This window comes from Paenibacillus sp. NPDC093718 (genome assembly GCF_050279985.1).
In the GTDB taxonomy this organism is placed as follows: Bacteria; Bacillota; Bacilli; order Paenibacillales; family Paenibacillaceae; genus Paenibacillus_AQ.
On sequence record NZ_JBNNUS010000004.1, the window covers coordinates 346,030 to 403,700 of the forward strand.

Consider the following 57,671-nt stretch of genomic DNA (forward strand, 5'->3'; position numbering starts at 1 on the left):
CTCAACCACCTTGATAATTTGGGCTAGAGCGGTCTCTTTACCAACTTTCGTCGCTTCGAGCGTTAAGCGCCCGTTCTTGTTTATGGTGGCGCCTATGACGGCGTCACCCGCTTTTTTCTCAACCGGAATGCTTTCACCTGTCAGCATCGACTCATCTACCGCCGACGTGCCCTCCACAACTTTACCGTCCACCGGGATTTTCTCACCCGGCTTCACCAATACAAGATCACCCACCATGACCTGTTCCACCGGGATGGTCATCTCCTGACCGTCACGAACGACCAGCGCCGTTTTGGCTTGAAGCCCCATCAGGGTTTTGATAGCCTCCGAGGTACGGCCTTTGGCCAGGGATTCGAACAGTTTCCCCATAATAACCAGCGTGATCAACACCGCACTCGTTTCATAGTACATTTCGGGCCCATGGTGTGCATTTGCTCCGGCAGCGGCCCAATCGATCGTTAAATACAGACTGTAGAAATAAGCTGCCGAGGTACCGAGTGCGACCAGAACGTCCATATTGGCGCTTTTGTTGCGAAGAGCTTTATAGGCTCCCACATAAAACTGTTTTCCGATAAAAAACTGTACCGGCGTTGCCAGGATCAGCTGGAACCAAGGGTTCATGAACAGATCCGGCATCCAGATCCAGGAGGTGAAGGAGAAATGGCTCACCATGGCCCAGAGCAGCGGCAGCGACAGAATCGCCGACAGGAGCAGCTTCCGCTTTTGCTTGGTGATGGCCTCCTTGCGGTGACCTTCCTGATCAAGCGTCTCCTGTTTGGAAACCGCCTGATACCCGAGCTTCTCCACACGCTGTTGAATATCGCTAAGGCTTATCTCTGCGGGATTGAATTCCACCCGGGCCGTTTCCAGCGCAAAATTGACGTTGGCCTGATTAACACCTGGCATCTTGCTTACCACTTTCTCAATTTTCGTAGCACAGGCGGCGCAGTACATGCCAATCAGCTGCAGGTCCACGGTTTCCTTGGCCGTTCCGTAACCCAGCTTTTCAATTTTCTCTTCCATCTGCTGGACGGAAACCACATTCGGATCAAATGTAACCGACGCTTTTTCCAGCGCAAAATTCACATTCGCTTCCTGAACGCCCTCCATTTTACTTAGACCCTTCTCAATCCGATTCGCACAGGCGGCACATGTCATACCCGTTAACTGCAGCGACGTTTTCTTCTGTTCCATTGTTCCTGCTCCCATCTTCTCCTCACCCCTCTTCATCCTCGTGCCGTTTGATTAAACTACGTTATATCCTTGTTCCTCGATAATTTCTTTGATTTTATCCAATTGGACTTTGCCTGCATCATATTTCACGGAGACCGTGCCTGCCTTCAAGTCCACATGTCCCTCGATGTTCTCATTCTTTAAAGCTCCTTCAATGGAATTCACGCAATGCATGCAAGACATACCTTCTACTTTTATTGTTACCTGATCCATGTTCAATCTCTCCTTTGGGTTATGAATTTATTGTGAGCAGCCCTTCTAAAAGCCTGCCCGGAATAAGTTTTAAACGGGTTGTTCTCGTTTCTTGATGTTAGTATACCCCCCTACCCTATATTTAGTCAATGGGTTTTCTCATTTTTTTTGAAAAAAATATCCCTTGCTATGATTAAACCGCATAACCATGCGCTACTCATCACCCTGAATAAACACTTACTGCCACCTTTAGAAGGTGGCAGCTCCATGGTAACTCATCATAACCTGACCGTCTCCAGCCAGGAATTCCATTATTTCATTAACTTGTTCATGGTTGTTAACAATTCGGTTATAACCTCGTCGTCGCCTTCCTGCAAGCGCTCCACCACACAGCTCTTCATATGATGCTCAAGCAGCAATTTGCTGACGCCGTTCAAGGCTGACTGAATCGAGGAGATCTGGTTTAATACATCGTCACAGTACGTATCCTTCTCAATTAAGCCTTTCACGCCGCGAATCTGTCCTTCAATTCGGTTCAACCGGCTGACGAGGTTGCTTTTCGTTTTATCGGAATGATGGCTCTTCCGCTCACTGGTTACTGCGCATGCATCATGTACATGTTTCTCGACTGTCATACCCATTCCCCCCTTGATCACATTACTTCATCTTATTCTAACCCTAATCTCAGTATATCATATAGCCCCCCACCCTATAAAGCCCAGCTTATGGAATGAAGTTCATCTCTTTAACAGCATGCCGTTCTGTAGATCCTGGATTTTGCACACAAAGATTATCGCCTTGTCCTGAATCATTTGCCAGAAGACGCATAGTAACTATCAAGAAACAAAAGGGTGTCCGCATACCCATCATGAAACATGGATGAAAAAATAAAAATATTCCGCGCCTCTTCTTCTGTTTCGGGCGAATTTTTCTCGAGGAACTTTCCTTTTTTATAGTCATAGAAGTAATCCAGGATGTCATCGGGCTGTGATGGCTCATATTGCTCCCCATATCGTTTCTTGATCTCGCTAATTTGCATTCCTATTTCAGCACCGCGCGTTGTTTGATAATGACCTTTCGATTCTTCCTCCATCCTGATCGCAACAACGGCATCATCTCTGTAGAACACCGCGATGCCGGAATCGTAATCAAATACGCCCCTGGCATGCTCTTGGCCGTTCCCAAGCACTTCCTCAGCTTCCGCACGATTCATGCCGTAGTACACCTTCTGGCCATTGTCTAAACGCACGATTCCCATATCTTCTGCGGTAAACTTCTCCGTTGATTCATCGCTGCCACTGCAGCCTCCTAAGACCAGGATCATTAATATCAACAAGCAGAAGTATCTAATCATGTAATCCTCCTCTTATGCTTTTTCCAGAATTTTACCATACAGCGCTTCATAATGGGACATTATTTCAACTATCGATTACAATCGATATCTACTCACAAGAAAGTTCGGCTTTCGAAGCATCCAGCCATGAAAAAAGGATGCCCACCAGATCCAACATCTGATGGGGCATCCCCTAATTTCCACGTCCAGTTAAAAAATGAACTTAGTAAATCGTCCGCCCCTGCTCATCCGGCACGCCGGATTTACGAAAGAAATACGTGTTGATCACATCCCGCCAATGCTTCGCATGCTCGGCTTGATCAGTGAGCCGCTCCGTCACTTGAACGAAGCGCTCCGGATCGACCTTTCCTTCCAGCGAGGTCCATGCCTCAAGCAATCCAGCCGCTCCTTGTGCCCCGTCAAAATGTGCGTCATAAATATGCTGTATCACTGTTTTACCGGATTTCAGCACATGCGAGTACGGCACATGATGGAAGAACAGCAGCAGCTCGTCAGGACAATCCGCCAGCGAATCATATCGGGCCCTATTCGGCCCGAAATACTGCGCGGTATAGCCTGTGCCCGATGCCACCGTGCGATCGACGCCCATCCCGTCCCGATCGGCGAAATGGTATGTGCCCCACCTTGAATATTCATAGCCGTCCACATCCGGACCGTAATGCGTATGCGGTGTAATCATCCAGCCCACCCCGAGCGGGGCGGTATAGCTTTCGTAGATCGGCCACGATTGCATAAGCATGTCGCATACCGTGTTGACCACCGTGTCGTCATTGCCAAAGGTCAGCCTCGTCCATTCTTCCGCGATCCCCTCGGAGGACAATTCCGGATCCCAGATCAGACGTCCGAAGCCATACAGATTGGCTTGTGCCAAGGTGTGCCCCGTCCAGTTCTCATCATTTCCGATGTTGGAAACGGCGGCGATCCCGCTGTATTTCATACCGTGCAGGGAACCGTTCACGATCTTCTTCACCTCGGACCCCGACCCATTCGCATAGGTATCGAAATCCAGCACCTCTTTCCACTGCGGCACCAAATAGCATACGTGACGCTGCTGCCCCGTATATTCCTGGGCAACCTGAAACTCCAGCACTTGATTGGTCTCTTTCATGCTGCCGAACAGCGGCGACACCGGTTCCCGCACTTGAAAGTCCATGGGCCCGTTCTTAATCTGCAGCAGCACATTGTCCTTAAACCTGCCGTCCAGCGGGGTAAAATGATCATAGGCCGCCCGCGCCCGGTCTGTGCTGCGATCGCGCCAATCCTGCATGCAGTTGTATACGAAGCAGCGCCAGATGACGAGCCCGCCATGCGGCTCCAAGGCCTCAGCGAGCATATTGGCGCCATCGGCATGGTCCCTTCCATAGGCAAACGGGCCGGGGCGATGCTCCGAATCCGCCTTCACCAGGAAGCCGCCGAAGTCCGGGATATGATCATAAATCTCATCCGCCGTATCCTTCCACCACTGCCGAACCTCTTCACTCAGCGGATCGGAGGTCGATACGCCGCCGATATGCAGCGGAGCCGCAAAGTTAATGCTCAAGTACAATGAAATGCCATATTCCCGGAAGATATCCGCGACCTTCGCAATCGTCGGCAAATATTCCGCGGTAATGAACTCCGTCTCGATCTCATGCACATTGACGTTATTAATGGAGATGGCATTCAGTCCCACGGAAGCCAATAAGCGGGCGTAGTCTCTTACGCGATCCAGATTTTCGGTGAACCGTCCGTTTTCGTAAAAAATCGAGTGGCCCGAGTACCCGCGTTCCACCGAGCCATCGGCATTGTCCCATTGATTGATCATCCGCAGCCCGTTCACTGGCTGCTCGGTCACCTTTAAACCGGTTAACGGTTGGTGGGAGGCCAACAATCTCAATAAATGAAACACGCCATATAAAACGCCTTTGCCCGATCCACCGGTCAGTACCAGCTTTTCCTGCTGCCCTTGGATTGAATGTTCCAACTGAAAGCCTTCTGCGCCTAGCTGGACTGCTATCCGGCTCCTATCCTCACCTGAGCCGACCCCATCTAGTTCTCCCATGCCGGGTTCGGCTGATGTGGGGATGCGCACCTCGAAGTAAGATGAAGCCTGGGCCTCGGACGTGATGACCGGGACAATACCCAGCATGGATTGGCACGCCCTCTTCAGTTCCTCCATGGCGGCGTTCGCAACCCGCGACTGCTGCAGGTCCGCTACAATCGTGCCGAGCAGTCTGCTGTATCCGGAGGCAAGCTCCCGGTCCTTTATGGGCGCATACTGCAGCCACGCTTTATATAAAGTGCTGTTCAATGTCAGTTCCTCCTTCTTAGACCAAAAGTCAGTGCCATCTCTTCGGATTGCCGTTGTCTTAAACTCCTGCTTCCCGTCAAGGCCAAAATACAAATGCCGGCCACAAGGACCGGCAACATGACAAGCTGATGGCAGCCTTAATCGCTTATATTGCTTCGAATTTGATTAGGATGAAGACTTGACCCGCCCAAGACGGATTACACCTTGACCATATGCTCCACCAAGCGATGAAACGCCGGTTTCGGCTGATGCCGCTCATCGAACAGGAAGGGCCAATTCTTCCGCCCCCGTACCGGGAAATTGTCCAGCCAAGTGTAATCGTCGGCAGCTCCCCAGAAGGTAACGGACGTAATATGATCCCGGTACTCCTTCAGAATGCCAAACATCGCCTCATACCGCTTGGCCTGAGCCTCCAGAAGTTCTTCCGGCGCTTCGGTCAGATCCTTCCGCTTGTCTTCAAACCGGAACATCGACACATCGAGCTCGGTGAGCTGAAGCTGCAGGCCGAGCGATGCATACTTCTCGATCGCCGCCCGGATATCGTCAAGATCCGGATCGTAGAGATTCCAGTGCGCCTGCAAGCCAACGCCATGAATAGGAGTTCCTTGATCCAGCAAAGACTTGACCAGCGTGTAAATTTTGTCTCGTTTATTCGGGTGGGACTCATTGTAATCGTTATAGAACAACAACGCCGACGGATCGGCTTCGTGCGCATACTCGAATGCCTTGGAGATAAACTCGGGGCCAGCAATGTCCAGCCACTTGGATGGACGAAGCAGCTCGGCGCCTTCATCCGCAATCACCTCGTTCACGACGTCCCAAGCGTAAATATCGTCCTTGTACCGCTTTACGACCGTATCGGTATGGGATTTCAACCGAGCGTAAAGCGTGGCTTTATCCACCAGGCCCCCGTTCTTGTCCTCGAACAGCCAGTCGGTTGTTTGGTTATGCCATACCAGCGTATGGCCGCGCATCTTCATTCCATGCTTGCGGGCGAAAGCGGCAAGCCGGTCCGCATCCTCGAACGTATACGTATCCTCTGCCGGGTGCACGCTGACAAACTTCATTTCATTTTCCGCCGTGATGCTGTTGAAATGATAGGATAGCAATTCCTCCTGCGTTTCAATCGTCCGCGGGTTCACGGCTGCTCCGATGAGAAAGTCATCCGCGAACATTTCCTTCAGCCTGGGTTCATTTCGATGCGTGTTGGACATACGCAATCCCTCCTCGAATTAGAGATATCAGCTAGATTGATGGTTTATGATCATGATGCCAGCGGGATCGTTGGTCGGCAGCCATCCAAGCATGCTCCCGACGACCACGTACCATGTGCACCAGGGAGCAGTGCACACGATGTACTTATTTAGCGGCTCCCGCAGCTTACCCTTTCACCCCGCCAAGGGTCATCCCTTGCACAAAGTATTTTTGCAGGAACGGGTACACCAGAATGATCGGCACGCTGGCCACAATGGTCATCGTTGCCCGAATGGAGGTCGGCGTGACCTGATTCGCGCCGCTTTCCGAGCTTGCAAACTGGCTTGCATAGTCGTTGCCCGAATTCAGCGAGGAATTCGAATTCTGGAGTATTTTCATCAATTCATACTGCAGGGTGCTAAGCTCGCTGTATGAAGAGTTATACAAGAATACGTCAAACCAGGAGTTCCACTGGGATACCGCCGTAAACAGCGATACCGTAGCAAGTACGGGTACGCATAGCGGAAGCACGATTTTCATGAAAGTCGTGAATTCGCCGGCGCCGTCGATCCGGGCCGATTCCAGAATTCCTTCCGGCAGTCCTTCAATGAAGGAACGGATGACGATGACGTTAAACACGCCGATCAGGCCTGGAATGATGTACACCGAGAAGGTGCCCAGCATGCCCAATTCGCGAATCAACAGGAAGTTCGGAATCAAACCGCCGCTGAAATACATCGTCAAGATGAAGGCAATTGATACGAATTTGCGCAGCACATATTCCGGACGGCTGATGGTATAGGCCACCATAGCACAGCAGAATACGGAAGTGATCGTACCGATCAACGTACGCAAAACCGAGATGAAGGTAGCGTGGAATATCGTGGCTTCGTTAAATACATATTTATAATTTTCCCACGTGAAATCCCGCGGCCATAAATAAATGCCGCCTTTTACCGAATCCGTCGCATTGTTGAAGGAAACCGCGAGCGTATTGATGAACGGGTACAACGTGACAATCATGAGACAGATCATGAACACAATGTTAAAGGTATCGAATAACCGGTCCGCGGGAGACTTGAACCGGGCGTGGGCCCGTGGTGAATCTGAAATCTTCGCCATATGAATCCTCCTGTACGTTTTCTGATAGAGAACGGTCCTCGCAAGCTTTCGCTTAGAACAATCGATCTTCGCCCAGTCTCTTCGCGATATGGTTGGCCGTGAACAAGAGTATGAAGCTGACGACCGTCTTGAACATGCCGGCTGCAATCGAGAGCGAGAAGTTGCCCATCTGAATACCGTATTTCAGCACGAAAATATCCAGGTTCTCGGAATAATCCACGTTCATGCCGTTACCAAGCAAATATTGCGGTTCAAAACCGGATTCGAGCAGGTTGCCGATATTCATGATCAACAGGATGATGAATACCGGCTTTAGACCCGGCAAGGTGATGTTCCAAATCCGTTGAAAGCGTCCGGCGCCATCGATTTCCGCCGCCTCGTACTGCGAGGGATCGATCATCGTCATGGCTGCCAAATATATAATGGTGTTCCAGCCGACATTCTTCCATACTTCCGAAACACCGAGTATTCCCCAGAAATATTCCCCTTCCCCAAGCCATAAGATCGGTTCCTTAATAATCCCGAACCACATGAGGAGTTCATTGATAATCCCGCCGTCTGCGGACAGAGCTGTCGAAATAATGCTCGCTGCCACAACCCAAGAGATGAAATGGGGTAAATAACTGATCGTCTGCACGACCCGTTTGAACATCAAATTACGCAGCTCATTGAGCAGGATCGCTAACACAATCGCCGTGACAAAACCTAAGACAAGGTTGATAAAACTCATGGCGAGCGTGTTGCGCATGACCCGGAGGAAGTGTTCGTCCTGAAACAGAAAGGTAAAATGCTGCAGGCCTACCCATTCCTGATCGAATATCTTCTTGGCCGGTTTAAAATCCTGAAACGCGATGGTCCAGCCCCATAGCGGCAGGTACTTAAAGACAAACAACCATATCAAAAAAGGAATTGACATGAAGACCAGCGCCTTCTGCTGCAGCAGCTTCCGGAAGAAGCTTTTTTCGCCTGATGGCGGTTTATTGTTCAAACCAATATTGTTTTTCCGTTGTTTATTGAAGAAACCTTTCGATACCGACGGCGTTTCACGTATCGCCGTCGTCTCTGCAGGTCCAATCGGGTTCGCCTTATCCACGGTTTCTTCTCCTTCCTATCCAGCCCATACAATGGTTATAGAGGAGGAGGGACGAATACAAACTTATCGAGTGGTCCGCCCCTGATCGCCTCTTCTTCATCTATTATTGTCCTTGGGCATTTGCGATTTTCTTGGCTACTTCCTCAGTGATCAGATCCTCGTATCCCTTCACGTCCAGCTTGCCGAACTCGCCCACGTATTCGTTCCAGATGCCGTCAAACTCCGCAGGGTTGGCAAGAACCAGTTTCGGGAAGTATTTACGCTGCAAATCGCTTTTCTTCTGCGTGAAGATTTGGGCCGGTGAGCCCTGATCGATCGGAATGCTCCAAGCCGGATACCATGGACGGTCGTCCGGTGCCGCAAACAACTGCGAGAAGGAATCGATGTTGTATGCTTCAAGCAATTTCTTGTCCGGTTCGGAGTAAGACATTTTCGCAACCTCAGGCTGGCGTCCCGCGCCCACGGAATTACCGTCAGAAAGCGTAGAACCGTTGCCGTAACGAGGCCAGTTATATTCAAAGTACTTGAAGCCGAACGACTCGCGGAAGGCTTCCGTATTGGTCTGTGCAATCTGCTCTTCCGTACGGTAGAAGCGGCCGTTCTCATCTACGGAATATGTCTCGTCCTTGATGCCCCAGTTCGACAGAATTTGGTTCTCGTCCGTCAGCAGGTTGTTGAAATACTTCACAATGCGCTCCGGATTCTTCGCGCTGACGGAGATCCCTACGCCGCGGTTGTTCACAAAGGATGGCGGGTCCAGATACTGATCCTTGGTATTCTCGTCGTATACGATCGGCAGCGCCATATATTCGAGATCGTCGTTACCCGATTTATTGGCTGTTTCGCGCAGGTTGTTCATCGCTTGGCCTACCTGCCATCTATAGTCGAAGAAGCCGAGCACCTTACCGGAAGTGAGTTTGGCAAGGTATTGATCATAGTTGTCCACGAATGAGGATTTATCGAACAGGCCTTCCGCATTCAGCTTGTTCAGCTCCTGCAGGTAACGCTTCGTAATGTCGTCGTCCGCGTAATCGTTCGCTACGTGGGTTTCCATGTCGATGATGATGCCGCCATCGTTCGGATAACCGGCCAAGTGCATCGGGGCATTGGTCAGGGCAAAAAATTTATCCTGCGTCGTCAGTGCCAGATATCCGGTCAAGCCTTCCTCCGGATGCTTCTTCACGTAATCGCGAATCAGGTTCAGGTACTCGTCGAAGGTCTTGATTTTCGGGTAACCCGCTTCCTTCAGGACGCGGCGTTGAATCCAGAATGCTCCTTGCTCGATATTGGGAGCCGACGTGTACTCTCCTACAACCGCACTTAGCGGGAGGAAATAAATGTTGCCGTCATCGGCTTTCATCAGATTGTAATACGGCTCGTACACACGCTTGATGTTAGGGCCGTACTTATCGATCAGGTCATTGAGCGGAATGAAGGCGCCCGCCCCTACCAGCTTATCGATCGAGCTTCCCGGCACAATCACATCGGGATAATCGTTGCTGGCAATGAACGTGCCCACCTTGGTGTTCTCGTCTCCTACCAAATGCTCCATTTTAAAATTCACGCCGGTTTGGTCTTCGAAAATTTTACCGATGGTCGTTTCGTTCGTATTTTTGTCTTTACCTGCTGCGGAGTTGAAATAGGTGAAGGTGACCTTCTCTTCTTTCTTCTCGCCTTCGCCGCCGGCAGCCGGTGCGTTATCCGCTGCGTCTTTACCGCCGCCGCAAGCCGCCAGAAGCGATACCATCATAACCACGGTCAGACAGCTTACCCAAAATTTCTTGTTCATGCTCTTGACCTACCCCTTTCGGTCTCGTTAATTTGTAAGCACTTTCATTATAAGAGAGCTCAGGAGCAATTTTCACCCGTCAATCTTTAGGTGATACTTTGAAAACTATAGAACCGCATCCACGATCGTGAAAAATGGCACCTCTGCGGCCTTCGCCGCACCTCTTCTCCTGATTAACGAACAAATCCTGCTGTAGTCACTCCGAGCCGGAGTGCCAAGCAGGATTTGCCCTGTTAGGTTTCGATGGGGATGGACAGTCTTACCCGGGTGCCTTGTCCAGGCGAGCTGTCGATTTCAAACTGGAACCGGCTTCCGTAGTACAGCTTCAGCCGGTAGATCACGTTCTGAATGCCGATCCGCTCGCCCATCTCGTCCTCGGTATCCAAGTAGCGGCAGACGCGTTCCACCTTCTCCGCGGACATGCCCGCCCCGTTATCCTGAATGCTGCAGATAAGGGCTTGTCCCTCGCGTGCAACACGAACCTCAATGCGCCCCCCGTACTTGAGCGGCTCGATGCCATGAATGCTGGCATTCTCCACAAAAGTAACGATGGCCATCTTCGGTATTTGCAAATGTCCCTCTTCTGCGGGGGCGTGAACCGAGTAATCAATTTTGTCGCCAAACCGGTATTTCTGTATTTCAAGGAAACAGTGAATAAACTCCACCTCTTCCTTGAGCGTCACCATGTCTTTTTTCCAAACTAGGGAATTGCGGAAGATCTTGGCCATGTTATGAATGATTTTTGCCGTCTCATCCTCATCCTTCATCAGGCTGCGCATGCGAATGGTCTCCAGTGCGTTAAAGAGAAAGTGCGGATTAATCTGGCTCTGCAGCGCGTTCAATTGCGCGTGCCGCCGCTGAAGTTCCAAGTTCTTCTTCTGGATATCCGCCATGTACACGTCATTGATCAAGCTCTTAAGCTGCAGGGTCATCCGGTTGAATTCACCCGTCAGCTGACCGATCTCGTCATGTGCCTCGGCCTCTTGGATCGTGTCGTAATTCTGGTTCTTGACCTTCTTCATATGCTTGAGTATCCGTACCAGACGCACGTTCAGGGAACGGCTGATCCAGACAATCACCAAGGTCGGAAGCAGAAAGTTCAGGCAGGTCAGCACAATGACGAACCGCAAGGACTGATGCACGTCGCGCAGCACCACATCCTCCGGCGTCACCGCCGTGATCGTCCAGGTGTTCAGATTGTTGGTCGTGAACGTATCGGTGTGAAACTCCAGAAACCTGTCGCCATGCGCGATGCTGCTGTATTGCACGGAACCCTGCATAATATCAACCTTCGGATCCGTGGTGTATTCGATATTTCCGGCGCCGCTCAGCAGGTACACTTTGCCCTGCACATTCAGATTGCTCATGATCTGCCGAATCGAAGGCATCCGCATATCAATCTTGAGATACTTGGTATGATCATCCTGGGAATTGAAATAATTCATGCTTCGGATGATGCTGAAGCTGTCCAATTGGCCATTCTTGCCCGTACGCATCACAATCGGCTGGGTTATGTTTTTGCCCGCAATTGCCTTGTACCAGGCCTCTTCCTTCACCTGGTCGCTGATATAATTAATGCCGCCGGAATACAGCAGGGTCGGATTGTCCACATACACCGTAATCTCGCTGACCGAATTGTATACGGCGCTGCCCGAATTCAAAATGCGGCGGAGATAGGTATCATAAGCCTCGATATAATCGGCCGGATGATCGTACACCGTCTCCATAATCTCGTTCAATTGAATGTCCGTGTAGAAGACGGAGGAGATCTCCAGCGCATCCTCGACTTCACGCAAGAACTCATTCTTCATCTGCTCAAGCGCCACGGTTATATCCTGGATCCGCTGCTCCCTCACGCTGCCGGATGTCACGTTGTAGAAGATGAGATTGGTGACCAGGATTGGCAAAAATACGGCCAGGAAATACATCAGCAGCATCTTGTCCCGCAGACGGACATTATTCAAGCTTGGCTTCATCGATTCGCCCCTTCGGACGCGGCCTCCTTCATCAAGCGGCTCCGGTACTCGCTTGGCGTCATTCGCTCCAGCTTCTCGAATTGCGTGACGAAATAGTCCGGGTTGCCGAATCCGACCCGTTCCGCCACCTCATAGATGCGCAGATCCGTCTGGCGCAGCAATCGCTTCGCCTCGTTCACGCGCAGCTGCAGCAGGAAGTCATTAAAGTACATACCATACGCTTTTTTGAAAAGCTGTCCCAGATACACCGGGTTCATATAGAACTTCCCTGCGATGCCCTTCAGGCTGATATTCTCATGATAATGGGCCTCGATATAAGCCCGGATCTTCTGGATTCCGCCCTTGTGCTGCTCCTTGCGAAGCTGCGCGATATAGTCCGCGCTCTCAATTGCAAATGCCGTGAACAACCGCTTCAGCCCCTGAAGCGACAAGTTGCGGTCATGCCATTCGGTCATCGGCTCCAAACTGGATAGCCGGCTCTGATCCCCGTCCATGCTGCCGAGTACCCGGACCACGCCCAGCACGCATTGGTTGATTGCCGTCTTCACCGCTTCGGGAGCATACAACTTCTCCCGGAAGGATTCGAACAGCAGACGAATTGTCACTTCCAACTTCTCGAAATGCAGCTCCTCGATCTGCTCCAGAAACTGCTCGTAAAGCCCTTCTTCCAGCCCGATATAGTGAAGGCCATGCTGGGAGGCCTCCTCATGGATCACAATGCCGCTTTCATCATAGATATATTTGTAAAGGAGTGATTCTTTAGCCGTTTCGTATGCCTCCTGAATGTGGGACAACTGCAGCACCGGTTGACCAAAATAAACAAAGATTCGTTCGTGGCCCGAATCGGCAAGCGATTGCTGAATGCGTCTGGCAAATCCCCGCCGACACCCCTGGAACGAGTGCAGGATGCTGCCCGGAACGATAATGCCGATTCGATTGCGGTGCTCATGCAGGTAGAAGGGCTGTTCTCCATTCGAGATCGCAAGGAGAGCCGCCTCCACCCCGTTCTTGAATTCTGCTCTGCCATCGTCATTGCCGTTCGCCGCCGAAGCCTGCTGGTAGTCATTCCGTTCGACGAAGACGTAGAACAGACGACTCTCCGGCTGAAGCTCGAGGCGTTGCTCCCATTCGTGCAGCAGCGCCTCATCGGCTTCCCCTATAATGAGCGATTCCATCAAAGCCCCGGACAACAGCCTCTCTTCTCTCAGGCGAGCCTCGCGGTCTGACTTTAGCCGCTCGCTGAGCCGAACCAGCGCATGGCTGAATTCCGTCTCGTCAATCGGTTTCAAAATGAAATCATGCACGCCATAGCGGACGGCCTGCTGGGCATAATTAAAATCATCGTATCCGCTTACAATAATGAAATACGGCTTGACGATGTCTTTCGTGACGACATGCCTGATCAGCTCGAGTCCATCCAGCACCGGCATGCGGATATCGGTGATGACCACATCCGGCTGAAGCCGTTCAATCAGTTCCAGCGCATCTTCTCCGTTATCCGCCTCATCTACAATTTGAAAGCCGCAGGCTTCCCAATCAATCAGCTTCAGGAGCCCTTTGCGCGTAAACACCTCGTCATCCACCAATATCGCCCGGTTCCATTGCACGGTATGTCCCCCTCGCCTGTTCAAACACATCTGCCTGTCACATATCTTCCATCCGACCATCAGCAAACGCTTTCATATAGTAAGTCTATTGTTCATGCTCCGCATGCAATTGTCAATGGATTTGAAAATAGCGCTCGGCATTGCGGTAGCAAATGTCCTGGATAATGGAACCGATATATTCATAATCGGCGGGCAATTCCCCTTCCTTGATCCAGTCCCCGAACAGGCGGCACAGCACTCTGCGGAAATATTCATGCCTCGGGAACGACATAAAGCTCCTGGAATCGGTCAGCATACCGACAAAGGTGCTAATCAGCCCCATGGAAGACAACGCGGTGAGCTGCTTCAGCATCCCTTCCTTCTGATCGTGGAACCACCAAGCGGAACCAAGCTGAAGCTTGCCCTCGACACCGGCTGACTGGAAGTTCCCAATCGTGGTGGCCATCATTTCGTAATGAGAAGAGTATAGGCTGTACACAATGGTTTTCGGCAGCTGATCGTTCCTGTCGAGCCTGCTCAGAAATCCGTTCAGGCTTTCCGCCAGATGGAAATCGAGAATCGAGTCATACCCGCTGTCCTTGCCGATCTTCGCGAACATGCGCGCATTATTGTTCCGGATCGCCCCAATGTGCAGCTGCATGGTCCAGCCCTTGGCGTGATACATTTCTCCGAGCTTGAGCAGGGTATAGGTGCGATATTTCCGATCCTCAAGCGGTGTGAGGCTGCCCCCGCTGATCGCTTTGCCGTAAATGTCCGCAACCTCTTGTTCATCGGCTTGTTCGTAAGGAAACGCGCCAAAGCCGTGATCCGACAGGCGACAGCCATGATCATGGAAATATTGAATCCGCTCCTGCAGGGCATCCAGCAATCCCTGATAGGAATCCACGTCTATACCGGCCGTTGTTCCCAGGTTCTGTGCATAGGTGGTGAAATCCGCATTCGTGACATCCAGCACCCGATCCGGCCGGAATGCAGGGGCAACGATGGTCGACAATTCCCCATGATCTCGAATGGCCCGATGATACTCCAGCGAATCGACGGGATCATCTGTCGTGCAGGCCACCTTGACCTTGAATTTCTCCAGAATTCCGCCAGCCCGCAAGGCAGGAGCCTTCAGCTGCTCATTGCAAGCTTCCCAGATCTCCTTAGCATTATCAGCGGTCAACCGCTCTTGAATCCCGAAATAACGGGTCAACTCCAGATGAGTCCAGTGATAGAGCGGATTGCCCACCAAGCGCGGAACGCATTCCGCCCAGGCCATGAACTTGGCTTCGGCGCTTGCACTGCCTGTAATCAGTTCCTCGTCGACGCCCAGCCAGCGCATTGCCCTCCATTTGTAATGGTCACCCTCCAGCCATAACTCCGTCAGGTTATCGAACTGCCGGTTGATGGCGATATCCTTCGGACTTAAATGATTGTGGTAATCGAATATCGGCATCCCTTCCGCATAATCATAAAAGAGTTTCTTCGCGCTGTTGCTGTTTAGGAGCAAATTTTCCGTATCCAAACGGCTCATGTGATCGCCCTCCGATTCTTATTTCGATTTTCAGTTCCATACTACCATACAAGTATGGTAGTATGGAATACATTAGGAGGTGATGCAGTGGTAGAATCTTTGCGATTACAGCCAGGATCGGCCGGAAATATCGTGTACTCCCGGCTTAAACAGCAAATTGTCAGTCTGGAGCTGCCGCCGGGAACGGCTTTATCCGAGAAGGAGGTTTCCCTATCCTTCGAGGTCAGCCGGACGCCGGTACGGGAAAGCTTTGTCCGTTTGGCCCAGGAGGACCTTGTTGTGGTGCTTCCCCAGCGCGGCACGCGCGTCTCGCTCATCGATTCGGAGCTGGTCGAGGAAGCGCGCTTCATGCGTGAACAGCTGGAGAAAGCCGTGGTCCGGCTTGCCTGCGAAAGCTTTCCCGAGGATAAATTCGCCGTGCTGGAGCACAATCTGTCCGAGCAGCGCGAGAGCATCGAGAAGCATGACGGCAAGCACATGTTTGAGCTGGATGAGGCCTTTCACCGTATTTTGTTCGAAGGCTGCCATAAGGTCGGCACATGGAACGTGCTGCAGCAGATGAACGCTCATCTGAACCGGAGCCGGATGTTATGGTTGTCCGCCGATCCGAATTGGACCAACCTGTACGAGCAGCATCGGGAGATCGTGGACGCGATTTCACGTCATGACGCCGATCATGCCGAACGGGAAATGCAGGCGCATCTCAGCCTGATCATCTCTAATCTGGCCGTGCTGAAAGATAAGCATCCCGATTATTTTAAATAAAGCAATCCAGGCGGATAGACTTATCCGTTCGCAGGCTTCCATCTTGGCGGTGCACTCGTAACTTGCAAAATTCCCAGCAGCTTTGCGTTAACTCCTTAAACTTGTAAAGGCGGTGAAGAAATGCGCATGGTATTCAGGTGGTTTGGCGAGGGCAACGATACGGTCTCGCTGGATCAGATTAGACAAATCCCCGGCGTGGAGGGCATCGTATGGGCACTTCACGATATTCCTGTCGGCGAGGAATGGCCGATGGAGCGAATTGAAGAAATCGCGGACCAGGCAAAAGCGTACGGCCTTCATATTGACGTCGTGGAAAGCGTGAATGTGCATGAGGATATCAAGCTTGGGCTGCCCTCGCGGGATCAGTACATAGCCAACTACATCCGGACGATTGAGAAATTGGGCCAGGTCGGCGTCAAAGTCATCTGCTACAATTTCATGCCGGTGTTTGACTGGGCTAGAACCGATCTTCATAAACAGACGCCTGATGGTTCGACGGCTCTCTTCTTCGAGAAAGCCAAGATCCACGGCATTGATCCGATAGAGCTGGTACAGACGATCAACCGAAACAGCACGCTTACGATGCCAGGCTGGGAGCCGGAGCGTTTGGCGCATCTGACCTCCCTGTTCGAAGCTTACCGCGGCGTTACCGAGGACGATCTGTGGCGCAACCTCGAATATTTCTTAAGCGCCGTCATCCCGGCTGCCGAGAAGAACGGCATCCGAATGGCCATTCACCCGGATGATCCGCCTTGGCCGATCTTCGGTCTGCCGCGGGTCATTACCAGCCAGGAGAATCTGCGGAGATTTCTCAAGCTATATGATAGCCCGGCGAACAGCTTGACCCTGTGCAGCGGTTCGCTTGGCGCTAATCCGGACAATGACATCGTCTCCATGATCCATGAGTTCCATGACCGGATTCCATTTGCGCACATCCGGAATGTACGCGTCTTTGATAACGGCGACTTCATTGAAACGTCCCACCGTACCGAGGACGGTACCGTTGATATTTCCGGCATTGTGCAGGCCTATCATGACAACGGTTTCACCGGATATGTAAGACCCGACCACGGGCGGCATATTTGGGGTGAGCAGTGCCGTCCGGGTTACGGTCTGTATGACCGCGCCTTGGGCATTATGTATCTCTGGGGGCTGTGGGACGCTTACAGCCGGGAGCGTGCAGGAAGCTCAGCTCAGCTAAAGGAGGCCGTTCAATGAGTGAGGTAAATAAACATGCGACAGGTACATCTGAACTCGGATCGAGTGGAGCTTCTCATGAATCCACGCCGCAAGAGACCCTATCCCTTCCCATTCATCCGTCATTAAACGGGAAGACGGTTGTCATCACGGGCGGCTCCGGGGTGCTGTGCCGGGCAATGGCTTTGGAGCTGGGCCGGCAAGGTGCCAAGGTCGCCGTCTTGAATCGTACGGCCGAGAAAGGGCAGCAGGTGGCCGATGAAATTACGGCTGCCGGCGGTACAGCGATTGCCGTTTCCTGCGATGTAACGGATGTGGAAAGCGTCCGGCAAGCCGAGAAGGCTGTGCGCGAGTCTTTCGGACCCTGCGATATCCTCATTAACGGAGCCGGCGGTAACCGGAAAGACGCGAATACAACCAACGAAATTTTTCGTCCGGAGGATGTGGGGCAGCCGGATCTGACAACCTTTTTCGGGTTAAGCGTACCTGGCTTCCGCAGCGTATTCGATTTGAACTTCATCGGCACGCTTATACCGACGCAAGTCTTTGCGGAAGGGATGCTGGGACGTCCCGGGGCCGTCGTGCTGAATATCTCGTCCATGAGCGCACCCAGCCCGATGACCAAGGTCCCGGCTTACAGTGCAGCCAAAGCGGCCATCAACAACTTCACGCAGTGGCTGTCCGTGCATCTCGCGGAATCCGGCATTCGCGTAAACGCGATCGCGCCAGGCTTCTTCCTGACCGAGCAGAACCGCAATCTGCTGACCCATAGCGACGGTTCATTAACCGAGCGCTCTCATAAAATCATCTCCCATACCCCCATGAGACGGTTCGGCGTGCCGGAGGATCTGCTCGGCACCCTGCTCTGGCTTGTGGATGATCAGACCTCCGGGTTCGTCACCGGAACGGTGATTCCCGTAGACGGCGGCTTCATGGCTTATTCCGGCGTATAACGGATTACTATGCAACAGGGCAGCAGCCTGTCAGTCATAAGCTTGACTGGCTGGACCATGATGAGTAAGCAGATGAAATGCTGGAGTGACCTCCGCGAGGAATATCTCCTGTGATTTCCCAGCTTGATAAAGCAGCAGGGCCGACTTAAGATCCTATGATCTTAAACCGGTCCTGTTTTTTTGCATCACGGCAACTGTATATGCCTGAGTTTATCCGGATTTGCCACGGTATAAATCGTTTCGATCCGATGGTTCTTAAAAGCAAAAGAATAAATGAATTGGACACCGTGATCCAGCCAGATCCGCATTCCCGGCAGACCATTGACGGTAAGATAAGAGTAAGCATATTTTCCTTCATACATTTTAAGCAGGTTCAAATGCAATTGGATCACTTTATGAACTCCAACCACAGGAATTTGCGCCGCTCTGACTTTACCGCCACCGTCCGAGTAGAGAACGACATTTTCGCTTAACAGTTCCAGCAGCTTATTCGTGTTCCCCTGTAAGAGGGAGTCCACAAATTCCTTGATTTGCGCCTCCGCCACCGAGATTGAAGGTCTCTGATCAGGATCAAAATGTATGCTGCTCTTGGCACGGCGGAAGATTTGGCGGCAATTGGCACTGCTTTTTCCCAGGATTTCAGCAATTTCGTCATAGGAATAATGGAAAATCTCGCGGAGAAGAAACACAGCTCTCTCCACCGCGTTCAGCTGCTGAAGGAGCAGCAGGTATGCTGTAGAAATGGACTCTTGCTGCTCTACGATAAGAGAAGGGTCCGCCTCTGACGCCATATTCTCGATCAGGGGTTCCGGCAGCCAGGGTCCGACGTACAGCTCGCGCTTTTTGGCAGAAGAGCGCAGCAAATCCAAGCAGCGATTCGTTACGATTTTGTACAGAAACGCTCTCTCATTGCGAATGTCCTCCGGATGGGGCAATTGGTTATAGCTGATGAAGGCCTCCTGTACGATATCTTCCGCATCCATCACACTTCCCAGCATCCGGTAAGCTAACGAGAAAAGAGCGGATCGATAGCTTTTATACAATGACTCTGTGCTCATTCGGGGTCCTTTCCTCACTTTCAAGCGAGAGTATATGCTGTACAGCCCGCTTGGCGCTTGCAGTTGCAGCATCAACCAAGAGTTCGCCATGCGCTGCCCATTCTCCCGCTACATACAACCCGCCGATTTCAGGAACGGCTGGACCCGGGTTCTCCTGGCGTTTCACATGCATAAAATCGTGGCAAACCGTGATGTTAGGGAGGTATTGTTTCTCCACGAGCTCGTTGCGCCAACCGGGCTGCACCAAGTCTAAGGTTTCTTCTAATTCTTGCAAATCCCTTCTTGCATCCTTCTCCTTGCCCTGATACTTAAGCAAGGTTATGACTTGTGCGCCATCATCACTCAGGTAAGCCGCACGGGACTGATTCGAGAGAAAGACGGTTTGATCGAGGCCGTACACAAACTGCTGCTTCGGTTCAGGAAGACGACGCAGGGCTACATCCAAGCAAGCCGCTGTCACTTCGACCGCCTGCTCCTTCCAAGTATGAAGGGCGGTTTCTTCTGCATGGGGCACCAGTTCGTGAGCGACAGCTGGCGGCGTGGTAAGAATAATGTGGTTTGCTTCTATTTTCATGCCATCACCGCAAAGGACGTGCCGTACCTTTCCCTCGTGATGCTCAACCGAAATGACTTTATTCTTCGTGACGATTTGGACTCCCTGCTCCAGAGCCTTTTGTTTTAATTCATCGACCATGGCCCCCCAGCCCCGATCCAGATACAACACGCCCTTCAGCGCATGCTTAAGCTGCTGCAGTACAGGACCGGCAGCCTGCAGGTCAGGGGCTACCACATAACTCGCCGTACGTAATAACGAATAGAATAAATTTCGTACCATCGGATCCTGCACGTTACCTTCAATCCATTCGCGCAGACTCATGTTGTCGTACTGCTGTGTATCCAGTTTACCTAATTTCGAAAGCCAGGCACCGAGCTCCATCTTGCCCTTCCATGATAATAGAGGGGTGGTGAATAGGGATTTCACGCCCATGGGTAACGGACTTAATTTCCCTTTCCAAATCCCGTACCCGTCAATCGAAGGTTGGCCTCCCGGCAATTGGAGTCCTAATTCGCGAAAGGTTGAAAGGGCATCTCCATGATATAAGGCATGCCCGCCCAGATTAAAGTAGGCTCCCTTCTTCTTATGGGTCATGGCCCGACCACCTAAACGCTCCTGCTTTTCAACGAGTATCGTTTGCTTCCCGGCTCTTGCCGCATAGATTGCAGCTGTCAAACCGGCTACGCCTCCACCTACAACGGCTACGTCATATTTTAGCATCCGTCATCATCCCTTTCGGTTTTATACGGGTATGACGGGCGAAGGCATCGAGATGTGACAGGAATGAAGATCCAAACCGAAAATTCATGTCATTCAATATTCCGGTACAACAATCGACAAAACCCCTCTTCAATTTCGAAGAGGGGTTTTGCATGGCTCTATATCATAACCGCACGTTTGATTTCATTCCGGTTTACTGCACGGTCTCCGGCTTGAAAAAAGCCGGCAAGTACTTTTTGTTCGCCTCCAGCATTTCATCCAGCAGCTGCTTCGCTACACTTACGGAAGGCACCAGCGGATGGTGAACCAACGCCTGCAGCACAATGCCGCGATCACCGGTAATGGCCGCTTCGATCGTCAATTGTTCGTATACTTTCACCGCATGCATCAGTCCTTTTACATGGGAAGGCACGTTCTGCGGTGCAAGCGGGATCGGGCCCTGGCCTGTTACCACGCAGTTGATCTCGATGCTGGCATCGGCAGGCAGGAAATCATAGATATTGCCGTTTGCGACATTCAATGTCTGGATATCATGGCGGTCATTGTAGATGGACGTCATCAGATTGACGGCCGCTTCGGAGTAATAAGCGCCGCCCCGCTGCTCCAGTTGCTTCGGTTTCACGGCCAAATTCTCATCCTTGTAAAGCTCAAACAGCTCCTGTTCAACGCGGCTGACCACGTCCGCTCGGGTTCCGTCCTTCTCCAGCGATGCCTTCATATCCGCAAACATCGTATCGGTCATGTAGAAATATTTAAGATAATACGTCGGGATCGCTCCAAGCGAGCGGATAAAGTCCGCATCCCAGCCGAAGGTCGGCACGTTCTTCGCCGTATACGATTTGCCGCCGTCCAGCAGCTCCGGCATCTTCTCTTCCCCGTTAACGATAGCGGACGTCACCCAGTGAAGATGGTTGATCCCGACAAATTCGGCCAAAACGTCCTTCTCCGACACGCCGTACTCGGCCGCCAGGAACTTCTGAAAGTTAATCGGCGAGTTGCACAGACCAACAGATTTCACCTTACTGTGCTTAGCAACCGCCTCCGTAACGATCCCCGCCGGATTCGTGAAATTCAGCATCCATGCATTCGGTGCCAGCTCCTCGATATCACGGCAAATGTCCAGAATCACCGGAACCGTGCGCAGCGCCTTCAGCATGCCGCCCGGGCCCGTCGTCTCCTGTCCGATGACGCCGTGTTTAATCGGAATATGCTCATCCTGTTTACGTGCAGCAAGCAAGCCGACGCGCATCTGGGTCGTCACAAAATCAGCACCCGCAATCGCTTGTCTGCGATCCAGCGTCAGGTGAACCTCGATCGGCAGGCCTGACTCCTTCACCATGCGTTTGGCCAGATTGCCTACAATCTCCAGCTTATGCTTGCCCTCTTCAATATCAACGAACCATAGTTCGCGAATCGGCATTTGCTCATAATTGCGAATGAAACCTTCAACAATTTCCGGGGTATAGGAGGAACCTCCCCCGATGACCGCTATCTTTAATCCTGCTGCCACGTTAATCGCCTCCAAGGTATGATATCAATTCGTATTTATCAGGTTCTATTCCAACGATAAACTGATCAGGCTGTGGTTACCTGCTCAAACGTAAATGCTTTCAGCTTTGCCTCCGTCTGTGCATCAATGGCATGACTGTCGGCATCCATCGCGCAGAGAAGCGCCCCGGAAACCGGATCGGATGTCAGTCTTACACAGGTTGCATGCGGTGCCCGGACCGCAACAACCCGTTCGATCGCATCGGTCAGGATCGAGCTGTTCGGCCTGTTCAGCACGCTGCCGATATAGACAATGTCAAAGGCTTCATCCGTCATGTCCAGCCGCCGGATCAGCGTACATACCGCATTAGCCAGCTCTTCACCTTCATTCTCAAGAATTCGGGTGGCTACCTCGTCACCTGCTTCAGCCGCCTGGAACAGGGTCTTCACGAGGCTTGGCGGAACCTTCGTCTTACCGTAGAGGACATCCTCATACATCGGTTCTACAGACGTGTATCCCATTTGCTCCAGTACGAGCGATGTCAATAAGGTTGCCGGTCCCCGCTCATCCCAGGCCCGAATGACTGCCCGGAAAGCCAGCGTGGCAAATCCGGAACCGCCCGCGTAGCCGTCTCCATACAAGAAGCCAAAGCCTCCATACTGCAGCTCTTCTCCCGCACGATTTCGGGCCACGCTGTTGAAGCCCGTACCGCAGATCAATGCAGCGCCATACGGACGGCTCGTTCCAGCCCTCATCCCGATAATGGTATCGCATGCGATATCATGCTTAGGATAACCGAGAGCCCCGATCATCGGACGCAGGATCTCATAATCGGCTTCCCGATCTGCTCCGGCCAAGCCGAAATAAGCATAACTGATATCTTCTTTGGCAACTACAGCCTCTTGAAGAGCCGCATTGCAGGCTTCCTCAATATTCAGGGCCGCATGTTCACGGTGAATCTGGTGATTGCCGTTCCCAGACGCCCCCTTGCCAAGAATGTTCCCTTGTTCATCGCAGATCACGGCGTGTGTCTTACTACCGCCGGCATCTACACCCAGATACAAACTCATGCATTTCACTCCTACCCGCCATACAGCGGCGTCATGTGGTGGTATATATTTAAGATACCGCTTCCACTGGCAACCATCTACTGTTATACGATTAAGGAGTGATACTATCTTACTGTTTCTTGGTTTTTGAAGTGGAGGGGATTACGGGAGTGCCGGCATAAGCACGCTCCCGAATTTCGCTTGGCGATGCGCCGACATGCTGCTTGAACAGACGATTGAAATTAGACAGATTCCGAAACCCGCAGGACTCCGCAATCTCGATAATCTTCTGGTCCGTCGTCTCTAGCAAGTGCACGGCATGCGTCAAACGCAGCTGAATCAGATAATGGTGCGGTGAAGTGCCGACCGCCTGCTGGAACAGAGCGCTGAACCGGGAAGGGCTCAGATGCGTTAAGTTCGACAGCTCCTGCAGCGTCCAGCTGTAGTCCAGTTGAAGCTCCATCGTGCGCAGGACTTCTTTTAACGCATGCATTCCCCTGCCCTTGATTGGCCTGTTCGCTTGAGCCGGAATCGACAGATGGCGGTTCGCCAAACTCAGGAAACGAATAAGATCCGAACGGATCAGACTCATATATGCGGTGCCTCGGGCTTGATACTCTTCCATCATGCGCCCCAGCAGGTGAGCCAATTCATCGTGTACGGGGGACTGCCTCTCCATGTTTCCGAGCGAACGGAAGGGAGCCATCAGATCCGGATCGAACTTGAGGTCAATGGATAATAACGAAGGCTCGAACATAATGACATCCATCACCAGGTTCTCAGTCTCATACGCCCGGTGAAGATCATTGCTGTTGATGAAAATAATATCCCCCTGCTGAAACTGGAGCTTCATCCCGTTGATCAGAATAAATCCGGTCCCGCTCTGAATATAATTGAGCTCCAAAGCATGATGCCAATGCAGGCGCTGGGCCCCGGCAAATATGCCGTGAGTGGTCGACGCTGTAAAAGGAAAGGCAGCGTTCGTAAAATCTATAGCATCAGGAACGACACTCTGCGGACGATTCATTAAAAAAGCACCTCCATGCCTTCGGGCATCAACGTATCAACAATTTACCCTTATCGTAACATGAGCGCTTATGATACTAAAAACGTTTATCGACGTAGTTCCTCAGTAGACAGGCCGCATTTACTCAAAAGTTTTCTTGCGAAAATAGGCAGGGTAAGTCTCTAAAAGTGTATACTTTCTATCTCTTAAAAAAGAACCCTGCCTCAATATGCCTGAGGCAGGGTCCTTAAAGGTGCATTAAGATAATTTAAGCTCCACCGTCCAGCCGAACGGATCTTCAACTGTTCCGAGCTGGATGCCTGTGATGGCATCATATACGCGTTTGGAGAGTTCGCCCGTTGCTCCCTCACCAATCTTCAATTGCTCATCCTGCCATTCCAGTGAACCAATCGGTGAAATGACCGCTGCCGTGCCGGTACCAAAAGCTTCGGTCAACAATCCGCTGCGGTGGGCCTCCACGATTTCATCAATGGAGATGGCCCGCTCTTCTACCGGGATGTTCCAATGCTGAAGCAGCTGGATGACGGAGTTCCGGGTAACTCCATCCAGGATGCTGCCATTCAATGCCGGGGTTACGACCGTATCACCCAGCTTGAAGAACACGTTCATGCTGCCGACTTCCTCGATATATTTGCGATGTACGCCATCGAGCCACAGCACCTGCGAGTATCCCTTCAACGTTGCTTCATCCTGTGCCTTCAAACCTGCCGCGTAGTTGCCAGCTGTCTTGGCATTGCCCACGCCGCCGGCTACGGCACGCACGTATTTAGGCTCCACGTAAATGCTGACCGGATTGATGCCTTCCGCATAATACGAACCGACCACCGACAGGATAATCATGAACTTGTATTGCAGCGATGGGGCTACGCCAAGCACAGGCTCAGTTGCGATCACAAATGGACGGATATAGAGCGATGTGCCCGGCTCGGAAGGAATCCAGTCGCGATCCACGAGCACCAGCTGCTTGAGCGCTTCCATAACGAGCTCCTCGTCCAATGCCGGAATGCTCAGTCGCTGGTTGGATAGGTTCAGCCGCTGAATATTTTTGTTCGGGCGGAACATGAGAATGCGCTCATCTTCTGTCAAATAAGCCTTCAAGCCTTCAAATACGGTCTGCCCGTAGTGAAATACCTTGGCGGCAGGGTCCAGTTCGATCGGCTGATACGGAACGACGCGCGGATCGTGCCAGCCTTTACTTGCGTCATAATCGAGAATAAACATGTGGTCCGTAAATACCGTGCCGAAAGCCTGTTTATGGTGGCTCGGCTTTGTCTTCGGGGTCGTCGTTAATTCCACGGGTATCGTGTAAGTCATGTGCACACATCTCCTTATTTTGCAAACGTTATTAGTTGAATCATATCAATGGATACCCTATATTAAAAATATCTGATTTATAGGGTTACCATACCTTAAAGGTATGGAGAGGGGGTATGAACATGGATATTCGACAGCTGCGATATTTCCTGACGATTGCACAGGAAGGGCAGATCACGCGTGCAGCAAAACAGCTCAATATGGAGCAGCCCCCATTAAGCCGTCAGCTGAAGCTGATGGAGGAAGAGCTCGGGGTTCTGCTGTTTGAACGCAGCGGCAAGCAGCTTCAGCTCACCCACGCAGGCGAGCTGCTTCGGAACAGAGCCGCGTCCCTGCTGAACCAGTTCAATGAAACGCTAACCGAGGTGAAGGAGATTCACGCGGGAATCCGCGGCATGCTCTCCATCGGCGCTGTCGTCTCCTGTATTTCGCTCCTACCGCAGCGCATCCATATCTTCCGGCAGCAATATCCCGAGGTCACCTTCAAGATCCGGGAAGGCGATCACTCCCTGCTGGCGGATCAGCTCGACAAGCGCAATATCGAGCTCGCGGTGACCCGGCTCCCTTTCGAATCGAGCTTCGGGCCTGAGCGTTATGCCGTTCAGCCTCTGCCCTCCGACCCGTTCGTCGCGGTCCTTCCAAGCAGCTGGGAAAGTGTATCCTCCCTTACGGAAATCTCGATGCGCGAGCTCGCGGAATATCCGTTCTTGTCCTTAAAAACCGATCAGACGATCGGGATGCACGAGCGGGTAATACAAGAATTTAAGCGCGGCGAACTTGAACCGCGTGTCATATGCGAATGCTCCAGCGTTGCCATTATCGTTGCATTGGTAGCTGAAGGCATCGGCGCCACCATTTTACCCGAGTCAGTGATGTCCTCATTTGCGATTCCCAACATCCGGACACTGTCCATTACGAGTGCTGATTTTCAGTCGGACGTGGGCATTGTCTGGCTCAGGGATCATGTACTATCCAATCGGGCTATGCATTTTTTAGCTACCTTTATAGAATAACATTTGTTGATGCCCTTCGTCTTCCCCGGCTTTGTCCAAGCCGTGCCGCTTTAACGGATTCATTATTCGTTATTCATTGTTAACAAACTTGAAGTCGCTAATCGTCCCGCACCGGCTAAACCCGATATGTTGATACAATCGATTGGAGACCGGGTTGGCCTGATCGGCATACAGCATGGGCACCAAACCGTCCTGCAGCAAGCGAAGTCCAAGGTCTGCAACCAGGGCGCTGGCATAGCCCTTTTTCCGTTCAGCCCTCGGCGTGTATACAGCGTTGATGCGACCGTGCCGTGGCGACCGGTGTGCAGCATTGGCCATCGAGACCGCTTTGCCGCCGGCTATCCATAAATATAACCCACCCTGCTGAATGAGTCGCTGCGCTGTCTCGACCTGGCTTGCCGCATTCGCGCGGACCCCATAAGCATCCTCCGAGAATCCGACCAGAAACTGGGCCACCTGCTGCGTATCTTCAGCAGCGGCCTGCCTGATGGTGCCCTCGACGAAGTGAGGAGGCTTCACGACGGGGGCATGATAAGACTCCATCGTCATATGAAGACGGTAGGTTTCATGACGTTCCTCTGCGTAACAGCTTGCAAATTGCTCTGCCACATCCGGCTCCCCGGTCACCCCAGGCAGGGTCACTCCAATAAGATCGCTTACCAGCTCTTGGAGCAGGTGCTGCCGCTTAACCCCAGAAACCTTCCGGGAAATCCATAACCATGCGTTCCCACGGGGAGACTGCGCAAAAATCATGCGTCCATCCGGCGATTTCAGCCCCAGGTTCTGCGGCGACCCGGCAAGGAGATGAATCAGATTGTATGACACCTCATCCTGAATAAAATCTTCCTGGTACAGCACCTCGTCTTGAGACATCAACTTCGCAAGCATTCGTACACTCCTCTCTTTTCCATGATCAATCTTTTGTTTCGTCCAGGCTCTGAACCGATTTGAATGGGCACGCCAGCAAAATGCAGCCCATGATCCAAAGGAACACAAAAAAGCCCCGTCCCCTGTAGGGACGGAGCCTTGTCTCCGCGTTACCACCCTGATTCGCGCCGGCAAGCCGTGCACGCACTCTCGTCATCATCCATCAATGATGTCCCATGGTAACGGCAGGGATTGCCCGGATACGCCTCAAATTATAAACGATCGACGGATCTGCTCCGAGGTGATGGCCATGCATCGCCGCTGACTGCTTCGCACCACCCAGCAGTTCTCTGGCTCAGCTTCCTTTGCGACCCTGGCGTCCTCATCCTAGCATGTTTGAAAATTTAACTCAGTTTACTCCCGGCGGCATCCAGCTGTCAAGCCCGATTTCACCTATGAAGAAAGGCTGGAGAATCCCGCTCATTTGTTATTAAAACGGAAGACCAGCATATCCCCCTTCTCCGGATGGACGCCCTCATGCTCCGTATATCGTCCGCCCGTGTACGTGTTCAACGTTTTTCGCCAAAAAATCTGGGTACTCATATTGCGCTCGGTCGGATTTGTTTGCAGCTCCCATGCACCTTGGAAATGATCGAACACAAGCTCAGCCGCACGTTGGGCTACACCTTGTCTTCGAAAAGTCCGAAGCACAAAAAAATCATTCAAGTAGTACTGGATATTCGGCGATGGAATGTATGGCGTGGTCGCCACCAGGGCCAACCCTGCCGCAATACCATCTACGGAGATCAGATAAGGAAAAAGAACCGATGGCTGCTCCCACCACACATCGAGCTGCTTGCTCTGCTCGCTTAAGGTCGGCACTTCTTCTTTTTCAAATACACCGAACCGGTTAGGACGGACCCCCCATATCTCAGCAATGTCATGCAAGTACAGCGGATATATGTTATGCAGAATAAATGACTGTTCCTTCGGGCATAAACGTACCTCAATATTCACGGTCAATCCCCTCCCTAATGAATGATGTATGTAAGTTTGGTATGTCTAGGATAACATATTTACTCCCCCAAGAGGTTTACAGGTATGTAAATTGCGTTACGAATGAAGTAAAAATCTGTTAATCCTATCCTATATATCACCATGATTTCATTATATGTCCTACAGCTCATCCAAAATAATGTTGAATTCTGTTAATTTATATCATGCAAAGAGCCAACCGAATGTATGCATCGGTTGGCTCTTCGTTTTCTCAGAGTTGGGTTTGTAGTCTTATCCAACCTTAAAACCCTTGCCGTCAAATCCTCCTGCGAGGAAGCTTACTCCGTCAAACCCAGGGCATTCCGCGCCATCGTCATATACTCTTCCTGACCTGTCAGGAGAGCAAACTGGGCGATCAACACGGGGTACGCGGCATGCTGCTCGACAATATGATCGAACATGCGCGGCCATACCTTACCTCCGGCTTGTTCATACCGCTCCAACAGGACACGGAGATTATGCTCGCCATAAATAGCGTAGTATAACACGAAGTCTTTGGCGGGACTTGCTACCTCGGACTCCGTCCAATCCAAAAGTCCGGTCACCTGCACGCGCTCATCAATCAGAATATGCGGGGGATGAAGATCGCCATGGATGAGGGCAGAATGCGTCGGCCAATAGGAATCCTCCTCCAGCCATTTTTGCCATCTCTCCCACAGCGCATCGGAGACGCCCAGACGGCTCTTGATGTCTTCCATATTTCGGGCTGTCTCCACGCGAACCTCTTGGGGACTCTTCACCCGCAGACCTGCTGCTCGGGCTGCATCATGATCGACGCCATGCAAGGCAACCAGCGCCTCAGCCAGTGAGCGGATAAACCCGTCGCCCGGATTCTCATGATCCATATTCCATGCATATCCTTCCATGCTGACGGAAGCGGCAGGCTCCCCGCTTAGCAGCGGGTAGGCGATGAGCTCCGGCGTGTAAATCTGCCAATCCGGTACATCAACCGGAAGATGGGATTGAATCAGCTTCAGGACCCGAGCTTCGTTATCTGCTCTTTCCAGCACATCCGATCGTCTCGGTTTACGGAGAATCCACCGCGCTCCAGTTCCTGCTTCCTCTGCGAATCCAACAAGGAAATCCATGCCGGATTCATTCATCTCTATTCCCTCCGGCATCAAATTCACCCCGTGTTTTCCGGCAATCTCCAGCATCTCTTGTATCACCTGTGAATAATCATCATTTGGTTTTGCTATTGTCATAAGGAATCAATCCCCTTCCATATTTCATTGCATCAAGGCCGTCATTACAACAAAAAAAACACAGGCATCGAACTGCCTGTGCTGGGTAACCGGAACGGGTCTTAGCTGTCCACCGTTCCTCGAATGCCTACTTGAAATACACATTCAAATAAACAGGAAGGTGAGAACACCGTTATCCCGCACTTGAAAGACATACATTTCTATAGACATATCATAAAAATGGGTTACGTATAAAAGACGGACCCATCCCGATTACCCTGCATCTGTGCAGGTCTCTTTAGCGCTATATCATTAGCCGCGAAAAGATCTCAATCGGGAATAATCCAACATACGTAACCCTCCGTTCGTTATAAGTTGTGTATAACTTTACCATAACCATCCGTAGTTTGCAAGACCTGCTTCGGGAATGTATCCACTTTTCATGTAGAAGCTGTGATCCGTAATAGCTCAGCACAGAATGACCAAGCCACCCCGCAAGTGCCTGTTCGCGTCTTCCGGCTCTATTCCGTTTCCTGTAAATGCTCTTTGCAAAAAATCAAGAGTTCTTCCTCTTCCTCAGGCTCCATATCGAAGTCCAGGTACTGGTCCGTTGTCCGCTCATAGAAGTCGTACTTTACAATGCGCGAGCGCTCCTCATCATCCAAGTAGATCACTCTCAAATAGACGCCGTGCTCCGAGTAAAGCTCGTCATCCTCCGGCACGTCCAAATCACATACAAACTCAAAGCGTTTGCCGGTCAGGATTCCAAAGGGATCCTTCACCAGTTCAACGCTGTATTCTTTGATTGTCAGCATATTCTCATCCTTTCTATCACTCTGCTCATTATACACAACAGCGCATTTTGAGCCGGGCAGTCAAATATCAATCAACCCGATCTATCGTATGCAAGCCTGCCTTTATTTATCGTCCTCTTGACCGGTCCGTTCCTTCCCCTTCGCAGTTGCGGCGAACGATCGGGTCATGGACTTGATCAACTCCACTTTACGGTAACGCAAGGCGGACCAATCCTCATCAATAGCGATTTGCCGGACGGGCTCATATCCCTCGTCAGCAAGAATGCCCGTAACGCTCTCCCGGCTGCAATCGGAGTTCTTGTAGGTTTTGGACGACTTCTTGGGGTAACACAGCCACAGCAGGCCGTTGTCAGTCACAGAGTTAGCTGCGATCTTGGCTAAGCGCTGCAATTCTTCATTGCTTGTCCCGAAGGCTTGCACAAAATCGTAAGGTACTTGCTTAGGCTCCGTATGAACTTCCCCTTGCAGGGAATTGATGACCTCATGATAGGCCTGTGGTGCGTTTAGCATCAGAACCGGTTGGCCGAGGTCCTTGAATTGCAGCTTTTTGACGGTTGGATGTGTCTCCAGCATGTTAAAGTCTCCTTACCTCTCGATTCAATTTTTATATATAACGCTTCGGATTTTATTAAGAAGAGCATACCCATATAAATGGGTACGCCCTTGCAGCTGATCAATCCACAAGGCGGATAAATCCCCTTGGGATTGCGCGTTATTCTTGTTACTGCGCTTTCTTAATCTGCTTGCTTCGCAGCTGCCCGCAGGCCGCATCGATGTCGGTTCCATGCTCCAGACGAACGCTGCAGCTGATGCCTTGTTTTTTCAAAGTATCGTAAAAAGAGGTAATCGATTCTTTTGTGCTGCGCTGATATTGGCTGTGCTCATCCACCGGGTTGTACGGAATGAGATTCACATTCGCCAGATTGCGTCGCTCGCCAATAAGTTCTGCCAGCTCAAGCGCATGCTCCCGCTGATCGTTCACATCCTTCAGCAGGATGTACTCCAGCGTGATACGGCGATTCGTTTTTTCCAGATAATAATCAATTGCCGCCATCAGCTTCTCGATCGGAATTGCTTTGTTAATCTTCATAATGCGGGTCCGAATCTCATCATTCGGCGCATGCAAGGAGATGGCGAGATTCACGCCCAGATCGCTGTCCGCGAACTCGACGATTTTGTTAGCCAGTCCGCTGGTCGATACCGTAATATGACGGGGACCAATGGCAAGCCCCTTATGATCCTTGATCACGCGAATGAAATCCGACATGTTCTCATAATTATCAAACGGCTCCCCGATCCCCATCACCACGAGATGGCTGACCCGCTCGCTGTTGCCTTGTTGATCCAAGTGAAGCTGAACCTGCATGACCTGCTCCACAATTTCCGCTGCGGACAAATCCCGGCTTTTCTTCAGCAAACCGCTGGCGCAGAAGCTGCAGCCGATGTTGCAGCCGACCTGGGTAGTCACACAGACCGACAAACCGAATTTATGCCGCATTAATACGGTCTCAATCAGATTGCCGTCCACCAGCTTGAACAGGAACTTAACCGTTCCGTCCAGAGACTCCTGCTTGGTGTGCTCCTCCAAGGTCAGAATCGTATAATGCTCCGCGAGCAACTGCAAGCATTCCGGATGCACATCCGTCATATCGGAAAAAGCGGTGACCCGCTTCCGATACAGCCACTCCCATACCTGTGTTGCCCGAAACTTTTTATGTCCACGCTCGCCTAGCCAAGCCGTCAACTGATCTAATGTTAATCCATAAATGGATGGTTTGTTCATTGATTGGTCCTCTTTCTATTCATAGTCCACTCCTTATTGTCCCAAAATTCCGAAGCGAACACAAGGGGAGTTATAGGCAATTCACGCTTCTTATACGCAAATCAGGATTGACATATCCAATAAATACCTTTATCTTATGATTGACTGATTTATTCAATCATAAATATAGAGTGGAAGGGAGATACCGCTTCATTCGTTAAGGACGTTCACCGCTATTTGCCCTGCTCCTTTATCCAAATTTGAAAATCAGGGAAGATACATTTCGTTTATTATTGACTGACTAAATCAATCTATATCGGAGGTCTTCGAATGAAAACAAAAGGTAAAGCGCTCATTCTAGGTGGAGGCATAGCCGGACTATTCGCTGCAACCGTGTTATCCAAGCATTACGAAGAGGTGATCATCACGGATCGGGATGAATTTCCGGCAGGACCGGAAGCTAGGGCGGGTACGCCGCAGGCCTATCATCCGCACCGTTTCCTTGAGCGCGGCAAAATGATCGTGGAACGATGGTTCCCCGGCATAACCGAGGAGCTGGTTCAGCACGGGGCCCATCCCCGGGCGCATAAGTCTGTTAAAATGACCAACCGCTTCGGCACGCTGGAACTGCCCGATGAGCCCAATGCGGGATGCAGCCGATCCCTGCTGGAGTGGACCCTGCGCAGCAGAGTGGCCAAACTGCCCAACGTCACCCTCCTACCGAAAATGACGGCCCAACAATTGCTGTTTGACGCCGACAAGAATACCGTTACCGGCGTGGTGTTCCGGGACAGAAACGTCAAGGAGCCAGCGCTCCTTCATATGAATGCGGATATCGTCGTGGATGCAAGCGGGCGCGGATCCAAGCTCTCGGAATGGCTCCAGAACCTCGGTTATGCAACACCGGAGGCCGAAAGACTGCACATATCCCTTGGTTATAGCACGCGGCATTATAAGGTGCCAGAGGACATCCAAGCTGTGTGGAGCACCATTGTGAACGAAGGAGATCCCTCCTGTGGTATCGGCACGGCCGTATTCAATCCGATCGAGAAACAGATTGCGGAGGTTGTTCTGTACCGCGCGGGAGGAGACTCCTATCCGACAACCGACCATCAGCTGTACGACCAGGAGGCACAAAATCTGTTCGGTGCTTCCATCGGAGATTTGCTTCAGCAGCTTGAACCGGTCTCAAACCCGCGTGGCTACCGGATCGAGGAATGCCTGAGACAGCATTTTGAGCAGATGGAGGATTGGCCATCCGGTCTGCTGGTGCTCGGTGATGCTTTCTGCAGCTTCGATCCGATATTCGGCCAGGGGATGACGGTGGCCGCCATCCAGGCAGATACGCTGGACCAATGCTTGCAATCAATGCAGAATGGAGTTCTGCTTGAGGAGGGATTCGAACGCTTCGCCCTTCTAAAGATTCAATCCGCCATGGAGCCTGCATGGTGGCTTAGCGCAGCCGCGGATCTCAGATGGCCGGGCGTGACATACGAAGGCCACCTGTCCGCCCAAGGATTCTCTTTTGCCCAGAGGCTGCTCGATATATGCCAGGAGCTGGCTTATGCTCATAACGATATGGCCGTATTCGAACGGTATATGATGGTAACGGGTCTCTTCGCCTCACCTCAGGATTTGTTTAATGCCGAATATATCACCGCACTCGTGAATGCAGACCCATCGGGTAAAGGTAAAGCTTGGCTCCATCAAGTATTACAGGAGACAAACTTGCCGCTGGAAGAACTACTCGCGCGGATCATCCCGGTCTTTAATAATGAATTTCTGCCCTTGTCCATGGGATTGCCCGAATAAATCAAATGCGTTATTGTTGATATCAGCAAGAGAATACCATGATGAGGGATGGACGCAATGGCCCCGTTAAACGAAGAACAATTGCATCAAATACGCGACGAACGAAAAGAACAAATCATGCGAGCTGCCATCAAAGTATTTTCCAGAAGAGGTATTTTCGGAACCAAGATGAGCATGATCGCCAGTGAAGCCGGGGTCAGCCACGGTCTTCTTTATCATTATTTTAAATCCAAAGACGAGTTGTTCATCACGCTCGTTCAATGGTCGATGGAGGAGGCACGGCTAGCGCTCTCCGAAATCTATAACGTGCCCGGTACCCCTCTTGAGAAAATTACATTGCTAACCTCCATGATTCTCCAAGAGGATGATAATTCGCACTTTATGCTGATTCAGCAAGCCCGTACCTCGGATGGCGTGCCCGAAGAGGCCAAGCGGATTATCGAGAGCTATTCCATCCATGCCTTTGTTGACCAGCTGATGCCGCTGTTCGAAGCAGGGCAGGACGCCGGTGAGATTGCGGCTGGCGATCTGAGAGAGCTGGTGGCCTGTTATTTATCCGTGCTATCGGGATTAATGACGCTGAAGTCCCAAGGGGATCCGAGCTATACGCCCCCTAAGGCGAAGCTGCTGCTGCGACTGCTTACGAACGGGTAAGGATAATAACACAAACCAAACACACCTCCCATGAAACCACCCGGATCTTTTCCGTACATTTCATAAGAGGTGTGTTTTTGACTATTGGTGCGTGTTCAAAAAGGTCGATTTTCAGCACCGAGAAGGTTGGATGAAGCTAGGGACGTCAGGAGCGGAGCGTACGTTTTGGGTACGTGAGCACCGGAAGGCCCGGCTGAATTCAAGATTCGATGCCGAGCTGCTTCCTGATTCGCTTCGTGATCAAAAGCGGACTTTTTGAACAACCTCTATTGTCGTATATCAGAGGGACGTCTCGGGTTCATGCTTCTCCTGCTCCCGTATCTGCGAGCCATCGCTCAGCGTAATCCAAGTGTCGAACTGCCGCTGTCCTTCATGCAGGCGAATCACCCTCGCACCACGGAGCATGCCTTCCCGGCCATATGTACCATAACCGGTAGCTCTGCCGTAACAAAGACGGATGCCGTGCAGCTCCCCCCAGTAATCATTGATATGATCATGTCCGGCGAACGTGCCCATCACATCGCCCCGCTCCAGCATGGCCGCGAACAGTCCGGTATTCACTTCGGGACAGCACACCCTCTCGAACTTGCTCCCGTAGCACGTTTTCCGTTCCCAGACTTCATGATACTCCGGCAGAGGGATATGGAAAAAAGCCAATGCGGGCAGCGGATTCCCTTGATGCTTGGCGCTGTAAGCCAAGGACGCCATTTCATACCAGCGGATCTGATCTCGCCGAATCCAATCGTACCCCGGAACAGCAGAATGTTCGGACTCTCTCCCTGAATCGAAGAAATACAAGACGGCCGCTGTCTCTTCCCCATTGCTGCCGTATAAAGGAAGCGTATAATTCCCCACGCCATGAATTTCCGGCGAGCCGTGCTCTGCACAGTTGTAGGTGTGCTGCAGGGCTGCATCCATAAGCTCTTCACGTGTGATATCCCCCTCCGTATCGTGATTCCCGAATACGAAGGCCCAGCGAATTCCGCGTGACTCCACCGTCTTGACAACATCCTCGAAGGCCTGCACTGGATCCTGGCACTTTTTCCAGCCGGGATCGGCTTCCCCCGAATAAATGAGATCGCCCGTAAATACCACCAGATCAGGCTGCTCCAGGTCCAGTACCGTTTCCATGCAGCGCCGGCTCATCTGATCCTCCGGTTCCCCATTCTTCCAATGAATATCTGTGAATTGCACAATCTTGAAGGTATGATCGTCTCCGAATCGAAGAGTTGGCTTCAACATAACCGTCTCCTTTACATGGACATGTGGTTTTTTAATGAACTGTTGTGGTTTTATGTGTATATTAGTGGAGGTGTAGGCAAAAAGTCAATGATTTTTCGTTGACAATACCGATTAACCAGCCTAATATAAGATCGAATCCACATCTTCGGTCAAAATCAGTCATATACAATATTGAGGTGAATGAATTTATGTCTGTAACCTATGAGGAACGCAGGGGGAAGATTCTAAATCAATTGGAGCTTGAGGGCAAGGTGAGAGTCCACGCCCTTGCGGAGCAGCTGGAGGTATCCGCGGAAACGATCCGTCGGGATTTGGACCGGTTAGAGAAAGAAGGCCAGCTGCGCAAAGTTTACGGCGGCGCCGTCAAATCTCGTTCCGGGCATATTGAGCCGTCCTTCACCAGCCGTTCCCAGACATGCGCAGAGGAAAAGGCTGCGATCGGTAAACTCGCCGCCTCCCTAGTCAAGGAAGGGGAGACCATTCTGCTGGATAACGGAACAACCACGATTGAAGTCATGCGTTATCTTAAGGACCGGTCCGATGTGACGGTCATCACCCATTCCCTGCCAGTCCTGAATCTGGCGATGGAGATTTTTCAGGGAAAGATTATTTATATCGGCGGGGATATGGACCGGACCAAGCAGGCGGCAACAGGTCCTCTGACCGAAATGCTGCTGGAACAGTTCAAGGTCAATAAAGCATTTATCTCAGTCGGCGGTATCTCATTAACCGATGGCATTACCGATTACAATCTGGATGAAGCCTACATATCGCGAAAAATGCTGGAGCGTTCGGAGGAAGGCATTGTTCTTGCCGATCACACCAAGCTCGGGGTAACCACGTTCTCGAAGCTCGCCAAACTGGAGGACATCTCCATGGTTATCACGGATCCGGGCTGTTCACAGGAATGGGTGGATAATCTGTCCGCCCGCAGCATTGAAGTCCTTATCGGACATTTCTGATGGAGCTGCTATCCCTGCTGTTAGTGCTGTCTTCCGGTCTTACCCATGCCCTCTGGAATCTGTTCACGAAGCGAAGCATTCATAAATCGGTGTTTTTGTGGTGCATCCATTCTGTCACTTTAATCCTCCTGATGCCTTCATTTCTCATGGAGATGTCAGGGCTGAAGCTGGAACCGCACATTTACGGACTTATGCTGCTGTCCATGACCATTCAGGGCTTCTATATTACGCTGCTCTCCAAAGCCTATACCCATGGCGACATGTCTCAGGTATACCCGTTTATGCGAGGGCTTGGGGCCATGCTGACCTCGCTGTGCAGCCTCGTGTTGTTCCATGAGCATCTAAGTGCAGAGGGCTATATGGGCCTTAGCATCATTATCTTTTCGTTATTTGCTTTATCGGGCTTGAGATTCAGAGGCTCTTCCAGCCTGAACCCCAAAGCCTTAATCTATGCTTGCCTGGTCGGGCTTTGCATTTCCGGATATACGCTGACCGACAAGGCCGTTCTGGATGCAGGGGTCTCTCCGATCGCGCTAATCCAATTATCCAATATCAGTTATTTCATCGCTCTCATCGTTCCCGTGTTCCTGTCCAGAGGGCTGAAACAGGAATGGACGGTGAACTGGCGTACGATTCTGCTGGGCTCCGTCCTGGCACCGGGATCGTACTTGCTATTCCTGTTCGCCATGCGGCTTACTCCGCTTGCGCACATCGCGCCGGTCCGTGAAATCAGCACGGTATTCGGCACTCTACTCGGCATCATCGTTCTGCGTGAGCAGCAAGGCTGGCGGCGAATCATTACGTCCGTGCTCATCACGCTAGGTATCATTACCATTGCATCATGGGGGTAGCAACCGCCATTGCTGCAAGCAATCCTGTACACATTTTGCATAATGTCTTTTTCAGCTTCTATGCATAAAGATCAAATGGTTCTTACCGAGGAGGATTTATCGATGGCTAAACGTGTCATTATTCTTGGAATTGATGGAGCAGGCAGGTTCGTTCAAGAAGCGGATGCACCGCATCTTCACGCCCTGCTGCAAGCAGGAGCATACTCGTACGATGCGCAGACCGTATTTCCCAGCATCAGTGCTGAATGTTGGGGCTCGTTGTTATATGGCGTAAGCCCGGACCAACACGGTCTTGATAATGACCGGGCGATCCACGGGCAAATTCCGGAGAGCTTTCCCTATGCTTCACTATTCAAGCTGGCCCGCCAGCAATGGCCGGATGTTCCTCTGTCCGCGTTCAGCTGTTGGGAACCGATCAACACAGGAATCATTGAGAATACGATCAATGTTCATATGGAATCCAAACCGGACCCCGAGCTGACGGAAGCCATTGTCGATTATATTCATCAGCAGCCCCATTTCAAACTGATGTTCATTCAGTTGGATCACCCCGACGGCGCGGGCCACAAGTATGGATTCGGTACCGATAAGCAGCTGAAGCAGATTGCCGTTACGGATAAGTACGTTGGCATGATTGTCAAAGCACTGGATGATCAGCAGCTGCTGGAAGACACGTGGATCATCACGGTTACGGACCATGGCGGCGGAGGCGCTCATCCTAATGACCATGGCAGTGACCACCCGATGGATATGACCATCACCTGGGGGATTACGGGTCCAGGCGTAAAACCCGGCCTTCTCGACGCTCCGATCAGCATCATGGACACGGCCGCCGTCATCGGTCATGTGCTGGGGCTGCACACACCGGATTGCTGGGAAGGTAAGGTGCCTGAAGGAATATTCTAATCCAGAAATTCGAATTATGGCGGAAGCCCGTCCTAATTTATGATCATTTATTCAATATATAAAAAGCCGGCGTTTACACGCCGGCTTCTTTTGTAATGAGGATCTCTTCTGTTGTCTTCACGTCCGCAAACCATCTCAGGGTAGCATTCACATGATCTATGATCTGCTGCGCGGTTAACACCGAATTGTTCCACGTGCTGTGTGCATCGGATACCAGCGTGACATCATAGCCCAGACTGGACGCTCTCCTGCACGTGGTGTCTACGCATAACTCACTCTGCATACCTGCAAGAATCACATGTTCTATGCCTTGCCGCTTCAGTTCCTCTTTAAGTGAGGTGTTATAGAATGAATCCGGTCTGGTCTTCTGAATGATTGCATCCGACATCGCAGGCGCGATCTCGGGGTTAATCTTCCACGCCTCCGACCCTGCCCTCAGACCCTCGTCATTATGTTGTATGTAGAGGATAGGAATGCCGCCGTTTCTGGCTTTTGCAATCAGCTGCTTGAGATTGTGGAGCAATCGATCCCCTTCAAACACCGGATCATTCACTTGAAACATCTCATTCTGTACATCAATGACCAAAAGCGCACTCTTCTTCAACTACAACACCCTCCTGTACGATCAATTTACTCATCGACTTTATTATAGAACGAACGTTCTTGTTATGTATATGAAAATTTAGATTACTCATTAAAGAATGAACCCACTTCGCACAAAAAAAGGAATCCTCTTTTAGAATTCCTCTGCGTCTTCTTCAGCTCCCATCGTAAAGTCGATAACAAGCAGCCAAGGCAACCTTCAGCTACTCCTCCTCGACAATAACCCCCGGGGTTGCCGACTTTATCTTTGCATTATACTGATGAAGTTTCCTCATCGTCTTGTAAAACTGCTGTAACTCCTGTTCATCCAGAACGTCGAACATAGAGGTTTGGAAATCCGACAACTGCGGAATAATTTCTTCCAGCAGGGCCTGTCCCTTATCCGTTAGCGAGATATACTTTACCTTCCAATCCTGCTTGCGGACAATCAGATCCAGCTTCTCCAGCCGTTTTACCATATGGGAGACACCGCCGCCGCTAATGGAAAGATATTCGGCCAGCTCCTGCTGTGATAAAGGTTGGTGCGCGAAGACCTGGATCAAGACGTCAAATTGGGCAACCGTGATGCAGAACGGCTGTAAGAACTCATTCGAGAGGTGATTGCCGATCTGTTGAAAACGGGTGATCCGAATCCAGGACAGCATAGCTAATCGGTTCTCCTGATGAAATCCCAATTGTTTCATTGACTCCATTCACCTCCCTACCATAATCACAGTCAATTTATCACTCAAGTGATAAACTGTCAAATCAACGCCCGCAGGGAAGCGATAACCAGCCATGACTATTTGGTATATCAATTAATGTCTTATCCGTTTATTATACATACCAATTTATTCTCTTCAATCTATTGGTCTTGGCAGCGTCTAATCTTGAAATATATCTATATACACGATACTATGGACATAGAATCTTTGAACTATATGAACCCGAGCAGTGTATTCCTTTTGTGTATTCGAACATAATAACTGTAACTTTTTATTTAATTTATCATTAGACTTTGACATAAACGCCACAAAATGATATATCAAATTCAGGGAGTAGATCCGCTATGGAACAAATTCCACTATATCAACATATCGTAAATGCTTTAACGGCCAAGATTGAATCGGGGGAGCTCCAGGCTGGAGATCAGCTTCCGACCGAAGCCGAGATTTCGAAGGAATACAACGTCAGCCGGATCACCTCGAAGAGGGCGCTGACCGAGCTGGAGAATGCCAAGCTGATCTACAGGATCCAAGGCAAGGGAAGCTTCGTGAGCACAGACAGAGCCCCTCAAAGGCACCTGAGCAAGACGAATAAGGAGATCCTGCTGATTCTGCCGTTCGCCCATAACCCGGGACTTGGTGATTACGAAAAAGGCATCAACGAATATCTCGCAACGACCGACTATACTTTGAACATTCAGTCCAATACGATTGTCGGACAGCGGAAGCTGCTGGAGTCCGCGCTTCACAGCGCCTATTCGGGGCTGATTCTCTACCCGATCAGCAGCATCTCGGATCTTGGCATTCTGTATCAGTATCACCTGGCACAGTACCCGCTGGTGACGATGGATAAATGCATTGAAGGGATTCCGTTCCGGTCGGTTGTCTCCGACAACTTCGGCGGCGGATACCAGGCTTCCAAACATCTGATCGAGAATAATCATAAGAAAATTGCCTTTATCTCCTCCTTGAAGGTAGAGAACTCTTCCTCGATCCGAGAGCGGTATTTCGGCTATTTGAAAGCTTTGTATGATTACAAACTGATAGATTACAGCGTCAATGACTTGACCGACCGGTACTTAACCCATGACAACGACAACGGCAGAGAATACTATATTCAGTTTATTCAAGCCGTTGTGACGCAAGGAATTACGGGTATTGTTGCCGAGAATGACCTCATCGCGATCGAGATCATTCAGATTGCCAAAGAGATGGGGCTGTCGGTACCGGATGATTTCTCCATCGTGGGCTTTGACAACATCCATCTCGCGGGCTTCGTTGAGCCCATGCTGACCACCATCTCCCAGGATTTCGGACAGATGGGGTATCAGGCTGCACGAAGCCTTATCACCCTTATTGAGAACCCCAAGGATCACCTCTCTGAGAATACCGTGGTTCCCGTTCGTCTCATTGAACGTCAGACCGTAAAGAAGCTGTAACACGCCTATTTTTTACAAACCAAAGGAGACTTTAACATGCTGAACTATATCGATACAAGGCAAGGCACCAACAATCAATACACCTATTCCAACGGGAATGCGCTCCCTTATACGGGTGTACCTTTCGGTATGAACCACTTTGTTGTCCAGACCAAAAACGAAGGAAGCTGGTTCTTCAACCCCAATGACCGCGTCTTCCAAGGCATTCGCCTGACGCACCAGCCTAGTCCATGGATGGGCGACTTCGCCCACTTCCTGATGACTCCGATTGCGGACGACAAAATCAGGGGGTCCGTCTTCACCTGTCAAAGCTCCTACCGGCCAGAGGAAGCGATATTCAAGCCCCACTATCTCAAAGTGAAGCAGCAGCGTTATAACATCACCACGGAGGTGGTGCCCAGCACCTATGGTGCGGCAATGCGCATCAAATACAATTCCGGGCAGCAGGCAGGCTTCGTGCTGAACGTTCATAACAAAAGCGAGTTCCGACTGGATGCAGCCCAGCGCAGGATAACCGGCTATGTCAGCAACTTCGCAGACTGTCACGATAAAGGATTCCGTATGTACGTGGCCATGAGCTTCAGCAAGGACATGGATCTCTCCACGACAGGTTATTACGACGCCGAAGGCCAGTTCTTCCCTGAGGTTGCTTTTGGCAATGTGGACCAGCATGTCGTCATTCGCTTCAATGACTGCGAAAGGGGCACGCTGGACGTTAAGCTGGCGACCTCTTTCATCAGCTTGGAGCAAGCGGAGCTTAACCTTGCACGCGAACTGAACACATCCCTGGATGAGCAGAAGGAAATGGCGGCACAAGCCTGGAATCATTACCTGAATAAAATCCGGGTCGCTCACTCGAATGAAGAATATATGCGCACCTTCTATACTTGCCTGTACCGCATGTTCCTGTTCCCGCAGAAGTTCTATGAGCTTGATGCCAATATGGAGCCGGTTCATTACGATACAACCTCCCGATCCGTCAAAAAAGGCGTTCTCTATACCAATAACGGCTTCTGGGATACTTACAAAACCGTATATCCGCTCTATTCCATCATCGCGCCGAAGGAATATGAGGAAATGCTGGAAGGATTCCTGAATTCCTACCGCGAGACCGGCTTCCTGCCGAAATGGCTGTCCCCGGATGAGCGCGGACTGATGCCGGGCACGCTTATTGACGCCGTTATTGCGGATGCGGCGGCTAAGGGATTGGCCAAGCATCTGCTGCCGGAACTGCTGGAGGCCATGCTGACCGCAGCCACCACGCAGAGCGGACAGAATTGCTATGGACGTCAAGGAACGCTGGACTACATCAAGTACGGTTACGTTCCGAGCAGCTATCACGAGAGCGTGAACCACACGCTGGATTACGCATACAGCGACTACTGCATCAGCCGCGTGGCCGATGTCTTGGGCCGGTCGGATGTAGCCGAACAGTACAGACAAAGCGCGCTCAACTACAAGAATATCTTCGATGCGGAAAACGGGTTCATGCGAGCAAAAGATCAGAACGGCCAGTTCCGTCCGGATTTCAACGATACGAGCTGGGGCCTCGATTATGCCGAAGGAAGCGCCTGGCAGACCAGCTTTGCGGTATTCCAGGATTTCCAGGGCTTGATCGAAGCGTACGGTTCGAAGGAGCGCTTTTTCGACAAAATCACCGAATTGTGCAATAAAGCACCGGACTTCGACGTGCGGGGCTATGGCTTTGAAATTCATGAGATGAGTGAGATGGCCGCCATCGATTATGGTCAGCTGGCGATATCCAACCAGCCGAGCTTCCATATTCCTTATCTGTTCAACTATGTCGGGCAGCCCGCATCGTCCCAGGTTGTCCTCAAACAGCTGATGTCGAACCTGTTCAACAGCGGCTTTGACGGATTCCCGGGCGACGAGGATAACGGCAGCATGTCCGGATGGTATGTGTTCAGTTCCATGGGCTTCTATCCGGTATGTCCGGGCAGCAATGAATATGTTCTCGGCATCCCGCTATTCGACAGCGTGAGCATTGAGCTGCCAAGCGGCAAACAGATGCTGATTCATACCGACAACAACAATTCACAGTCCAATTTCGTGGCGAACGTCCAATTAGAGGGACAGGATTACACCAAGCTATACATTACGCATGAGGATATTCTGGCAGGCAAGTCCCTCGATTTCCGTCTCGGGCTTGCTCCAAGCTACCGTGCTTATAGCGCCGAAGAACTGCCGTTCTCGATATCGAAAAAGTAACGGCATTAAAGAAACAAATAATTGTATATCGATTGCACAAGGGACATCCCGACCAGGCCGATTCTTGACCTGTCTCGGATGCCCCTTTTTCGTTTAGCGCATTTAAAGTACCGTCTTAAGCGGAATCTGTTAACCGTAAAATGATTGAAACACCCATACCGTGGGGCTCCTTCTCTAATATTGAAATAACAGGAATTTTCAAAATCGCCCCGGGTAATAATACAGTTGATCTACATTATGGCCTATTGCTATAGAATCGTGGGGTGATTTTCGTTGTGGTCAGTCATTGTAACCTATATTCCGAAGTGGACCATTTGGGTTCAGGCCTTGCTACTCGTACTGGTACCCATCCTCTTGCTGGCGTTAACCAAGGGGCTTCGGAAATCTATTAATACGAGTTACTCCCTCAAGCCGAGCGAGCCTTCTCCCCCCAAGAGGGAGGATAGTGTCTCGCCGCAAGTTCTTATTACAGGGCTTTACGATACGGATTTAACATCCGTCCGTAAAGCAATCGGTAACAACGCGGACGTAGAGTTCAGGGAATTTACGATCCGGGGCACGGGAACGCGGGCAGCCATCGTTTTTGTCGACGGATTACTAGATAGCGACCTTATCGACACCCATCTCATAAGACCCCTCATGTTGGAGGGGGTTCCGGAGACGGAACAGGAAAACTTCAATCATTCAAGCGATACCATCAAAGCCTATATCAGCAGCCAGATGCTACCTGTAAGCGAGATCAAACATGTCGGTGAATTATTGGAGCTCGTACAAACTGTTCTTGCAGGTACCCCCGGTTTGTTGGTAGATGGAATGCAAGGAGCCTTTCTCGTTGGTTCAGCCAAGGGGAAGAGTCGAAATCTGGAGGAGCCTCTATCCGAAGCCCTTCTTCGAGGTCCCCGTATCGGATTTACCGAAAGACTGTCAGACAATACAGGCATGCTTAGGCTTCACGGAAAGAACGAAAGTCTTCAGCTCACCCGTTTCGAGGTAGGAAACCGGGTGAAAAAAGATCTGATCATCGCCTATATGAAAGATATCGCCGACCCCAATCTGGTTGATGAAGTCGTTGCGCGCATCCAGAAACTTGAAATCGACGACCCTCTTGAATCGGGATATATCGAGCAATTAATTGAAGAAAACGTCATGAGTCCTTTTCAGCAAATACAAAATACTGAGAGACCGGATAGGGTCATCGGCGCTTTGCTGGAGGGGCGGGTGGCTATTCTTCTTGACGGCACGCCCTATGCGCTAATCGTGCCTGTCACGTTCAGCATGCTGCTGCAGTCGCCGGAGGATTATTACGAGCGATGGATCTCGGGCTCCTTTGTCCGCTTATTGCGGTTTCTCTCTGCCCTCCTGGCGCTTCTTGCTCCCGCACTGTACATTTCGTTTATTTCGTTTCATCCCGGGCTGATTCCGACCAAGTTAGCGCTGACCATTATCGAGACCAGGCAGGGTGTGCCCTTCCCCTCGATCATCGAAGCGCTCATCATGGAAATCGCCATTGAAATATTACGGGAGGCCGGGATCCGGCTGCCGAAACCCATCGGGCCTGCGATGGGCATCGTAGGCGGTCTGATTATTGGCGATGCTGCCGTACAAGCAGGGATTGTCAGTCCGTTTCTCGTTATTGTCGTGGCCGTGACCGCTATTTCTTCCTTCACGATCCCGGTCTACAGTGCCGGAATTACACTGCGCGTTCTTCGGTTTACCGCGATGTTCTTTGCGGCAGTGCTTGGGCTGTTTGGCGTTGTGATGTTCTTCCTTCTTCTCTGCAGTCATTTGGTCATACTGAAGAGTTTCGGCGTACCTTATGCAAGTCCAATGGTGCCTTACGGGATCAATGACTTGAAGGACTTCCTCATTCGGTTCCCGCTGAAAGTGATGAAGAAACGACCTCAAATGTTAAACCCGAAGGACCCTGACCGCAGAAATTAATCATTCTATGCACGAAATGAGGCTAAGACCATGAGCAGCACAAATAACAGCGCCCATGACCAGATCACCACATCCCAAGCCGCCGTCATGATCATTAACTACATGCTGGGTGCCGGTATCCTGACGCTTCCCAGAACGACGGTGGAGGCCGCCAAAACGCCGGATGTGTGGATCTCGATTCTCATCTCCGGTTTGTTCATCCTGTTGGCAGGATTGATCGTCGTGGCGTTATGCCGAAGATTCCAAGGGAAAACGTGGTTTCAATTTGTACCTGAGATCACCGGGAAATGGCTGGCTTTTGTTTTAGGTCTGCTGTTTATTGGTTATTTCATTACCATTGCCGCTTTTGAGATCCGGATAATGGCGGAGGTAACCGGGTTATATCTGCTGGAAGGCACGCCCGTTTGGGCCATCGTGATGACCTTTATGTGGATCGGTCTGTATTTGACCACCGGGGGGATCAACAGTATCGCCAGAATTTGCGAGATCATTCTGCCGATTACGCTGGTGTTTTTCCTCATAGCGATCCTGCTGAGCAGCAATATTTTTGATATCAAAAATTTAAGGCCGGTACTCGGCTCAGGGTTTATGCCCGTGATTCGGGGGTTAAAACCATCTTTGCTATCTTTTACGGGTTACGAGATCATGTTTGTTGCCATGGCGTTTATGAAGTCTCCCAAAAAAGGTACCAAAGCCATGGTCGTTGGCATTACGGTTCCCCTGGTCATCTATTTAATCACCGTCATTATGGTTATTGGCGGGCTGTCCATAAACGGAGTTAAGACAAGAACATGGCCGACACTGGACTTAATGCGGAGCTTTGAAATGCAGGGACTGATATTCGAGCGTTTTGAGTCCCTACTGCTTGTCATCTGGATCATGCAAATTTTCTCGACCTTTGCGGTCACGCATTACGCAGCCTCGCTTGGATGGTCCCAGCTGCTTAAGACGAAAATACGGCCCTTTCTCTTTATTCTGCTCCCTGTCATCTTCCTCATCGCAATGATTCCGAAAGACGTATCGGAAACATTCAAGCTGGGAGATATCGTAGGCAATGCCTCTATCTATCTATTTGGCGCTTTACCATTACTCTTGCTTCTGATCAGCATCGCCCGTAAGAAAGGTGTGAAGCCGAAATGAACTCCTATACAAGATTTACGTCGATATTGACCGCCAGCATCCTGCTGCTTCTGACTACCGGCTGCTGGAGCAGCAAGGAGATTGAGGATGTCAGTGTTTATGTCGGATTGGGCCTGGACACAGCCAAGGAATCCCAATTCGAACGGGATATCAATAAACAAGGAGCAGCCTATCCAAAAAAGAAGGTGCTGACAGCAACGGTTCAGATCGTCCCGCCCATTACCGGGAAAACCGAAAAACAAGGGGGGGGCGGTTCGTCATCACCAAGCAAGGCTTACCTGAATGAACAATTGACAGGGGATTCTATTCTCCAAATATTTCGCCAGTTCGCTTTGCGTAGAGACCGCCCGCTTATTGGCCACCATCTGAAAGTCATCGTGATTTCAAGCGAATTGGCAAGAAGGTACAGTCTCGAGCAGGTATTCGACTTCATTCTCCGCGATAATGATATCCGCCCCAGCTGCCTAGTGGTGGTAAGCCACCGAAGCGCGCTCGAAGCGTTAAGCTCCACTGAACCCGGGGAGATCCCTGCCTTCTACTTAACGGGACTCGTGGATAACCGGTATCGCTCCAATAAAATCATCCCCCCCGTGACACTCGTTAAGCTTGACAGCGCCATGCAATCCGGGGAGAGCTTCCTGTTACAAAATGTCGTTACCGCTCAAAGCGAGCATAAATTCTCGGGAGCCGCCATTTTCAAAGGCAAGACCAAGAAATGGATCGGTGAATTAAGCCAATATGACATTGAAGGCTTATCCTGGATTACGGCAGACGTGAAGGGAGGGGCGTTGAAGACGTATGCGGCAAAAACCGGGCATACCATAACTTATGAACCCAAGAATTCCCACAGTACCATCATCCCCAAGGTTCAGGGAGATGAAATTTCATTTCATATCAAGATCCATTCCGAAGGCAGATTAATCGAGGACTGGAGCTTTCCGGAAATCCCCTCATCGGGGCAATACATCAAAGAGATAGAGAAGCAGTTCGAAGAGGAGGCCCGTAAACAGATCGAACAGGTGCTGGACAAAATGCAGCATGTCTACCATGTGGACGTCGGAGGCTTTGGCGACGAGCTCCGTATCAAACATCCAAGATTGTGGAAGAAATTTAAGTCGGACTGGGATGAAACCTTTAGCCATGTCCCGATTACGTATGAAGTCAACATGAACATCACGGACTTCGGTTCTTCAACGGATTAAACGAGCGCTGACGATACGGTCAGCGCTCTTTAAGTTTTTGCTGTTGATTACAGCAGAAACATTGCCACCATGGTAGTAACGGCAAGACCCAGCAGCACCGGCTTCAGATTCCGTCTTGCCAGCTCGAACGGGCTGACCCCGCAGATGGCGGCGGCCGGGATCAATGCCCACGGGATGAGTGTGCCGCCGCCTACCCAGATTGCCGAAACCTGCCCAAGTGCTGTCAGCGTAGCCGCATCTGCGCCAATGGCCGTAGCAAACAACTGCGCGATCGAGCCGGCAAGGGAGATGCCCGAGAAGCCGGAACCGTCAAGACCCGTAATCGCCCCGGTGATCGTCAATGTCACCGCACCCACCGCACCGTTCAGCGGCACCGCATTCGCCAGGGCAACCCCCAGGTCGTTCACGATTCCATGGGACGCTTCCGGAAGCACGTTACCGAACAAATCGGTAAACGCCGCATCCCCCAGATAGAAGAACGCCGCGATGGGAATGACAGGACCAAACACCTTGAATCCAAACATAAAACCTTCGATCAAATACGAGGTGACCTTCTCCAATCCCCGGTTACGATGAGCTACCAGGGCAATGACACTGAGGATCAGGACGGCTGTGCCGCCGACCAAGGCCGTTGCATCCCCGCCTTGCAGCTTCAGGAAGAACATGGCGACAACGTCTGCCGCGAACAACAGCAGAATGGCGATAGCCAACCATTTTTTCATTGCCGGGGATATCGCCGCAACAGCATCGTCCTCTTCGGTACGCGTGGTGAGCGTGTCTCCCGTGCTTTTAATGGTTACCAGTCCATCTCTCCAGCTGCCGTTCCGCTGATCTTTGCGCATCATCCAGAATGCCGCCACGGTTGTCACAAGTCCCATCACGATCACGAGCGGCACACTGGCAGCCATGACACTGGATACAGGCAGTCCAGCTGCATCCGCGGTTAATTTAGGCGCACCCTGGATAATATAATCTCCCGATAGCGCAATGCCGTGCCCGAACAGATTCATCGCCACCGCTGCACCGAGGGCCGGCAAACCCACACGAATAGCCACAGGGAGCAGGACCGCACCAATTAACGCAACTGCCGGTGACGGCCAGAAGAAAAAGGACGTTACCATCATAATGATTCCGATGCCCCAGTAAGCCATCGCGGGAGTGCGCAGAAAACGGGTTAGCGGAGCCACCATCGTCTCGTTGATCCCCGTCTTGATCAAGACCCGGCTCATCGCAACGATGATGGATATAATCATGATGGTGCCCATCAGCTCTTTGGTCGCATAGATGAATGAATGAAACACGCCGGAGACCGAGCCGCTCAGCGTTTCCGTTGCCAGAAGGCCAAGCGCAAATATTCCGGTAATACAGACAAGCGCCGTATCACGCCGCCGAATCAACAGTGTCATGATCAGGACGATAAACGCCAGATATACCCAGTGAATCGCGGTTAAATGAATCCCCATATGAAGTCACGCCCTTTCCAGGCAGCAGGTTTGATGTGACTACATCTTATGCACGGGCCTGGGCAAAGGTTAATTTGGGATCGTACAACGGGTTACCTTCCGTTCAGAATCATGAACCTTTAGATTTCCAACGCCCTCTCCAATTCGGTATAGTAAGTACATAATGTAGTTTAGGAGTTAAAAGGAGCTGGAACCGTGTATACCATCCTGATTGTGGAAGACGATGAACGAATCGCGGATAAATTAAGATCGGCTATCTCCAAATATGATTTCAACGTACGGATCACCGAAGACTTCAGCCGCGTGATGGACATTTTTGCGGATACGAAGCCGGATCTGGTTCTGCTGGACGTCAATCTGCCGAAATTCGACGGGTTCTATTGGTGCAGGCAAATCCGTACCCAATCGCACTGCCCGATCATCTTCATCTCGGCACGCGACAGCGGCATGGACCAGATCATGGCGCTCGAAAACGGGGCCGACGATTATATTACGAAGCCGTTTGACATGGAGCTTGTTCTGGCCAAAGTCCGCAGCCACCTGCGCCGCGCGGTCGGTGCCTATGCCTCCGGTCAGGAGGAGGAGCATACCGTTGAAAACGCCGGTCTCCTCCTGTATCCCGAGCGATTCCTCGTGACCTATGGGGACCGGTCGGCCGAGCTAACCCAGAAGGAAGCTGCCCTGCTGACGATGCTCATGGAAAAAGACGGCCGCGTGGTCAGCCGCGAGCGGCTCCTGGACCTGATGTGGGAAGATCAGCACTTCATTGACGACAATACGTTGAATGTTTATATTACGAGGGTTCGCCGCAAGCTTCGCGAGCTGGGCGCCGGAGATCTCATCGAAACCGTCCGGGGGGCAGGCTATCGGTTCATGACAGACATGGAGCCTCCGCTATGAAGCTCTTCTTGCGGGAGCACCTCCCGCTCATCCTGTTTTTTACCATTCAAATGCTGCTTGTCCCCCTGCTGTACTGGCTTACCGGTGAAGGCAGGCCCTTTACTGTCGTACTATACGGTGTGCTGTTGAGCAGTGTCGTGCTACTTCTCTATCTTGCATACCGGTATCTGTCCCATCGCACGATGTACCAAGAGCTTTCTACAGAGGAGCTCTCGGAGAATGAATTTTCAAACCCTCCCCTGGGTGAAGCGCCACTGCCGGAAGCGATACACGAGCGAATCGGCCATGATGAGCGCTTATATCGCGAACAACTGCATCGGCATCAAAGCCAAACCGACCAGCATCTGGCTTTCGTCAACCGCTGGGTACATCAGATGAAGACCCCGCTATCGGTGATTCAACTGACGCTTGATGAAGTCGAAGAGGCACCCGCCGAGCATATTCGGGAGGAGCTTGAACGAATACGCAAAGGCCTCGAAATGGTGCTGTATACCGCACGCCTGGACCGGTTCGAGCAGGACTTCGCAGTAGAAGCCATTGAACTCCGTGCTGCGGTAAGCGAATCCGTGGTCGAGAACCGCAAGCTGTTCATTCGTAAGGGGATTACGCCGGTGTTCCAAATCGATGATCGGATCTCCGTCTATACGGATGCCAAATGGTTTCGATTTATGCTGGGTCAAATTCTGACGAACGCCGTGAACTATTCCGGCAGCCCCGGCAAGAAGATTCAATTCACCGCAGAAGCAGCAGGGAAACACATCAAACTTCATATCCGCGATGAGGGGATCGGCATTGCGCCGGAGGACATTAACCGGGTGTTCCATCCCTACTTCACCGGAGAGCGCGGTCGACAATATCATGAATCCACCGGCATGGGCCTGTATCTTGTCCGTGAAATCGCCCATAAGCTGGATCACTCCGTTGAGTTGGAATCCACGCTCGGTGAGGGAACCACCGTTACATTGACGATGCGCAGAGCCGAAAACCAAGACACATCTAAACCTTAGGTGTGTCATCTTTGTATTGGGGGAATGACCACAAACTTCACGCCGATATCCTCAAGATGCGAACAAAATATACGAACATAACCTTATGGCAGATGTAAGCTCCGTTTCACCTAAATCCATAGCAAGGTTAGGTCAGTATACGATAAAGTTAGGTTACACTAAGATGTTGTTCAAAAAGTCGTCTTTTGATCACGAAGGGAGTCAAGAAGTAACTCGGCATCGAATCTTGAATTTAGCCGGGCCTTCCGATGCTCACGTACCCAAAACAGCAGATGCTTTCGAAGGCGTTTTCTGCGAAAACGTGTAGCTCCGCTCCTCACTCCCTAGCTTCATCTAACCTAAAGCGTTTTGAAAAAACGCACTTCGGAAGCATTAGCTTCGGTGCTGAAAATCCGACTTTTTGAACTCGCACACTAATAAGGTATACAGAAAGGAGCTTCTGAGTTTATGGATATTCTTGAAGTAAAAGCATTAAACAAAGTATATGCGGGCAAAGTGGCGACACAAGCTCTTACCGATATTCATCTCACCATCAAAGAAGGAGAATTCGTCGGCATCATGGGTCCTTCAGGCAGCGGTAAAACCACCCTGCTGAACATGGTATCCACCATCGATCGTCCAAGCTCGGGCGAGGTCAAGATCGGAGGTAAAAATCCTTATACCATGAAAAAAAGCGAGCTTGCTCACTTCCGCCGCAGACAGCTCGGTTTTGTATTTCAAGACTTCAATCTGCTCGATACGTTAACGGTTGCCGAGAATATCGTGCTTCCGCTTACGCTGGACCGCCGTCCGCTAAAGGACATGGATTCACTGCTGCAGCAAACCGCTTCACGGCTTGGCATCCGCGAAATTCTGAATAAACGCGTGTACGAAATTTCGGGAGGTCAACGACAGCGCACCGCGATTGCCAGGGCTATCATCGGAGCGCCTCTGTTGCTGCTTGCGGATGAGCCTACAGGCGCACTCGATTCAAACTCCTCCCGGATCGTAATGGAGTCGCTCGCCGAGATTAATGAACGGGACCGAACCACATTAATGCTGGTTACGCATGATCCTCTGGCCGCAAGCTATTGCAACCGCATCGTTTTTATTAAAGATGGCAAACTTGCCGCCGATATTCACCGCGGAGAGAACCGGCAGACCTTTTTCCAAAAAATCATCGATACGCTATCGTTCTGGGGAGGGAATACAAGTGAGCTTTCCTCAATTCGCGTTTAACAACGTCCGGCGTAACGCACGTCAATATTTCGCTTATCTGCTTAGCAGCTCGTTCATGGTCATGATTTTCTTTACGTATGCGGTATTCATTTATCATCCGGCTATCGAGAATTCGCCTATGGGGGCCATGACCCGTACAGGAATGACAATTGCCACCGTGATCGTGTATGTGTTTGCGTTCTTATTCGTGCTGTATTCGATCAGCGTCTTTCTGAAGTCGCGGAACCGGGAATTTGGCATATTGACGATTCTCGGAGCCGAAGCCAAACAGATCAATTGGTTGATCTTCCTGGAGAATATTCTGATTGGCGCCATTGCCATCGTAACGGGCATCGCCAGTGGAATGCTGTTATCCAAGGTATTCCTTCTCATCAGCACCAAAGTAATCGATATGGACGAGCTGCCGTTCTATTGGCCGGTCAAAGCCATGCTGCTGACAGCCGGTGCTTTCACTGCGCTGTTTCTTGTCATCTCGCTCTTCACCTTGTTGTTTATCCGGAAGAATCAAGTCCTAGAGCTTCTCAAAGGCACCAGCAAACCGAAAACCGAACCAAAAGCCAATCTATTCCTGGCCCTCTTGGGCGTGGTACTGCTTACCATCGGCTTCACCGTCCTTCGCGTCAAAGAGTTAGACCCTACGGGACTGATGATCGCTGCGGTATCCGGAATTATGGGCACGTATTTCTTCTACTCCCAGCTATCCGTGTGGATTGTCCGAATGCTGCAGCGAAATCGTAGGGCCACCTGGAAAGGAACGAACCTGCTGTGGATTTCCGAGATGAGTTACAAGATCAAGGATAATGCCCGCATGCTGTTTCTCGTCACGGTTGTGGTTGCGCTGGCTTCCATGAGCACCGGTTTTGTACTGGCCATGCAGCAATCGATCCGATCGGTATATTTGGATAACCCGTACGCGCTTAGTTACAGCTACTATAGCAATGCCGACGAGACGAAGGTGCAGGAAGAGTTGGCCCTGGTTGAGAATCGTCTGCAGACAGAAGGGCTGGAGTATAAACGGGCGGAGGTCGAGACCATCTACTACCGCTTGTCAGCGAATGGGGAGGACTCCTTACACATCGTGCCGCAATCCCAATACGACCGTTTAGCTGCCATGATGAATACCAAGCCGGCTGGGACACTCGGCGAGAATGAAGCCTTATTGGCGGAAACCCCGAATGCAGCGAAGAAGAGTAAAGGGAAGCTAACGGAAGCGGATATCGAATTATCCGGTCAACCCTACTCTTTCAGCTTGGAGAACCGCACAGACCGGATTGCGGCTTTGGTATATAGCGGCAGATTGCTGGTCGTTACGGACACCATGTTTGAAGAGCTAAGGGGCGGGAATAAAGCAGATAGAATCAGTGTGAATCATACGTACCCGTTTATTCTTCCCGATTCCCAAGGACTCCCCCAGAAGGATGATCCTGAAACCAGGCTCGGCCTTGAGCTGTCGGAATGGAACGGAAGTGCAATCAGTGAAGGTTATATAGAATCCAGAGCGGAGAACTATTACACCAATAAACAGGGCTTTTCGTTATTCAGCTTTATCGGTGTGTTTGTCGCCTTAATCTTCTCGATCTCAGCCGCAAGCTTCCTGTATTTCAAGCTGCATACGGAGCTTTCGGCGGACCAGGCGATGTACCGTTCCCTGTCCAAGATCGGACTCAGCGCCCGGGAGATGAACATCTCCGCAACGATTCAGATTGCCGTGCTGTTCTTTATCCCCATTCTGGTTGCAGCCCTGCAGTCCTTAGTCGTGCTCGACCCGATTCTCGGATACCTGGATGTTCCGAATGTAAACGGACCTGTATTGGCAGCCTCATCGGCATTCTTGGCCGCCCAAATGATTTATTTCCTGATCGCCAGAGCCCGTTATATTAAATCCGTTAATGGGATGATGGTGTGAGCATGCATACAGGTCCAAAAGACACAGCGACTCAGCACCGGCCAGCCATTGGAAATGGACGATTACATTTTTTAGACCAATTCAGAGGATTTGCCCTCCTGGGTCTGCCGTTCTTAATGTGCTGGCGCTTTGGCTCATCAGCACCCCGGAGAGCACGGCTGATTTTTGGCTGCAGCGAGGGCTTAACTTTTTCGTGGAAGCCCGATTCTATACGATCTTCACGTTCCTGTTCGGACTTGGATTCTACATGTTTCTATCCCGAAGCGCTGCAACGGGTGGAAAGCCAAGACTTCGGCTGTATATTCGCCGGTTAGTCATTCTGGTTCTGATCGGCGTCATACATCAGTTATATCAATCGGGCGAGGCATTATTCTATTATGCAGTTGTTGGTCTGATTGCGCTCCCTCTCTATTGGGCACCGCGAAGGGTTAATCTTAGCATTGGTTTGGCGGGGTTTGTGATAGCGGCCGTTATGGGCGTCAAACTCCTCACCATCCCTTTCCTGATCATATTAGGTCTAGCTGCAGGCCAATATCGATTACTCGATGCGATCAACGATGGATTAAGATTACGATCGTTACACGTGATTTGGGCACTGTCTCTGTTAGGAACGATTTTGGCCATCGGCGCCATGTGGCGGGGCACCTTCCGAGCCTATGCCTTCCTTTTTATTCGAGGCAGAAGGCGTGCCGCCATCACCAACCATGGAAGCGACCTTCACTCTGGCACATATCGGGGTGGCGACTGGCCCTCTCGTATCCGTATTTTATTTAAGCTCTCTCTTAATGCTTGGGCGTACCCGCGCAGGTGCGAAGATGCTGTATCCGTTACAGGCATACGGGCGCTTAGCGCTTACCAACTACATTGGGCAAACCGTCTTTCTGGTAGGTATTCAGCGCTTAATACTGAACACCACACCGACGACTTATGTCGTATCTACGCTCGTTTCCCTTGGGATTGTGGTCTGTCAGATCATAGCCAGCAATCTGTGGATGCGTTGGTTCCAATACGGACCCCTCGAATGGTTGTGGAGATGCGGCACCTATTGGACGATCGTACCGATTCGCAAAAAAGCAGGCAACCTATAGGTCTCCTGCTTTTTATGTTTTTCGTCCCATTACCATGTAAACGCCAAATATCAGTGTCCATATAAACACCGGACCTGAGGTGATCGGATAGATGATAACGCTGAGTTTCGGAAGCAGCAGTGCTGCAGGTATGCCAAGCGCTCCCCACAACCCTGCTGCTATGCCTATCCATGCCATGACCGGTTTCACAGTTTCTTCAGAGAGCAGCGCAATGCTAAGCAGGCTTATTCCGATCCAGGCCAGCATCATGGCAAAATCCCCGGCCATAATACCGAAGGCAAATAACCCGACACCCAAGGCGGCCGTTCCCGGGTCTTGAACCGAGCCCCATTCCTCGGCCAGCACGGGGAGAACGGTTAACTCCATCGCAAGTACGATTACCCATATCGTCATCGCCGCAATGAACAAGCGGGCAGCCATCATCGCTGAAGGCCGTTTACCAGCCACAGTCTCGCCGAGAGACAGACCGCCAAGCCATAATAATATAGCTGCCAGCATCAGGCTGTGATCCCATTGCCAATAAATCAGCATGTCCGGAATCATCGAAATAACATGATGACCCGCCCACGGATCCGTAGCCGGCGGGTGCATCAGCGTAGCCGTAACAAACAGCGCCCCGCCCAATAAAATGCTGATGCCTGCATAACGGCTAACTTGCGTATTTTCCTTCCATTTGCTCATGAGGCATTCCCACCTTCTGCTTCGTCGTCTATCTATCCTTATACTTCCCGTTCCGTATTGAAACTAGAAGTTTGAGATTTCCCGGCGACTTTGGTAAAAGGTACTCCTGCATAGCGCTCTACTTATCTCTCCTGTTGCCTCCCGCTATTTCATCCTCCGCTCCAAGCGCCTGATCTCCTGCTCGATGACAGTCAATCCCGCCTGCGGAAGCCCAGGAAGTACAATATCTTGTGAGCCCTAATCTCCATTAAACATATACACGCAGCCGATCATCAATTAGACCCAGCAGCCATGCTCTTTCACCAGGGACATCCTCTCTCAGCCTGGCTGCCGCTACCGGCAGCATCCAGCGGTCGATATCCTCCAGCTTCGCATGGGATAATCGGCAGTACTCGTTCAGGTATACTTTATTCCACAGCATGCGGGCCATCCGAAGCGGAAGCACCAGGATGCCTGGCTGATCATCCGGGTTAAACGGCGATTGGAACATCAGCGATGTTCTGGCGACGTCGCATAGAGGGTCACCAATCGTGGCGTTATTCCAATCGATCGCCCGGCATCCGCTCTCCGCCACGATCACATTGTCCGGGTGGAAATCGCCATGACAGATGGAGTCCCCCTCAGGAAAAGAGTCCAGTACCTTGCATATAACCTGCGCCTTTCCTTGCAGGATGCCGCTTGCATCAAGAATCGCATGCTCCAGCCTTTCTTTTTGCGGCGGCAGCAAGGTTGTTGTGCAGCCATGCATCGCATGTTGGAGCCGTGCCATTTCCCTGGCGCACTTCATGAGCTTGTGCGGTGACGATTGAACCTGATGCAGCATCGACGGCCCTGTCACCCGTTCATACACCAGCCCTGTTCGTCCCTCGATATCCACCATCTCAAAGACGGCAGGGGCAGGCACGCCCGCTTCCGCAACGATGCGGCCCACCTCCGCCTCATATGTCACCCATTCCGGACGATATCCTTCATAATACAGCTTTAGTGCCTGAGACTCTCCCCATTCATAGACCTCTGCACTCCTGCCTTTTCCGATCAGCGCACCCTTCTTCAAAGCTCATCCTCCGCATCTTTATGTCAGCTTGATTTTGAATTCGAACGCATCATCATCCGCTGAATCCAGCCTGGCTTCTGAATCCGGCAGTTATGAAATGCTGATATCTTCCATTCGCCGTTCACTTTGACCAGCACGTTGGTATTAATGGAAAAGCGGCCGGTGGGCGGCTTTTTATGGAATCTGAGCTGCACCGCTCCCGTAGCCTGGGCTATCGCAAGCTCCGGGGTTAGGAAACGCAGCTGCGTCGGGGTTGGTCCCGCAACCAGCTTGGAGTCTCGCAGCACCCCATCCCACAGCTTCTGATGAACCTCATCGATCTCTTGGCGGCCCTTCAAGTGCTGTCCGCTAAACGTGACGTAATCCGCATCATCCGTAAAGCATTCTGCATAAGCCCGGCCATTCCCTTCTCCCCATGCCTTGGACAGCGAATCGAATAACGTTAGGATCGCCTGGCGATCCTCGTGCGTACCGTTCA

Annotated in this window: 50 protein-coding genes (2 of these 50 only partly in view); 19 read left to right on the forward strand and 31 right to left on the reverse strand. The window is 51.2% G+C overall.

What is annotated here, in order from left to right; genetic code table 11:
• From ACQKPA_RS14435 to uxaC, 12 genes are all read right to left on the reverse strand, one after another.
• A protein-coding gene (locus ACQKPA_RS14435) for a heavy metal translocating P-type ATPase (protein WP_427493265.1) crosses the window boundary here: on the reverse strand, window positions 1-1,209 show its beginning. 1,221 nt of this gene lie to the left of the window's left edge; only the first 1,209 of its 2,430 coding nucleotides appear in the window; its start codon is at window positions 1,207-1,209; the stop codon falls past the left edge of the window.
• Window positions 1,210-1,245: 36 nt separating this feature from the next.
• Entirely contained in the window at window positions 1,246-1,446 is a 201-nt protein-coding gene (locus ACQKPA_RS14440) for a cation transporter (RefSeq protein ID WP_427493267.1), read from the reverse strand.
• A gap of 290 nt (window positions 1,447-1,736) precedes the next feature.
• On the reverse strand, window positions 1,737-2,060 hold the full coding sequence (locus ACQKPA_RS14445; protein ID WP_071218722.1) for a metal-sensitive transcriptional regulator: 324 nt from the start codon (window positions 2,058-2,060) through the stop codon (window positions 1,737-1,739).
• A gap of 173 nt (window positions 2,061-2,233) precedes the next feature.
• Window positions 2,234-2,779, reverse strand: coding sequence for a hypothetical protein (locus tag ACQKPA_RS14450; protein ID WP_427493269.1), 546 nt, complete (start codon window positions 2,777-2,779; stop codon window positions 2,234-2,236).
• 202 nt (window positions 2,780-2,981) lie between these two features.
• Window positions 2,982-5,069 carry an alpha-glucuronidase family glycosyl hydrolase gene (locus tag ACQKPA_RS14455; protein ID WP_427493271.1) on the reverse strand — a complete coding sequence of 696 codons (2,088 nt, stop codon included), beginning with the start codon at window positions 5,067-5,069 and terminating at the stop codon, window positions 2,982-2,984.
• A 197-nt stretch (window positions 5,070-5,266) separates the two neighbouring features.
• Window positions 5,267-6,283 carry an endo-1,4-beta-xylanase gene (locus tag ACQKPA_RS14460; RefSeq protein ID WP_427493273.1) on the reverse strand — a complete coding sequence of 339 codons (1,017 nt, stop codon included), beginning with the start codon at window positions 6,281-6,283 and terminating at the stop codon, window positions 5,267-5,269.
• Between the two features lie 166 nt (window positions 6,284-6,449).
• Window positions 6,450-7,385, reverse strand: coding sequence for a carbohydrate ABC transporter permease (locus tag ACQKPA_RS14465; protein WP_071218718.1), 936 nt, complete (start codon window positions 7,383-7,385; stop codon window positions 6,450-6,452).
• Between the two features lie 52 nt (window positions 7,386-7,437).
• Window positions 7,438-8,301, reverse strand: coding sequence for an ABC transporter permease (locus ACQKPA_RS14470; RefSeq protein WP_233355146.1), 864 nt, complete (start codon window positions 8,299-8,301; stop codon window positions 7,438-7,440).
• A gap of 280 nt (window positions 8,302-8,581) precedes the next feature.
• Window positions 8,582-10,267: an ABC transporter substrate-binding protein gene (locus tag ACQKPA_RS14475; RefSeq protein WP_427493275.1), complete on the reverse strand. Its 1,686-nt coding sequence runs from the start codon at window positions 10,265-10,267 to the stop codon at window positions 8,582-8,584.
• A 233-nt stretch (window positions 10,268-10,500) separates the two neighbouring features.
• Entirely contained in the window at window positions 10,501-12,243 is a 1,743-nt protein-coding gene (locus ACQKPA_RS14480) for a sensor histidine kinase (RefSeq protein WP_427493277.1), read from the reverse strand.
• Complete coding sequence (locus ACQKPA_RS14485) at window positions 12,240-13,850, reverse strand: response regulator transcription factor (RefSeq protein WP_427493279.1); 1,611 nt, start codon at window positions 13,848-13,850, stop codon at window positions 12,240-12,242. The genes ACQKPA_RS14480 and ACQKPA_RS14485 overlap by 4 nt, the downstream gene beginning before the upstream one ends.
• A 112-nt stretch (window positions 13,851-13,962) precedes the next feature.
• Window positions 13,963-15,366, reverse strand: a complete 1,404-nt coding sequence (gene uxaC, locus ACQKPA_RS14490; protein ID WP_427493281.1) for a glucuronate isomerase — start codon at window positions 15,364-15,366, stop codon at window positions 13,963-13,965.
• Window positions 15,367-15,453: 87 nt separating this feature from the next.
• On the opposite strand from uxaC, the gene ACQKPA_RS14495 reads away from it, so the two are divergent.
• From ACQKPA_RS14495 to ACQKPA_RS14505, 3 genes are all read left to right on the forward strand, one after another.
• A complete protein-coding gene (locus ACQKPA_RS14495) occupies window positions 15,454-16,131 on the forward strand; it encodes a GntR family transcriptional regulator (protein ID WP_427493283.1) in 678 nt (225 codons plus the stop codon).
• Between the two features lie 120 nt (window positions 16,132-16,251).
• Window positions 16,252-17,349, forward strand: a complete 1,098-nt coding sequence (gene uxuA, locus ACQKPA_RS14500; protein ID WP_427493285.1) for a mannonate dehydratase — start codon at window positions 16,252-16,254, stop codon at window positions 17,347-17,349.
• The gene (locus ACQKPA_RS14505) at window positions 17,346-18,281 is read left to right on the forward strand and encodes an SDR family oxidoreductase (RefSeq protein ID WP_427493287.1); all 936 of its coding nucleotides are present in this window, start codon (window positions 17,346-17,348) and stop codon (window positions 18,279-18,281) included. Before uxuA ends, ACQKPA_RS14505 begins: the two co-directional genes overlap by 4 nt.
• A 185-nt stretch (window positions 18,282-18,466) precedes the next feature.
• Here the strand turns inward: ACQKPA_RS14505 and ACQKPA_RS14510 are convergent, their stop codons facing one another.
• From ACQKPA_RS14510 to ACQKPA_RS14535, 6 genes are all read right to left on the reverse strand, one after another.
• Window positions 18,467-19,339 carry an RNA polymerase sigma-70 factor gene (locus ACQKPA_RS14510; RefSeq protein WP_427493289.1) on the reverse strand — a complete coding sequence of 291 codons (873 nt, stop codon included), beginning with the start codon at window positions 19,337-19,339 and terminating at the stop codon, window positions 18,467-18,469.
• Window positions 19,317-20,615 carry a phytoene desaturase family protein gene (locus ACQKPA_RS14515; protein ID WP_427493291.1) on the reverse strand — a complete coding sequence of 433 codons (1,299 nt, stop codon included), beginning with the start codon at window positions 20,613-20,615 and terminating at the stop codon, window positions 19,317-19,319. The genes ACQKPA_RS14510 and ACQKPA_RS14515 overlap by 23 nt, the downstream gene beginning before the upstream one ends.
• Before the next feature lie 193 nt (window positions 20,616-20,808).
• Window positions 20,809-22,125, reverse strand: coding sequence for a 6-phospho-beta-glucosidase (locus ACQKPA_RS14520; protein ID WP_427493293.1), 1,317 nt, complete (start codon window positions 22,123-22,125; stop codon window positions 20,809-20,811).
• Window positions 22,126-22,190: 65 nt separating this feature from the next.
• On the reverse strand, window positions 22,191-23,174 hold the full coding sequence (locus tag ACQKPA_RS14525; RefSeq protein ID WP_427493295.1) for an N-acetylglucosamine kinase: 984 nt from the start codon (window positions 23,172-23,174) through the stop codon (window positions 22,191-22,193).
• A 109-nt stretch (window positions 23,175-23,283) separates the two neighbouring features.
• The gene (locus ACQKPA_RS14530) at window positions 23,284-24,180 is read right to left on the reverse strand and encodes a helix-turn-helix domain-containing protein (protein WP_427493297.1); all 897 of its coding nucleotides are present in this window, start codon (window positions 24,178-24,180) and stop codon (window positions 23,284-23,286) included.
• A gap of 237 nt (window positions 24,181-24,417) precedes the next feature.
• Window positions 24,418-25,494, reverse strand: coding sequence for a branched-chain amino acid aminotransferase (locus ACQKPA_RS14535; protein WP_427493299.1), 1,077 nt, complete (start codon window positions 25,492-25,494; stop codon window positions 24,418-24,420).
• 122 nt (window positions 25,495-25,616) lie between these two features.
• On the opposite strand from ACQKPA_RS14535, the gene ACQKPA_RS14540 reads away from it, so the two are divergent.
• Window positions 25,617-26,507 (forward strand): LysR family transcriptional regulator, encoded by an 891-nt coding sequence (locus ACQKPA_RS14540; protein ID WP_427493301.1) that lies wholly within the window; start codon window positions 25,617-25,619, stop codon window positions 26,505-26,507.
• Between the two features lie 69 nt (window positions 26,508-26,576).
• Here ACQKPA_RS14540 and ACQKPA_RS14545 read toward each other — a convergent pair whose 3' ends face one another.
• The 6 genes from ACQKPA_RS14545 to rlmN all read right to left on the reverse strand — a co-directional run bounded on the left by ACQKPA_RS14545 (window position 26,577) and on the right by rlmN (window position 32,212).
• Window positions 26,577-27,395 carry a GNAT family N-acetyltransferase gene (locus tag ACQKPA_RS14545; RefSeq protein WP_427493303.1) on the reverse strand — a complete coding sequence of 273 codons (819 nt, stop codon included), beginning with the start codon at window positions 27,393-27,395 and terminating at the stop codon, window positions 26,577-26,579.
• A 459-nt stretch (window positions 27,396-27,854) separates the two neighbouring features.
• A complete protein-coding gene (locus tag ACQKPA_RS14550; RefSeq protein ID WP_427493305.1) occupies window positions 27,855-28,391 on the reverse strand; it encodes a GNAT family N-acetyltransferase in 537 nt (178 codons plus the stop codon).
• 317 nt (window positions 28,392-28,708) lie between these two features.
• The gene (gene mphI / locus ACQKPA_RS14555) at window positions 28,709-29,635 is read right to left on the reverse strand and encodes a macrolide 2'-phosphotransferase MphI (RefSeq protein ID WP_427493307.1); all 927 of its coding nucleotides are present in this window, start codon (window positions 29,633-29,635) and stop codon (window positions 28,709-28,711) included.
• Between the two features lie 500 nt (window positions 29,636-30,135).
• Complete coding sequence (locus tag ACQKPA_RS14560) at window positions 30,136-30,429, reverse strand: DUF6509 family protein (protein ID WP_427493309.1); 294 nt, start codon at window positions 30,427-30,429, stop codon at window positions 30,136-30,138.
• Window positions 30,430-30,531: 102 nt separating this feature from the next.
• Window positions 30,532-31,002, reverse strand: a complete 471-nt coding sequence (locus ACQKPA_RS14565) for a DUF3052 domain-containing protein (RefSeq protein WP_427493311.1) — start codon at window positions 31,000-31,002, stop codon at window positions 30,532-30,534.
• A 148-nt stretch (window positions 31,003-31,150) separates the two neighbouring features.
• Entirely contained in the window at window positions 31,151-32,212 is a 1,062-nt protein-coding gene (gene rlmN / locus ACQKPA_RS14570; protein ID WP_216533597.1) for a 23S rRNA (adenine(2503)-C(2))-methyltransferase RlmN, read from the reverse strand.
• A 309-nt stretch (window positions 32,213-32,521) separates the two neighbouring features.
• On the opposite strand from rlmN, the gene ACQKPA_RS14575 reads away from it, so the two are divergent.
• Window positions 32,522-34,003: an NAD(P)/FAD-dependent oxidoreductase gene (locus ACQKPA_RS14575; RefSeq protein ID WP_427493314.1), complete on the forward strand. Its 1,482-nt coding sequence runs from the start codon at window positions 32,522-32,524 to the stop codon at window positions 34,001-34,003.
• A gap of 57 nt (window positions 34,004-34,060) precedes the next feature.
• On the forward strand, window positions 34,061-34,657 hold the full coding sequence (locus ACQKPA_RS14580; protein WP_427493316.1) for a TetR/AcrR family transcriptional regulator: 597 nt from the start codon (window positions 34,061-34,063) through the stop codon (window positions 34,655-34,657).
• A 279-nt stretch (window positions 34,658-34,936) separates the two neighbouring features.
• On the opposite strand, the gene ACQKPA_RS14585 is transcribed toward ACQKPA_RS14580, so the two are convergent.
• Window positions 34,937-35,896 (reverse strand): metallophosphoesterase family protein, encoded by a 960-nt coding sequence (locus ACQKPA_RS14585; RefSeq protein WP_427493567.1) that lies wholly within the window; start codon window positions 35,894-35,896, stop codon window positions 34,937-34,939.
• Between the two features lie 191 nt (window positions 35,897-36,087).
• Here ACQKPA_RS14585 and ACQKPA_RS14590 point away from each other — a divergent pair, with 191 nt between their 5' ends.
• The 3 genes from ACQKPA_RS14590 (at window position 36,088) to ACQKPA_RS14600 (ending at window position 38,618) form a co-directional block, all read left to right on the forward strand.
• The gene (locus tag ACQKPA_RS14590) at window positions 36,088-36,861 is read left to right on the forward strand and encodes a DeoR/GlpR family DNA-binding transcription regulator (RefSeq protein ID WP_216533599.1); all 774 of its coding nucleotides are present in this window, start codon (window positions 36,088-36,090) and stop codon (window positions 36,859-36,861) included.
• On the forward strand, window positions 36,861-37,712 hold the full coding sequence (locus tag ACQKPA_RS14595) for an EamA family transporter (RefSeq protein WP_427493318.1): 852 nt from the start codon (window positions 36,861-36,863) through the stop codon (window positions 37,710-37,712). The genes ACQKPA_RS14590 and ACQKPA_RS14595 overlap by 1 nt, the downstream gene beginning before the upstream one ends.
• A gap of 102 nt (window positions 37,713-37,814) precedes the next feature.
• A complete protein-coding gene (locus tag ACQKPA_RS14600; protein WP_427493320.1) occupies window positions 37,815-38,618 on the forward strand; it encodes an alkaline phosphatase family protein in 804 nt (267 codons plus the stop codon).
• Window positions 38,619-38,691: 73 nt separating this feature from the next.
• Here the strand turns inward: ACQKPA_RS14600 and ACQKPA_RS14605 are convergent, their stop codons facing one another.
• A complete protein-coding gene (locus ACQKPA_RS14605; protein WP_427493322.1) occupies window positions 38,692-39,222 on the reverse strand; it encodes a cysteine hydrolase family protein in 531 nt (176 codons plus the stop codon).
• Window positions 39,223-39,424: 202 nt separating this feature from the next.
• Entirely contained in the window at window positions 39,425-39,904 is a 480-nt protein-coding gene (locus ACQKPA_RS14610; protein ID WP_427493324.1) for a MarR family winged helix-turn-helix transcriptional regulator, read from the reverse strand.
• Window positions 39,905-40,269: 365 nt separating this feature from the next.
• Between ACQKPA_RS14610 and ACQKPA_RS14615 the strand changes: the two genes are divergently transcribed.
• From ACQKPA_RS14615 to ACQKPA_RS14635, 5 genes are all read left to right on the forward strand, one after another.
• Window positions 40,270-41,364 carry a GntR family transcriptional regulator gene (locus ACQKPA_RS14615; protein ID WP_427493326.1) on the forward strand — a complete coding sequence of 365 codons (1,095 nt, stop codon included), beginning with the start codon at window positions 40,270-40,272 and terminating at the stop codon, window positions 41,362-41,364.
• Window positions 41,365-41,400: 36 nt separating this feature from the next.
• A complete protein-coding gene (locus ACQKPA_RS14620) occupies window positions 41,401-43,593 on the forward strand; it encodes a GH92 family glycosyl hydrolase (protein WP_427493328.1) in 2,193 nt (730 codons plus the stop codon).
• 273 nt (window positions 43,594-43,866) lie between these two features.
• On the forward strand, window positions 43,867-45,534 hold the full coding sequence (locus ACQKPA_RS14625; RefSeq protein WP_427493330.1) for a spore germination protein: 1,668 nt from the start codon (window positions 43,867-43,869) through the stop codon (window positions 45,532-45,534).
• Window positions 45,535-45,564: 30 nt separating this feature from the next.
• The gene (locus ACQKPA_RS14630; RefSeq protein ID WP_427493332.1) at window positions 45,565-46,674 is read left to right on the forward strand and encodes a spore germination protein; all 1,110 of its coding nucleotides are present in this window, start codon (window positions 45,565-45,567) and stop codon (window positions 46,672-46,674) included.
• Window positions 46,671-47,876 (forward strand): Ger(x)C family spore germination protein, encoded by a 1,206-nt coding sequence (locus tag ACQKPA_RS14635; protein ID WP_427493334.1) that lies wholly within the window; start codon window positions 46,671-46,673, stop codon window positions 47,874-47,876. Before ACQKPA_RS14630 ends, ACQKPA_RS14635 begins: the two co-directional genes overlap by 4 nt.
• Before the next feature lie 47 nt (window positions 47,877-47,923).
• On the opposite strand, the gene ACQKPA_RS14640 is transcribed toward ACQKPA_RS14635, so the two are convergent.
• Complete coding sequence (locus ACQKPA_RS14640) at window positions 47,924-49,339, reverse strand: hypothetical protein (RefSeq protein ID WP_427493336.1); 1,416 nt, start codon at window positions 49,337-49,339, stop codon at window positions 47,924-47,926.
• 195 nt (window positions 49,340-49,534) lie between these two features.
• Between ACQKPA_RS14640 and ACQKPA_RS14645 the strand changes: the two genes are divergently transcribed.
• The 5 genes from ACQKPA_RS14645 (at window position 49,535) to ACQKPA_RS14665 (ending at window position 55,458) form a co-directional block, all read left to right on the forward strand.
• On the forward strand, window positions 49,535-50,239 hold the full coding sequence (locus ACQKPA_RS14645) for a response regulator transcription factor (protein ID WP_427493338.1): 705 nt from the start codon (window positions 49,535-49,537) through the stop codon (window positions 50,237-50,239).
• Window positions 50,236-51,246 carry a sensor histidine kinase gene (locus tag ACQKPA_RS14650; RefSeq protein ID WP_427493340.1) on the forward strand — a complete coding sequence of 337 codons (1,011 nt, stop codon included), beginning with the start codon at window positions 50,236-50,238 and terminating at the stop codon, window positions 51,244-51,246. Before ACQKPA_RS14645 ends, ACQKPA_RS14650 begins: the two co-directional genes overlap by 4 nt.
• 447 nt (window positions 51,247-51,693) lie before the next feature.
• Window positions 51,694-52,464, forward strand: coding sequence for an ABC transporter ATP-binding protein (locus ACQKPA_RS14655; protein ID WP_427493342.1), 771 nt, complete (start codon window positions 51,694-51,696; stop codon window positions 52,462-52,464).
• Entirely contained in the window at window positions 52,439-54,370 is a 1,932-nt protein-coding gene (locus tag ACQKPA_RS14660) for an FtsX-like permease family protein (RefSeq protein WP_427493344.1), read from the forward strand. The genes ACQKPA_RS14655 and ACQKPA_RS14660 overlap by 26 nt, the downstream gene beginning before the upstream one ends.
• A gap of 656 nt (window positions 54,371-55,026) precedes the next feature.
• On the forward strand, window positions 55,027-55,458 hold the full coding sequence (locus tag ACQKPA_RS14665; RefSeq protein WP_427493346.1) for a DUF418 domain-containing protein: 432 nt from the start codon (window positions 55,027-55,029) through the stop codon (window positions 55,456-55,458).
• A 12-nt stretch (window positions 55,459-55,470) separates the two neighbouring features.
• Here the strand turns inward: ACQKPA_RS14665 and ACQKPA_RS14670 are convergent, their stop codons facing one another.
• The 3 genes from ACQKPA_RS14670 to ACQKPA_RS14680 all read right to left on the reverse strand — a co-directional run.
• Window positions 55,471-56,139, reverse strand: coding sequence for a hypothetical protein (locus tag ACQKPA_RS14670; protein WP_427493348.1), 669 nt, complete (start codon window positions 56,137-56,139; stop codon window positions 55,471-55,473).
• 247 nt (window positions 56,140-56,386) lie between these two features.
• Window positions 56,387-57,193, reverse strand: a complete 807-nt coding sequence (locus ACQKPA_RS14675; RefSeq protein WP_427493350.1) for a phosphotransferase family protein — start codon at window positions 57,191-57,193, stop codon at window positions 56,387-56,389.
• Window positions 57,194-57,216: 23 nt separating this feature from the next.
• Window positions 57,217-57,671 carry the 3' portion of an SgcJ/EcaC family oxidoreductase gene (locus tag ACQKPA_RS14680; protein WP_427493568.1) on the reverse strand. The gene runs 1 nt beyond the window's last position, so the window shows 455 of its 456 coding nt (coding positions 2-456); only part of the start codon is in view: it crosses the right edge, with 2 bases visible at window positions 57,670-57,671; the stop codon is at window positions 57,217-57,219.

Excerpts from the sequence above, each read along its gene's own strand:
- ACQKPA_RS14440 (WP_427493267.1), bottom strand. The coding sequence starts at position 1,446 with ATGGATCAGGTAACAATAAAAGTAGAAGGTATGTCTTGCATGCATTGC.
- ACQKPA_RS14445 (WP_071218722.1), bottom strand. The coding sequence starts at position 2,060 with ATGACAGTCGAGAAACATGTACATGATGCATGCGCAGTAACCAGTGAG.
- ACQKPA_RS14450 (WP_427493269.1), bottom strand. The coding sequence starts at position 2,779 with ATGATTAGATACTTCTGCTTGTTGATATTAATGATCCTGGTCTTAGGA.
- ACQKPA_RS14460 (WP_427493273.1), bottom strand. The coding sequence starts at position 6,283 with ATGTCCAACACGCATCGAAATGAACCCAGGCTGAAGGAAATGTTCGCG.
- ACQKPA_RS14465 (WP_071218718.1), bottom strand. The coding sequence starts at position 7,385 with ATGGCGAAGATTTCAGATTCACCACGGGCCCACGCCCGGTTCAAGTCT.
- ACQKPA_RS14470 (WP_233355146.1), bottom strand. The coding sequence starts at position 8,301 with ATGTCAATTCCTTTTTTGATATGGTTGTTTGTCTTTAAGTACCTGCCG.
- ACQKPA_RS14475 (WP_427493275.1), bottom strand. The coding sequence starts at position 10,267 with ATGAACAAGAAATTTTGGGTAAGCTGTCTGACCGTGGTTATGATGGTA.
- ACQKPA_RS14480 (WP_427493277.1), bottom strand. The coding sequence starts at position 12,243 with ATGAAGCCAAGCTTGAATAATGTCCGTCTGCGGGACAAGATGCTGCTG.
- uxaC (WP_427493281.1), bottom strand. The coding sequence starts at position 15,366 with ATGAGCCGTTTGGATACGGAAAATTTGCTCCTAAACAGCAACAGCGCG.
- uxuA (WP_427493285.1), top strand. The coding sequence starts at position 16,252 with ATGCGCATGGTATTCAGGTGGTTTGGCGAGGGCAACGATACGGTCTCG.
- ACQKPA_RS14505 (WP_427493287.1), top strand. The coding sequence starts at position 17,346 with ATGAGTGAGGTAAATAAACATGCGACAGGTACATCTGAACTCGGATCG.
- ACQKPA_RS14510 (WP_427493289.1), bottom strand. The coding sequence starts at position 19,339 with ATGAGCACAGAGTCATTGTATAAAAGCTATCGATCCGCTCTTTTCTCG.
- ACQKPA_RS14515 (WP_427493291.1), bottom strand. The coding sequence starts at position 20,615 with ATGCTAAAATATGACGTAGCCGTTGTAGGTGGAGGCGTAGCCGGTTTG.
- ACQKPA_RS14525 (WP_427493295.1), bottom strand. The coding sequence starts at position 23,174 with ATGAGTTTGTATCTGGGTGTAGATGCCGGCGGTAGTAAGACACACGCC.
- ACQKPA_RS14530 (WP_427493297.1), bottom strand. The coding sequence starts at position 24,180 with ATGAATCGTCCGCAGAGTGTCGTTCCTGATGCTATAGATTTTACGAAC.
- ACQKPA_RS14535 (WP_427493299.1), bottom strand. The coding sequence starts at position 25,494 with ATGACTTACACGATACCCGTGGAATTAACGACGACCCCGAAGACAAAG.
- ACQKPA_RS14540 (WP_427493301.1), top strand. The coding sequence starts at position 25,617 with ATGGATATTCGACAGCTGCGATATTTCCTGACGATTGCACAGGAAGGG.
- ACQKPA_RS14545 (WP_427493303.1), bottom strand. The coding sequence starts at position 27,395 with ATGCTTGCGAAGTTGATGTCTCAAGACGAGGTGCTGTACCAGGAAGAT.
- mphI (WP_427493307.1), bottom strand. The coding sequence starts at position 29,635 with ATGACAATAGCAAAACCAAATGATGATTATTCACAGGTGATACAAGAG.
- ACQKPA_RS14560 (WP_427493309.1), bottom strand. The coding sequence starts at position 30,429 with ATGCTGACAATCAAAGAATACAGCGTTGAACTGGTGAAGGATCCCTTT.
- ACQKPA_RS14565 (WP_427493311.1), bottom strand. The coding sequence starts at position 31,002 with ATGCTGGAGACACATCCAACCGTCAAAAAGCTGCAATTCAAGGACCTC.
- rlmN (WP_216533597.1), bottom strand. The coding sequence starts at position 32,212 with ATGAACAAACCATCCATTTATGGATTAACATTAGATCAGTTGACGGCT.
- ACQKPA_RS14575 (WP_427493314.1), top strand. The coding sequence starts at position 32,522 with ATGAAAACAAAAGGTAAAGCGCTCATTCTAGGTGGAGGCATAGCCGGA.
- ACQKPA_RS14580 (WP_427493316.1), top strand. The coding sequence starts at position 34,061 with ATGGCCCCGTTAAACGAAGAACAATTGCATCAAATACGCGACGAACGA.
- ACQKPA_RS14590 (WP_216533599.1), top strand. The coding sequence starts at position 36,088 with ATGTCTGTAACCTATGAGGAACGCAGGGGGAAGATTCTAAATCAATTG.
- ACQKPA_RS14595 (WP_427493318.1), top strand. The coding sequence starts at position 36,861 with ATGGAGCTGCTATCCCTGCTGTTAGTGCTGTCTTCCGGTCTTACCCAT.
- ACQKPA_RS14600 (WP_427493320.1), top strand. The coding sequence starts at position 37,815 with ATGGCTAAACGTGTCATTATTCTTGGAATTGATGGAGCAGGCAGGTTC.
- ACQKPA_RS14610 (WP_427493324.1), bottom strand. The coding sequence starts at position 39,904 with ATGAAACAATTGGGATTTCATCAGGAGAACCGATTAGCTATGCTGTCC.
- ACQKPA_RS14615 (WP_427493326.1), top strand. The coding sequence starts at position 40,270 with ATGGAACAAATTCCACTATATCAACATATCGTAAATGCTTTAACGGCC.
- ACQKPA_RS14620 (WP_427493328.1), top strand. The coding sequence starts at position 41,401 with ATGCTGAACTATATCGATACAAGGCAAGGCACCAACAATCAATACACC.
- ACQKPA_RS14630 (WP_427493332.1), top strand. The coding sequence starts at position 45,565 with ATGAGCAGCACAAATAACAGCGCCCATGACCAGATCACCACATCCCAA.
- ACQKPA_RS14635 (WP_427493334.1), top strand. The coding sequence starts at position 46,671 with ATGAACTCCTATACAAGATTTACGTCGATATTGACCGCCAGCATCCTG.
- ACQKPA_RS14640 (WP_427493336.1), bottom strand. The coding sequence starts at position 49,339 with ATGGGGATTCATTTAACCGCGATTCACTGGGTATATCTGGCGTTTATC.
- ACQKPA_RS14650 (WP_427493340.1), top strand. The coding sequence starts at position 50,236 with ATGAAGCTCTTCTTGCGGGAGCACCTCCCGCTCATCCTGTTTTTTACC.
- ACQKPA_RS14655 (WP_427493342.1), top strand. The coding sequence starts at position 51,694 with ATGGATATTCTTGAAGTAAAAGCATTAAACAAAGTATATGCGGGCAAA.
- ACQKPA_RS14665 (WP_427493346.1), top strand. The coding sequence starts at position 55,027 with ATGCCTTCCTTTTTATTCGAGGCAGAAGGCGTGCCGCCATCACCAACC.
- ACQKPA_RS14670 (WP_427493348.1), bottom strand. The coding sequence starts at position 56,139 with ATGAGCAAATGGAAGGAAAATACGCAAGTTAGCCGTTATGCAGGCATC.